Genomic DNA, 55,361 nt, shown 5'->3' on the forward strand with positions numbered 1-55,361 from the left:
TGTGGCGGCTGCGCGCCCGCCTGCGGCTTGGCCGCGCCCGGCGCCGGGCCGGCCTGGTTCGAGCGCGCGTTCTGGGTCGCCGTCTGCGGCGTGGCCACGGGCGCCGGCGCAGCAGGCTTTCGCGTCGTCCCGCCCGTCACCGACGACAGGGGCAAGGGAAAATTGCTGCGCTTCTCGCTCATCCCAACCCCCGCCGCAGCAAGTCGAGCTGTTCGCGGTGCGTGAGGTCGACCTGCAAGGGCGTGATCGACACATTGCCGCCGGCGGTCGCGTGGAAATCGGTACCCTCGCCCGCATCGCGACAGGCGCCGGGCGCACCGATCCAGTAGATTTCCCGGCCGCGCGGATCCTGGCCGCGGATCACAGGCTCGGATTGGTGGCGCCGGCCCAGCCGGGTCGGCACCAGCGCGCCCATGTTTTCATATGGCAAATTCGGGATGTTCACGTTCAGCAGGAACGGCGAATCGATCAGGTCGAAGCGGCGCTGCACGATGTCGCGCGCCACCCGCGCCGCCGATTCCACCTCGGACCAGCCGCCATGCACCTGCGAAAAGGCGATCGCCGGGATGCCGAACAGGTAGGCCTCGGTCGCGGCGGCCACCGTGCCCGAATAGAGCGTGTCGTCGCCCATGTTCTGGCCGTTGTTGATGCCGGAGACGACGAGGTCCGGACGATAGTCGAGCAGCCCCGTCAATGCGATGTGCACGCAATCGGTCGGGGTGCCGTTGACAAAATAAAAACCGTTGGCAGCCTTCGACACCGACAGCGGACGGTCCAGCGACAGCGAATTGGACGCGCCCGACCGGTTGCTGTCGGGGGCGACCACCACGATGTCGGCGACCGGCGCGAGCGCGGCGGCCAGGGCCTGGATGCCGGGGGCAAGATAGCCGTCGTCGTTACTGATAAGGATACGCATGCCGCGATTTTACCTGAAGCAACGGCCAGTTCACCCCATCGCGCTGCACATTTATTACACAACTGCGTGCACAACCGCGCCCGCCGCACGGGCCGGCGCAACGCGCGAAACAGGCCGTCAGCCGGCCACCAGCGGCCGTCCGCCGGCCGCCTGGATCAGGGCGCCTTCGAGGGACGAGACCTCGTCCTCGGTGAAGGCCAGCAGCGCATCCTTGTCGCCTTCCTGCAGGTAGACCTGCTTGATCATCGCCGCCGCCCGTCGCCGTAGCGGATGCGCCACACTCGGGCGCAGGACGCGGCTGCGCAGGCTGTCGGCCAGCGCGCGCGCCTCCCGCGGACTGCGGCTGTCGATCAGTTCCTGCAGGCGCGACAGGGCTTCGTCGAGCACCTCGGCCCCGGCCGCCGCGCCGCTGCCGGCCGCGCCGCCCACCGGCGCCTCGGTGCCCGCGCCGTCGCCGCTCCCGGCCGGCACGTCGCCGGCGCGGCGCGCGCCCGGATGGCCGCGCGTGCCCTCTTCCATCGCGTGCAAGCCGGCTTCCAGCGCGATCACGTGCTGCTCGATGCGGCGCGCCGCCTCCAGTTCGCCGTGCTGGCCCAGGTACAGGTGGCCCAGGCGCGCCAGTTCGCGCACCATGCTCGAGGCCTGCGGATCGGCGGCGCGGCGGCGCAAGGCCTCGGCCGCCTGCAGCAGGCGCACTTCGGCCAGGGGGCGCCACGGGAAATGGCCGGGTTCCAGCCATTCGAGCAAGGCCTCGATGCCGCGCAGCGGGCCCAGGCGGTCGCCCTGGCCCGGATGCGCGCGCCCGCTCGGCAGCGGCGCGCCGAGGATGGCGGCCTGCGGCAACTGCACCTCGTCGAGGTAGCTGTCGAGCGTCACGCTGGCCAGGCCGTAGCTTTCCCCCAGCATCTTTTCCAGCGTCGCCTGGTAGCCCCGCACGCCGCGGCTCGCATCGCCCAGGCGCCAGCGGCGCCGTCCCTCGCCCGCCGCCTCCACCGGGGCGGGCAGCGGATAGACCAGCAGCGGACGCTGTTCGTCCTCGTGGCTGCAGCGGTAGTCGAGGGCGCGCGCGACCACGCCGCGCAGGCCGTCCAGGCTGCGCGGGTCGGGCGTGAACAGGCCGACCATCTTGTCGGGCAGGAGCGCCGTGCAGACACTGGCAGCCGCCGAGCGTCCGCTGCGGCAGTCGATCAGCACGTGGGCAAAGCGCCCGGCCAGGCGCGCGGCGAAGGCGCGGAACAGCCCCGGACAGGCGCCGAACAGGCCGTCCCAGTCGAGCCGGTCGACGCGTTCGCCGTAGCTGTCGTCGAGGCGGCCGGCGCGCATCAGGTACAGGGGGCGGCTGTCGTCGACGCGTTCGATGTAGTCGTCCCAATCGAGGGCATCGAGCACGCGCGCGGCCTGCGCGGCGGCCGCGCCGTCGGTGGAGCGCAGCGGCCGCGCGTGGGACGCCGCCTTGTCCAGGCCCTCGCGGCAGGCCTCGAACAGTTCGAGCACGCCGCCGCGCAGGTTGCCGGACGCTTGGCCGGTCGCGCCGAAGTAGTGGTGCAGGCCGGGCGCTTCGAGGTCCCAGTCGATCATCAGCACCGGTGTCCTTGCCCCTTCGCGCCCGGCCAGCAGCCAGGCCGCGTGCACGAGGGCGAGGCTGCGCGCGGGCGCGCTGTCGTAGGAATAGAACGTCGTCACTTGGCCAACGGATGCGTCCGGTCTTGCGGTGATGCGGTTGGTTTCCATAGGGCTCCTCATTTTTTTGGGAAGGTAGGATCCGGTATCTCGCGCCATGGGGGTGGGACATCGGGGAGCACGAATTGGTTGCAGTCATGCCCCGGCGGCGTGCACTTTTTCAGGTACTGGTAGTGGGTGACGATCCGCCGGACCATCTTGGCGATGTCGGGCAGGAATTCCGGGTTCGACTTCAAGTCGGCCGTCGCCATCGTGAAGCGGGAGAAATCGACGTAGAACGCGGCTTCGCTGACCTGGGGCGGCAGGCGCTCCGGGTGCCGGGTCATGATCACCGGGATGATCAGCCGGCTGGGCAGCGGATACCAGGTGGCTCGCTCGGCTTCGAGCAGGCGCATGGCGGCGTACTCGCGCCGCGTGTACGCGTGGGCCTCGTACTTCGGGGTATAGATCAGCACCATGCAGACGCTCTCGCACATCGCGCGCGCGATCTTGCGGTCGAGGTCGTCGCCGCCGCCGAGCTGCTCGGAATCGACGAACAATTCGTCCTCGTCGTCGAAATACGGCTCGAGATAGCAGCGCAGCGCATCGGCCAGCGTGGTCTTGAAGCGCTGCATGAGCTCGTGCCGGCCATGGGCATAGCTGAAAAAACAGCCGTAGCGGATCGTCATCGCCTCTCCCTCCATTCATCTACCGCTGGGACTGGAAGACTCTAGCAACTCACCCGTACTGCATGTTGCGGGAACGCAGAAGGCCGAATGGGCCCATAATCCGATATTTACGTATCCGATAACAGGGAGAGAGAGACATGAAAGCCGTCGTCTGCAGGAACTGGGGGCCGCCGGACAGCCTGGCGCTGGAAGAGGTGCCGGACCCGCAGCCGGGGCCGGACCAGGTGGTCGTCGAGGTCAGGGCCGCCGGCGTCAATTTCCCCGACGTGCTGACCGTCCAGGGCAAGTACCAGGTCAAGCCGCCGCTCCCTTTTATCCCCGGCAACGAGTTCGCCGGCATCGTGCGCACCGTCGGGCCGGGCGTCACGGCGTTCGGCCCGGGCGACCGCGTGATCGGCTTCACCCGTACCGGCGCCTTCGCCGAACTGGCGCTGGCGCCCGTGTCCACGCTCGTGCCCATGCCCGCCGGCATGGACTTCGACGTGGCCGCCTCCGTCACCCTCACCTACGGGACGGCGCACCATGCGCTGGCCGACCGCGGGGCCCTGCAGCCCGGCGAGACGCTGCTGGTGCTGGGCGCGGCCGGCGGCGTCGGCCTGGCCGCGGTCGAGATCGGCAAGGCGCTGGGCGCGCGCGTGATCGCGGCGGCATCGAGCGCCGACAAGCTGGCCGTGTGCCGCGAATGCGGCGCCGACGTGTTGATCGACTATGAACGCGACGACTTGCGCGAGGCGATCCGCGCCGCCACCGACGGCCGCGGGCCGGACGTCATCGTCGATCCGGTCGGCGGCATCTACAGCGAGCCCGCGCTGCGCTCGATCGCCTGGCGCGGACGCCACCTCGTGGTCGGCTTCGCCAACGGCGCGATCCCGCAGGTGCCGTGGAACGTGATGCTGCTCAAGGGCGCTTCGGTGATGGGCGTGTTCTGGGGCGATTTCCAGCGCAAGGAGCCGGCCGCCAACGCGCAGGCGATGCGCACGATGCTGGACTGGATGATGGAAGGGAAGCTGCGGCCGCTGGTGTCGAAGCGCTATGCGCTGGCGGACACCGCGCACGCGCTGGAAGACATGGCGGCGCGGCGGGTGCTGGGCAAGGTCATTGTGGCACCGTAGGGTGGACGGCTCCGCCGTCCACGCGGTGATCGTTGACGGCTCCTTGCCCGTGCTCGATATCGGTTCGCAGGGGTCAGAGCCCGGTTCTTCTTTCAAAGGGCTCTGCCCCCGGTGTTCAGCCGCAAAGCCGAACCCGGCTGATCGACGGCAGGCAACTCCGGGGTCAGAGCCCTTTTAACAGCAACACCGGGCTCTGACCCCTACGGCAGGTTCTTGAAGAAGGCGATCACCTCTTCCTGCACCCGCGTACGCTTGAACGGCGGCAGGCTCTGCCAGATGCGCCGGCCGTAGGGCTTGCTGATCACGCGCGGGTCGCACAGCATCAGCACGCCGCGGTCGTCGACGTCGCGTATCAGGCGGCCGGCGCCCTGCTTCAGGTTGATGATGGCTTCCGGCAGCGTGTGGTGGACAAAGCCGTTCATGCCCTTCTTTTCCATCACTTCGATGCGCGCGGCCAGCACCGGGTCGTCGGGCGGGGCGAACGGCAGCTTGTCGATGATCACCAGCGACAGCGCCTCGCCGCGCACGTCCACGCCTTCCCAGAAGCTCTGGCTGCCCACCAGCACGGCATTGCCGGCGTTGCGGAAGGAATCGAGCAGCTCGGTACGGCCGCGCTCGCCCTGCACGAACAGGGGGAAGTCCAGGCCGCGGTCGGCGAATTCCTGGCGCAGGCGCTCGGCCACGCGGTTGACGGCGCGGATCGTCGTGCACAGGAAGAAGGTGCGCCCGCCGGCCGCCTCGATCACGGGCAGCGCCATGTCGACGACGGCGTCGGTATAGCCCATCGTGTTCGGCTCGGGCAGGCCGGTCGGCACGTACAGGATGCCCTGCTCCGGATAATTGAAGGGGCTGGGCCAGGTGTGGGCGGGCTCGCCCGTCATGCCGAGCTGGGCGGTGAAGTGCTTGAAGTCGTTCTTCACGGCCAGCGTCGCGGACGTGAAGATCCAGCTGCGCGGCGCGCCGGCGCGCTGGCCGGCGAAGATCGGCGCGATCGACAGCGGCGTCTTGTGCAGCTGCAGCGCGGAGGCGAAGGCCTCGACCCACAACACGGCGTCGTCGCCCTCGATCTCCTTGCCTTTCTTGGGCTCGGACTTCCAGGCCTTGTACTGTTCCAGCAGCTCGACGGCGCGCACGCGGCACTGTTCCAGCGTCTCCGCGCGCTCGGCGTTTTCTTCCAGCACGTCGATCAGGCCTTCGAGTTCCTCCTTCAGCTTTTCCAGCGCCGGGAAGAAGCCGGAATCCGGCGCGATCTGGGGCAGCGACAGGCGCGTGCCGCTGTCCGGGAACGTGAGGCGCAGGTCGCGCGCCGCCTTTTCGACCGTCGTCACGGCCTTGGCCCAGTCGACGCCGGCGCGCGCGTGCGCCAGGCCTTCGGCCAGCACGTCGCGGCACAGCTCCAGCACCTGCGAAGTCGAGACCGAGGTGCCGAAGAACAGCGTGGCCACTTCCGGCAGCTGGTGCGCCTCGTCGAAGATGATGGTATTGGCGGACGGCAGCAGCTCGGCCATGCCGCCTTCCTTGAGCGCCACGTCGGCGAAGAACAGGTGGTGGTTGACGACGACGACGTCGGCCTGCTGCGCCTCGCGGCGCGCCTTCATCACGAAGCAATCCTGGTAGTACTGGCATTCCTGCCCGAGGCAGTTCTCGCGCGTCGAGGTCACCAGGTTCCACACCGACGCCGTTTCCGGCACCTTGGTCAGCTCGGACTTGTCGCCCGACTGGCTCATCTTGACGAAGCGCGAGATCTCGCGCAGGTGGCCGACGTCGTCGCGCGAGGTCAGGCGCCCGTTCGACAGCGTACGCTCCAGGTGGTAGTGGCAGACGTAGTTCGAGCGGCCCTTGAGCAGCGCCACCGAGACGGGCGCGCGCAAGGCGGCGCGCACGTTCGGGATGTCGCGCGAGAACAATTGGTCCTGCAGGTTCTTGGTCCCCGTCGAGACGATGGTCTTGCCGCCCCACAGCAGGGCCGGCACCAGGTAGGCGAAGGTCTTGCCCGTGCCGGTGCCGGCTTCGGCGATCAGGGTGCCCTGGGTGCCGATCGCGTGCGCGATGGCCTTGGCCATTTCGGTCTGCGACTGGCGCGGCTTGAAGCTGCCGACGGCGGGCGCGAGCGGGCCGCCGGCGCCGAAGATGCGGTCGACCTCGGCATCGTACTTGCCGGGCGCCTGCTCGGGCGCCGTGCCGGCGGTGTCGGGAGAAAGCGGTGCGCCGGCATCGAGGCCGGCTGGAGGGAGATGGTCGGTCAAGGGAAAGCGGAATTCGATCAGGCCGGAACGTCCGGCACCAGCTGCATTTTCAGCAGCGTGATGTGGTCCTTCAGCTGCAGCTTGCGCTTTTTCAGGCGGCGCAGCTGCAATTGATCGGTGTGACCGTCACGGGTCAGCATGTCTATGACAGCGTCGAGGTCGCGGTGTTCCACGTCGAGTTCAATAATGCGGCGCTGGATCTCCTGGACGTCGATCATGTCAATTCCGAACAATATCTAAAGGCTGGGGTGGGAAGGATGCGCGGTCTGCCGAGCCGTTGCGGATCGGCTCCAAGGCTTTAGCGTCTTGCAATTACCGGCTTGCAACTATAGTGCAACTCGGTGCATAGTTTAATCTACCCCGCCGTTGCCGCCAACAAAGATCGCAAGGCGGCGTCGGAAAGCGACGCTTTGGCTGCCCATTGCCGTGTCTCATTGTCTTATCCCGTGTATTTATGATGCCGTATAGAATCGAAGCAGGCACCGCGCAGCACATCAGCAACCGGCCCCGGCAGAACGACAGGGCGGCACTGATGAAGGGGGCCAGGGCGCCCGGCTACGTGCTGGCGGTCCTGTCCGACGGCATCGCCGGCGCGGCCGCGTCGGAACAGGTGCTGCACACCGCCAAGCAGGTCTTCGACGCGTTCAAGCCCGGCGACCGCCCTTCCATCGCGCGCCTGCACCAGCTGCTGCGCGACATCGTCCAGGAAACCCACCTGGTCATCAAGATGAACGCCGTCACGACGCAGGCCGAGGTCCATGCCAGCTTCGTCGGCCTCGTATTGACGCCGTACGGCGAGGCGGCCTGGGCGCACGTGGGGGATTCCCGCCTGTACCACTTCCAGGAAGGCTCCTGCGTGGCGCGCACGGGCGACGCGGACTACGTCGAGCACCTGGTGTCGAGCGACCGCCTGCCGCCGGACGCGGCCAGGAGCCACCGCAAGTCCAGGCTGCTGCTGAATGTCCTGGGCAATAGCCGCAAGGAACCGTTCGTCACGGTCGGCCAGCACGCCGTCCTGGCGCCGGGCGACGTCTTCCTGCTGTGCTCGGACGGGCTGTGGCATTTCTTCACCGACGCCGAGCTGGGCGCCGTCACGGCCCGGAACAGCCCGCGCCAGGCGTCCGAGCTACTCATCGCCAAGGCCAACGAACGCTCGCAGGGCAAGGGCGGCAACTGCACGATGGCGATCGTGAAACTCGTCGATACGGCGTAGGGTGGACGGCACAGCCGTCCACGCGGCGATACGTAACGGCGCCGATATCGAGCACGGGCACGGAGCCGCCAACAATCACCGCGTGGACGGCACAGCCGTCCACCCTACCCATCATTTGCCTGCAGCGGCGTCCTTGGCCTTCTGCTCGGCTTCCTTGGCTTCCTTGGCCGCGCGCTCGGCCTTGCGCTGGGCCACCTTGGCCTGGCGCTTCTCGGATTCGGCCTTGCGCTCTTCGTAGTTGCGCACGTTCTGGGCGCGCTTGCCCGCCTGCTGCGCGTCCTTGCGTTCTTCCTCCTGCACGCGCTTGGCATGGTCGGCCTCGCGCTTGGCCAGCGTCGGCTTCGGCGGGGCGGCCGGCGGCTTCGGTTCCGCCTTGGGTTTCGGCGGCTGGGCGGCGAGCTCGGCTTCCTTTTCCTGGAAGCGGCGCTCGGCCTCGGCCACTTGGCGGTCGCGGTTCTCGACGACGGCCTCGCGCTTGAAGCGCTGGGCCTGCACCTCGATCGCGCGCTGGGCCGCCAGCGCCGTGCGGCGCTGCTCCTTGGCCTCGTCCAGGCAATTATTCACAAAGAATTTGGCATAGCAGACCGTGACCCTGGCATTGAAGCGGGCCTCGATGGCGGCGCGCTCGCGCGCCACGGCGGCCAGTTGCTGGTCGGCCTCGGCGACCGAGGTCACGGGCGGGGGCGGCGCCTCGTGCGGAACGGCCTCGGGGGTCGTGCCGCAGGCGGCCAGCAGCATCGACAGGCTCAGGGCCAGGATGCTGCCGATGGAAAAACGGTTGGTCATCGGTTCCTCTTGGTGGGCATCAATCAAACATCGCCATGCAGGCATCAAGCCAACGCATCGGCGGCGCCGCGGCGATCGGCCAGCATGTATTCGCGCGACTGCATCTCGATGATACGCGACACGGTACGGTGGAACTCGTTCGACATCGCGCCTTCCGTGTACAGCTGCTCGGGTTCGACCTCGGCCGACATGATCAGCTTGACCTTGTGGTCGTAGAACACGTCGATCAGCCAGGTGAAGCGGCGCGCCTCGGACGACATCGACGCGGACATGCGCGGCACGGCCGACAGGATCACGGTGTGGAACTGGGCGGCCAGTTCCAGGTAGTCATTCTGGGAACGCGGGCCGCCGCACAGCGTGGCGAAGTCGAACCAGATGACGCCGCCGGCGCGCCGCAGCGCCTTGAGTTCGCGCTGTTCGATGCGCACGCGCGGATCCTCGTCGGCGGTATCGGCCACCTTTGCATAGGTGTCGCGCAGCGCCTTGTCGGCGGCGGCGCCCAGCGGCGTGTAGTAGGCCTGCACCTGCTCCAGCGCGCGGTGGCGGTAGTCGATGCCGGCATCGACGTTCATCACGTCCAGCTTGTCCTTGAGCAGGGCGATGGTCGGCAGCATGCGGTCGCGGTGCAGGCCGTCCGGGTACAGCTTGTCGGGGTCGTAGTTCGAGGTCATCACGAAGGAGACGCCGTACTCGAACAGTTTCGACAGCAGGTTGTACATGATCATCGCGTCGGCCACGTCGCTCACGTGGAATTCGTCGAAGCAGATCAGGCGGTATTTCTTGGCGATGCGCTTGGCGACCTCGACCAGCGGATCCTCGACGCCCTTCAGTTCGTCGAGCTGGCGGTGCACGGCGCGCATGAACTCGTGGAAGTGCAGGCGCGTCTTGCGCACCACGGGCACGACCGAATAGAAGCTGTCCATGAGGAAGGACTTGCCGCGTCCCACCCCGCCCCACATGTAGACGCCGCGCGGCACCTCGGGACGGTTGAGCAGGCGCTTGAGCGTGGACGAGCGCTGCGACTTGTACTGCACCCACTCGTCGTAGGCCTGCTGCAGGCGGTCGACGGCGCGCTGCTGCGCCGCATCGGACTTGAATCCGCGCTCGGTCAGCGCGTGCTGGTAATACTCTTGGACGTTCATGGGATGGACAACATAAAAATGTGGGGTGGACGGCGACGCCGTCCACCCCACGCCCGGTCATGCGGCCGGGATTAGAAGTTCAGCGAACGCTTGTCGACGGCGAGCGCGGCTTCCTTGGTCGCTTCCGACAGCGTCGGGTGCGCGTGGCAGATGCGGGCGATGTCTTCGGCCGAGGCCTTGAACTCCATCGCGACCACGGCTTCCGAGATCAGCTCGGACGCGACCGGGCCCACGATGTGCACGCCCAGGATCTCGTCGGTGGCGGCATCGGCGATGACCTTGACCATGCCGGTGGTGTCGCCCAGCGCGCGCGCACGGCCGTTGGCCATGAACGGGAAGGTGCCGGCCTTGTAGGCCACGCCGTCTTTCTTGAGCTGCTCTTCGGTGCGGCCGACCCAGGCGATTTCCGGCGAGGTGTAGATCACCCACGGGATGGTGTTGAAGTTGACGTGGCCATGCTGGCCGGCGATGCGCTCGGCCACCGCGACGCCCTCTTCTTCCGCCTTGTGCGCCAGCATCGGGCCGCGCACGACGTCGCCCACCGCCCAGATGCCCGGCACGCCGGTGCGGCACTCGTCGTCCACGGCGATGAAGCCGCGCTCGTCGAGCTGCAGGCCGACCTTGTCGAAGCCCAGGCCGTTGGTGTTCGGCACGCGGCCGATCGAGACGATCAGGCGGTCGAACGTGGCGGTCTGCGCCGCGCCGGTCGCGTCGGCGTATTCGACGGTGACGTTGTCGGCGCCCTTGGTGATGTTACCGATCTTCACGCCCAGGTGGATGGCCAGGCCCTGCTTGGTGAAGGCCTTGTGCGCTTCCTTGGCGATCTGCTGGTCGACAGCGCCCAGGAAGGTCGGCAGGCCTTCCAGCACGGTGACCTGCGCACCGACGCGGCGCCATACGGAACCCATTTCCAGGCCGATCACGCCGGCGCCGATCACGCCCAGCTTGGCCGGGACGGCGTCGATGGCCAGCGCGCCGGTGTTCGACAGGATGATCTTCTCGTCGAACGGCGCGTTCGGCAGTTCGCGCGGGTTCGAGCCGGTGGCGACGATGACGTTCTTGGCGCTGATGGTGTCCGTGGTCGGACCCGTCACGTCGATGGTGAAGCCCTCGCCTTCCTTGCCGGCGAAGGTGCCGCGGCCGTGGAAGAAGGTGACCTTGTTTTTCTTGAACAGGTAGACGATGCCGTCGTTGTTGGCCTTGACGACGCCATCCTTGCGCTTGAGCATCTGCGCCAGGTCCAGCTCCAGGCCCGACACGTTGATGCCGTGTTCCTTGAAGGCGTGGCCGGCGTGCTCGAAGTGCTCCGACGATTGCAGCAGCGCCTTCGACGGAATGCAGCCGACGTTGGTGCAGGTGCCGCCCAGGGCCGGGCCGCCCTTGGCGTTGACCGCATCGTCGATGCAGGCGGTCTTGAAGCCCAGCTGGGCTGCGCGGATGGCGGCGACGTAGCCGCCAGGACCGCCGCCGATCACGACGACGTCGAATTGTTTTTCAGTGCTCATTGATCGTTTCCTTTTGTGCCCGGCCGCGGGTGCGCGGCGGCCGGGTTTCCGAATTCATTCTTCTGGTACGAAGATCCACAACAACAGGTAAATCACCGCGCCGAATCCGAAGGTCAGGGTGAACAGGGTGAAGACAAGGCGCCAGATCCAGGCCTCGACGCCCGAGGCCACGGCCAGGCCGCCGCACACGCCGCTCAGCCAGCGGTCGGTGCGCGAGCGGCGCAGCGCGTTCAGCTCCGAGGCGAAGCTGCCGTCGCCGGCCGCCGTCTTGTTCAGGCTCACCCGTTCCGAGGCCAGGACTTTCGCCTTGGCCTGTTCGAATTCGGCGTCGGTCAGGGCGCCGGCCTGGTGCAGTTCGTGCAAACGCTTGATTTCATCGGAGATCATGGTCTTCCTCCATCAGACAACACAACACGGCACCGGGCACGTGCCCTTCCCGGCAGCAAATTACAGGTCGAGCAGCAGGCGGGCCGGATCTTCCAGCGCTTCCTTCATGGCGACCAGGCCCAGGACGGCTTCGCGGCCGTCGATGATGCGGTGGTCGTACGACATCGCCAGGTAGTTCATCGGGCGGATCACGATCTGGCCGTTTTCCACCACGGCGCGGTCCTTGGTCGCGTGCACGCCCAGGATCGCCGACTGCGGCGGGTTGATGATCGGGGTCGACAGCATCGAGCCGAACACGCCGCCGTTCGAGATCGAGAACGTACCGCCGGTCAGGTCTTCCAGCGTCAGCTTGCCGTCCTTGGCCTTGGCGCCGAATTCGCCGATCTTCTTCTCGATGTCGGCGATCGACATCTGGTCGGCATTGCGCAGGATCGGGACGACCAGGCCGCGCGGCGAACCGACGGCGATGCCGATGTCGAAGTAGCCGTGGTAGATGATGTCGTTACCGTCGACCGAGGCGTTCAGGATCGGGTACTTCTTCAGGGCGTGCACGGCGGCCTTGACGAAGAAGGACATGAAGCCCAGCTTGACGCCGTGTTCCTTCTCGAACTTGTCCTTGTACTTGTTACGCAGGTCCATGACCGGCGCCATGTTCACTTCGTTGAACGTGGTCAGGATCGCGTTGGTCTGTTGCGATTGCAGCAGGCGCTCGGCGATACGGGCACGCAGGCGGCTCATCGGCACGCGCTCTTCCGGACGGTCGCCCAGGTTCGGGGCCGGTGCGGCGACTTGCTGCAGTGCCGGCCGGGCCGCCGCTGCGGTGGCAGCCTGCTGTGCCAGCGGGGCCGGTGCGGCCGGCGCGACGGCCGGCTTGCCGGCGACGGCGGCCAGGGCATCGCCCTTGGTCACGCGGCCGTCACGGCCGGTGCCGGTGGCATCCGCGGTCGTCAGGTTGTTGTCGGCCAGGATCTTGGCGGCGGCCGGCATGGCGACGTCCGACTTCGCACCGCCGGCGGCGGCGGCCGGTGCCGAGTGCGGCGCCGGGGCGACGGCCGGGGCATTGTCGACCGGCGCGGCGGTGATCGAGATCGGGCTGGTCTGGGCCGAACCTTCGGTATCGATGATGGCGATGGTTTCGCCGGCAACGACAGTGGCGCCGTCGTTCTTGATGATTTGCACGATCACGCCGGCGTTCGGGGCCGGCAGTTCCAGGACCACCTTGTCGGTCTCGATGTCGATCATGTTCTCGTCGCGCGAGACGGCCTCGCCGACTTTCTTGTGCCACGACAGCAGGGTTGCTTCCGCAACGGATTCCGACAGCTGGGGTACCTTGACTTCGATTTGTGCCATTTAAAACTCCAAATATTTATTCTGTGCGAAACCCCGCGCCGGGTGGCGCGGGGCCGGTCATGACGCTGTGCTTACTTGGTCAGCACGAAGCCCTTCAGCTTCGCGAACGCGGTATCCAGCAACTCCTTTTGCTGCGCCACGTGCTTGTCGGCATAGCCGACGGCCGGGGCGGCGGAAGCGGGGCGGCCTGCGTACGACAGGCGCTGGCCGGCTTCCATGCTCTCGAAGATGTTGTGCTGGATCTGGAACCACGGGCCCTGGTTCTGCGGCTCGTCCTGCGCCCACACGACTTCGGTCGCGTTCGGGAAGCGCTTGAGCTCCGCCTGGAACGCCTTGTGCGGGAACGGGTACAGCTGCTCCATGCGGATGATCGCGGTGTCCGTCACGTTGCGCGTCTTGCGGGTATTCACCAGGTCGTAGTAGACCTTGCCCGAGCAGACGATCACGCGCTTGACCTTGTTGGCGTCGATCTTGTCGTCCAGTTCGCCGATGACGGTCTGGAAGCCGCCCTTGGCCAGGTCGGTCAGCGGCGAGCCGGCGTCCTTGTTACGCAGCAGCGACTTCGGCGTGAAGATCACCAGCGGCTTGCGGAACTGGCGCACCATCTGGCGGCGCAGCAGGTGGAAGATCTGGGCCGCGGTGGTCGGCTGGACCACTTGCATATTGTGGTCGGCGCACAGCTGCAGGAAGCGCTCGATACGGGCCGACGAGTGTTCCGGACCCTGGCCTTCGTAGCCGTGCGGCAGCATCAGCACGAGACCCGAGGCACGGCCCCACTTCACTTCGCCGGAGGCGATGAACTGGTCGATGACGACCTGCGCACCGTTGACGAAGTCGCCGAACTGGCCTTCCCAGATGGTCAGGGTGTTCGGTTCGGCGGTCGAGTAGCCGTATTCGAAGCCCAGGACCGCTTCTTCCGACAGCACGGAGTCGATCACGGTGAACTGCGCCTGGTTGTCCTGGACGTTGGCCAGCGGCAGGTAGATGCCCTGGTCCCAGCGCTCGCGGTTCTGGTCGTGCAGCACGGCGTGGCGGTGCACGAAGGTGCCGCGGCCGGCATCCTGGCCCGACAGGCGCACGGCGTAGCCGGAGGCCAGCAGCGATGCGTAGGCCAGGTGTTCGCCCATGCCCCAGTCGAGGTTCATCTCGCCGCGGCCCATCGTGGCGCGGTCGGCCAGCACCTTCTCGACCAGCGAGTGCAGCTTGAAGTTTTCCGGTACGGTCGTGATGCGCTGCGACAGGCGTTTCAGCTCGGTCAGCGGCACGGCGGTGTCGGCGGCGTCGGTCCACTTCTTGTTCAGGAACGGCGCCCAGTCGACGGCGTACTTGTTCTTGAAGTCGGTCAGGACCGGATCGACGGTGGTCTTGCCGGCGTCCATCGCGTTGCGGTAGGCCGCGACCATCTGGTCGCCGCCGTCGGCGGCGATGGTGCCTTGCGCAGCCAGCTTGTCCGCGTACATCTTGCGGGTGCCCGGGTGCTTGGCGATCTTCTTGTACATCAGCGGCTGGGTCAGGGCCGGGGTGTCCTGCTCGTTGTGGCCCAGCTTGCGGTAGCAGACGATGTCGACGACGACGTCCTTGTGGAACTCGGTGCGGTAGTCCATGGCGATCTGGGTCGCCAGCACGACGGCTTCCGGATCGTCGCCGTTCACGTGCAGCACCGGCGCCTCGATCATCTTGACCACGTCGGTGCAGTACAGCGTCGAACGGGCGTCGCGCGGGTCCGAGGTGGTGAAGCCGATCTGGTTGTTGATGACGATGTGGACGGTACCGCCGGTGCCGTAGCCGCGGGTCTGGGCCAGGTTCAGGGTTTCCATGACCACGCCCTGGCCGGCGAAGGCGGCGTCGCCGTGCACCAGGATCGGCAGCACTTCCTTGCCCTTGCGGTCGCCGCGGCGTTCCATGCGCGCCTTGACCGAACCCTCGACGACCGGGTTCACGATTTCCAGGTGCGACGGGTTGAACGCCAGCGACAGGTGGACCGGGCCGCCCGGGGTCGAGATGTCGCTCGAGAAGCCCTGGTGGTATTTCACGTCGCCCGACGGCAGGTCGTCGGCGTGCTTGCCTTCGAATTCCTCGAACAGGTCGGCCGGGCTCTTGCCCAGGGTGTTGACCAGGACGTTCAGGCGGCCGCGGTGGGCCATGCCGATGACGATTTCCTGGACGCCCTGCTCGCCGGCGCGCTGGATCACTTCATCCATCGACGCGATGAACGATTCGCCGCCTTCCAGCGAGAAGCGCTTGGCGCCGACGTACTTCGTGTGGAGGTAGCGCTCCAGGCCTTCGGCCGCGGTCAGGCGCTCGAGGATGTGCTTTTTCTTTTCTGCCGTGAACGCCGGGGTCGAGCGGATCGACTCCAGGCGCTCCTGCAGCCAGCGCTTCTCGGTCGGATCGCTGACGTACATGAATTCGGCGCCGACGTCGCGGCAATAGGTTTCGCGCAGCATGTTCAGCAGGTCGCGCAGCGAGGCGCTTTCCTTGCCGAAGTAGGTGTTGCTGATGTTGAACACGGTGTCCAGGTCGGCTTCGGAGAAACCGTAGAAGGACGGGTCGAGTTCGGGAATCGGGGGACGTTCCTGGCGCTGCAGCGGGTCCAGCGTGGCCCAGCGCGAGCCGAGGTAGCGGTAGGCGGCGATCAGCTGGGTGACGGCGACGCGCTTGCGGCCGAGTTCGGCGTCCGGGGAGGCGGTGACGGTGCGGATCGGGCCCTGCTTGGCGCGCTCGGCGAAGGAAGCGATCACGGAGGAGTGGTCGACGTCCGGCTTCTCGCTGCCATCGACGGCAGGCATGTGCTGCATCGCGTCGAAGTAAGCGCGCCAGTTGTCCGGGACCGAACCCGGATTGCTCAGGTACGCTTCGTACAACTCTTCCACATACGGCGCATTACCGCCGAACAGGTATGAGTTGGCGTTATATTGTTGCATCATTCTTGCTCACCTTTCTTCGCGTTTCGCGAGGTTGGGGCGGGTTAATCTAACCTTCCGCGACACGGCCTGACCGGTTAGCGGATCGCACTACTACTCAAGTTGTGGGGGGAAGGACTCGTAAGAACTTCGAGGCATATCAATGCAGCGGACTGCCTAATTTGCGCACGATATTGTAACGCAACGATGTCAAAGCGGTTGACTCCGCAGCCACATTTTATTTGTTACTAAAATGCAGTTACCCGCATTTGTATTTTATTAGCGGAATTACACAAAACCATCTGCCTAAAGTTGGGTCAATTGCCGAGTTGACCCACTAAATGATAATCGTTATCATTTACTGATGGACTCCACCGGCCCCTCCCCTTCCGTATCGACCGCTGCCGCCCCCGCCCTGCCGGGCGCGCGCCGTGCACTGTTCCTGCGCCACCTGCACCAGTGGCACTGGATCAGCTCCGCCATCTGCCTGATGGCCATGCTGCTGTTCGCCTTCACCGGCTTCACGCTGAACCACGCGTCGCAGATCGAGGCCAAGCCGCAGGTCGTGCGCGAGAAGGCGACGCTGCCCGCGCCCTTGCGCACCCAGCTGGAGGCATTCGCCGCGGCCCACCCGGACGCGAAGCTGCCGCTGCCGGCCGAGCTGTCGGACTGGGCCGAAGCGACGTTTCCCGTGCAGGTGCGCGGCGTGCGCGCCGAGTGGAGCGAGGAAGACGCCTACGTCGCCCTGCCCCGCCCGGGCGGCGACGCCTGGCTGCGCATGGGCGCGGACGGCCAGGCCGAATACGAAAAGACCGACCGCGGCTGGATCTCGTGGCTGAACGACATGCACAAGGGCCGCAATGCCGGCACCGTGTGGAGCTGGTTCATCGACATCTTCGCCATCGCCTGCGTCGTGTTCTGCATCACCGGCTTCCTGATCATGAAGTACCACGCGGCCAACCGGCCGTCGACCTGGCCCGTGATCGGTTTGGGCATCGTCCTGCCGGCCGTGATCGCCCTCCTGTTCGTGCACTGAACGGGCCATCGCCTATTTTTTAGTCAACCACCGTCCGAAAGGCCTTATGAAACTGTCCCATTCGCTCGCCCTCACCCTGCCGCTCGCCTCCGGCTGGGCGGTGGCCGCCGACCTGTCCGTCAAGTTCGACCTGCCGCAGCTGAACGTGGCCGAATACCACAAGCCCTATGTGGCGATCTGGATCGAGCGTCCGGACCAGACCGTTGCTTCCACGCTGTCGGTCCTGTACGACGTCAAGAAAAACAATAATGCGGGCGAAAAATGGGTCAAGGACCTGCGCACCTGGTGGCGCAAGGCCGGCCGCGACGCCAGGCTGCCGATCGACGGCGTCAGCGGCGCCACCCGCGCCGCCGGCACCCATACGCTGAATTTCGGCCCCGCCATCACGGGCCTGGACAAGCTGCCGGCCGGCGACTACAAGCTGGTCGTCGAAGCGGCGCGCGAAGGCGGCGGCCGCGAGCTGGTGCGCGTGCCCTTCACCTGGCCCGCCAAGGGCAAGGTGACGGCGGAAGCGGCCGGCAAGGAAGAACTGGGCAAGGTCGCCGTCGCGATCCAATAAGGAGACAGCAATGCGTAACAACAAGATGATCAAGCAGCTCGCCATCGCCGTGGCATTGGCCGGCGTCGCCGTCGCGGCCCAGGCCCACCGTCCGTGGATGATCCCGAACACGTCCATCATCGAAACCGACCGCGAAGCCTGGGTCACGATCGACGGCGCCATTTCCGAAGGCCTGTTCGAGAACGACTTCATGCCGCTCAAGATGGACGGCCTGACCGTGACGGGCCCGGACGGCGCCACCGCCCCGGCCCCGGCCGCCGTGATGGGCAAGCACCGTTCCAGCGTGGACATCCTGCTGCCCAAGGACGGCACCTACCGCATCACGCTCGGCGCCAACAACCTCATGGGCAGCTACAAGCTGAACGGCGAGACGAAGCGCTTCCGCGGCAACGACGCCCCGCCGGCCGGCGCCACCGACGTCAAGACCACCACCATGGTCCAGCGCCAGGACACCTTCGTCACGCTCAACAAGTCCAGCGACGGCGCCCTGAAGCCGACGGGCAGCGGCCTGGAGATGGTTGCACTCAGCAACCCGACCGAGCTGCGCGCCGGAGAAACGGCGAAGTTCCGCTTCCAGCTGGACGGCAAGCCGCTGGCCAACTTCCCGTTCAGCCTGATCCCGGGCGGCGTCAAGTACCGCGGCACGCTGAACGAGACCCGCTTGACGACCGACGCCAACGGCGAAGCGAGCTTCAAGCTGCCGGCGCCGAACATGTACTGGCTGAGCGCCGCCTACCCCGCCAATGCCCCGCGCGGTCCGGGCGTGGAACAGCCTGCCAAGCGCTACAGCTACTCGGCGACCTTCGAGATCCTGCCGGAGTAAGCATTGATTCCGCAGCTGGCCCCCGAGCGCGCCGTCCTGATCCCCGCCGCCATCGATCCCGCGCTGCCGCCCGCCGGCAGCCGCCTGCACACGCTCGCGGGCACGTCGATGGGGACGGGCTGGTCGGCACGCTTCATGGTGCCTGCGTCGGCACCGGCGGGACTGGAAGGCGGTCTGCGGCGCCTGCTGCAGGCGGAACTCGACCTCGTGGTGGCCCAGATGAGCCACTGGGAGCCGGATTCGCTGCTGTCGCGCTTCAATGCGGCGCCGGCCGGCAGCTGGACCGACCTGCCCGACGCCTTCTACGAGGTGGTCGACTACGCGCTGCGGGTACGCGACGACACGCACGGCGCCTACGACCCGGCCGCCGGCGCGCTGGTGAACCTGTGGGGCTTCGGTCCCGTCCGCCGGTACGACCAGGCCGGCTTCTATGCGCCGGCCGCGGATGCCGTCGCCGCCGTCATGACGGGGCGAGGGGCGGCACGCGTGGAACTCGACCGGGAACGGCGGCGCCTGCTGCAACCGGGCGGCGCCCTGCTCGACCTGTCCTCGGTGGCGAAGGGCTACGCCGTCGACCGCCTCGCCCTGTGCCTGGAACGCCATGGCCTGCGCCACTACGTCGTCGAAGCGGGCGGGGAATTGCGCGGGGCCGGCGTGAAGGAGGACGGCCAGCCGTGGTGGATCGAGGTCGAAGGCGTGCCGGATGCGGAAACGCCTGAAACCGTCGTCGCGCTGCACGGCCTGGCGATCGCCACCTCGGGCGACTATCGCCGTTATTTCTGGCAAACCCATGGCCAACCGGCCCACGGCCGGCGTGCTTCGCACACGCTCGATCCACGCACGGGCTGGCCCATCGCCCACGACACCGCCTCGGTCACGGTGCTGGCGTCCAGCTGCATGGCGGCCGACGCGCTGTCCACGGCGCTGAACGTGCTGGGCCCGCAGGACGGCCTGGCCTTCGCCGAGGAACGCGCCATCGCCGCCCGCTTCCTCGTGCGGCGCGGCGCCGGCCCGGCCGCACTCGCCGAATACAGCTCGTCCGCCTGGCGCGCCATGCTCGACGCCTCGCCTGAATGAACCCCGCATGACCTTCACGACCGAACCCCTGCGCTGGGGCGGCGCCCTGGCGCTGACCGGCAGCTACCTCGCACTGTGCGCCGGCATCTGGCGCGCCCAATGGCGCAAGCGCGCCGTCGCCAACGCGCCGGCCGACTGGCTGGTGGTGTACGCCAGCCAGACCGGCAATGCGCACTACCTGGCCGAGCGCAGCGCCGAGCTGCTCGCCACCGGCGGGCTGTCGGCGCGCGCCGCCTGCATCTCCACGCTCGACCTGGACCTGCTGCGCGGCGCCACGCAAGTGCTGTTCATCGCCGCCACCTACGGCGAAGGCGATGCGCCCGACACGGCCGCGCCCTTCGCCGGCCGCCTGATGGCCGCCGGCGCCGACCTGGCGCACCTGCACTACGCCGTGCTGGCGCTGGGCGACGCCAGCTATGCGAACTACTGCGGCTTCGGCCGCGCCCTGGACGCCTGGCTGGCGCAGCAGGGGGCGACGCGCCTGTTCGAGCGCATCGACGTCGACCGCGGCGACACCCGCGCGCTGGCCGCCTGGCAGCACCACGTCGGCCGCCTGGCCGGCACCGCCGACGCGCCCGACTGGGAAGCGCCGGCCTACGGCGCATGGCGCATCGGCGAGCGCCTGCTCCTGAACCCCGGCAGCGCCGGCGCGCCGCTGTACCGGCTGGCGCTGCTGCCGGCGAGCGGCAGCCTGCCCGCCTGGGAAGCAGGCGACCTGGCCCAGGTGAGCCCGCCGTCCGACCCGGCGCACCCGCGCGAATACTCGATCGCCTCGATCCCGTCCGAAGGCCGGCTGGAACTGCTGGTGCGCCTGCAGCGGCGCGAGGACGGCACGCCCGGTGCCGCCTCCGGCTGGCTGTGCGAGGGCGCCGCCGGCGACGATGCCATCCAGCTGCGCATCCGCGCGCACCAGCGCTTCCGCCTGGGGGAGAACGCGCGCCGCCCCCTCGTGGCGATCGGCAACGGCAGCGGCCTGGCCGGCCTGCGCGCCCTGCTCAAGGCCCGCATCAATGCCGGCGTCGACGACAACTGGCTGCTGTTCGGCGAACGCAACGCGGCGCACGACTTCCTGCTACGGGACGAGCTGCGGGGCTGGCACGACGCCGGCTGGCTCAAGCGCCTGGACCTCGCCTTCTCGCGCGACGGGGCGCAGCGCCGCTACGTGCAGGACCTGCTGCGCGCGAACGCCCGGCACGTCGCCGACTGGGTCGAGCGCGGCGCCGCCATCTACGTGTGCGGCAGCCTGCAGGGCATGGCCGGCGGCGTGCACGAGGCGCTGGTCGAGATCCTGGGAGAAGAAACGCTGGATGCGCTCACGGCCGATGCGCGCTACCGGCGCGACGTGTACTGACGCGCCGCTCAGGGCCGGATCAGCACCTTGCCCGTCTTGTTCGCTTCCTGCGCGACCGCCGCCTCTTCCTGCGCGTAGATGCGCGAGATGTGCGGCACCAGCTCGCCGCGCACCACCATGGCGACGAGGTTCTCCAGCTTTTCGCGCAAGGTGCCCGGCCCCGTGCCGCCGGCCAGGAACTCGGCGCGCACGCCCGCGGGCGGCGGGGGCGGCTGGTCGAACAGGCTGAACACGCGACCGCCCGGGTTCATGGCCGGGTAGACGCTGGCAATGCTGGCCGCGCTGACGCCGTCCACCACCAGGTCGATGTCGTGCAGGCCGCGCGCGTAGTGCTGGTCGGCATAGTCCAGCACCTCGTCGGCGCCCAGTTCGCGCACGAAGCCGGCCTTGGCGGCCGACGCGACGCCGATCACGTGGGCGCCGATGCGGCGCGCCATCTGGACGGCGAAGTGGCCCACGCCGCCGGCCGCGCCCTGCACCAGCACTCGCTGGCCGGGCTGCAGCTCGCCCAGCGCGATGATCGCCGACCATGCCGTCAGGCCGGCCACGGGCAGCGACGCCGCCTGCTCGAAGCCGACGCCGTCCGGGATGCGCGCGACGTCGCCCGCGCTCACCTTCACGTATTCGCCATAGCCGCCCGTGTTGGGCATCAGGCCGCCGAACACGCGCGTGCCCGGCGCCAGGTCGGCGCCCACGCCGGCCTCCACCACCGTGCCGGCGAAGTCCGAACCGGCCGTGTACGGGCGCGGCGCGTACTCGCGCAGGTAACCTTCGCGCACGCGCTTGTCGACCGCGTTCACGGAACCGAATTCCACCTTCACCAGCACCTCGCCGGGCCCCGGCACGGGGCGGGCGACCTGGCGCACCTGCAGCAATTCCGGGCCGCCTTCGCCTTCCACCAGCACCGTCTTCATCGTTTGGTCCATCATGGCTCTCCACATAAAAGGAAGCCGCATGATAAATTTCCGGCATCCGGCGTCAATTAGGCACCGCCCCGTCACCAGGTCACCCCGAGGTAACCAGTCAACCATGAAGATGTCGAACGAAGAGGCGCTGCTGTCGCCCTGCCGCGGGCGCGCACTGCTCGCGGACCTGCAACTTGCGGACAAGTGGACCACGCTGATCCTGTACGGACTGCTGGAGGGGCCGCTGCGCTTCAACGAGATCCGCCGCCGCATCGACGGCGTCTCGCAGAAGATGCTGTCGCAAAGCCTGCGCGGGCTGGAGCGCAACGGCCTGGTGGCGCGCGCCGTGATGGACACGGCGCCCGTCACCGTCGAATACAGCCTGACGCCGCTGGGCCGCACGCTCGACGTGCTGGTACGCACGATGTTCGACTGGATCGGCGCGCACGAGGAGGAACTGCTGCGCGCCCAGGCCGACTACGATGCCCGCCATGGCGACGGGCCGCGGCCGTCCGTGCATGCGCACGGACTCGTGATCCGCCGCTAGCGCGCGGCCTGCGCGGCCGGCGCCGCGCGCGCCGCATCGATCTCGGCGCCCCATGGATCCTGCTGCGCCACCGCCTTGCCGTTGGCCGAGAAATCCATGATCGCGTCCTTGCCCGCGTCGTAGCGCGGCCAGGACGGCAGGCGCTTGCCGTTCGGGTCGCCCTTCTTCGCGAAGTTCACCAGGTAGGCGCTCATTGTCTTGCCCATGCCGATGTCGCGGCGCGTGGCCTGGTCGCCGTACTTGACGTCCGTGGTGGCGAAGAAGTAGGGGATGTCGGTCGCATGGCGGGCGCCCCCTGCCACCGCTGCCTTGCCGAGCGAATCGGCCACGTAGGAGAAGCGGTAGGCGTACACGGGCACGCCCTGGCGCGCCAGCGTGGCGGCCAGGCTGCGCGCGCCGGCCACCATGAAGCCGGCCTTGCCGCCGATGTCGGCGCTGGTGGCGCCGATCATCACGGGCACGCGCGCGAAGCGGCCGGCATTGAAGGCGGCAAGCGAATCGACGGCCAGGCGGCCGTCGACGAAGGGACCGGTGAAGGCGTCCGGCCCCGCCGCGCCGCGGCCGGCCAGGTTCATGCCGTCGACGATGGCGTCGGGCGGCAGTGCGCGCAGCTTCTCCTGCGCCTGCGGGTCGTCGGCCGCGATGCCCTTGGTCGCGCCGAACGCCACGCCGGCCTGCTCGGCCTTCGCCAGGCCCGGGTCCTGGGTGCGGCCCTCGCCGCCCGACAGCACGGCCGCCTTGGCGAACAGGCCCTGCGCCAGCGGCGACGTGAGCAGCGTGTTGACGGCCATGCCGCCGGCCGACTCGCCGATGATGGTGACGTTGGCAGGGTCGCCGCCAAAGGCGCCGGCATTGCGCTGCACCCACTTCAATGCCGCCAGCTGGTCCATGAACGCGTAGTTGCCGAGCAGGCTGTCGCCCCCCTGCGCCTCGCGCGTGAGCTGCGGATGGGCGAAGAAGCCGAAGCGGCCCAGGCGGTAGTTGAAGCTGACCACGACGGCGCCCTGCTTCGCCAGCGGCGCGCCCGAATAGGTCGGCGGCGAGGACCCGCCGTTGACGAAGCCGCCGCCGTAGATCCAGACGATCACGGGCAGCTTGCCCGCTGCCTTGGCATGGGTCGGCTTCCAGACATTGACGAACAGGCAGTCCTCGGACGGCGCCGTGCCCAGCGGCGCGGCATCGCTGGGGAACGGCAGCTGCATGCAATCGCTGCCGTAGTTGCGCGCGTCGCGCACCCCGTCCCAGGCCGCCACCGGTTGCGGCGCGCGCCAGCGCAGGGGGCCGACCGGCGCCTGCGCGAACGGGATCCCCTTCCAGCTGGCGACGCCGTCCGCGCTGGCGCCGGCCACCTTGCCGCTGTCGAGCGTGGCGAGCGGCGCGTCGGCCGTGGAGTTGGCGGCAGTGGCGGCAGCGGAAGCGGCGCCGGTGGCGGCCAGGCATGCCAGCGCGAGCGCCAGCGAAGAAACGGAATGGGAACGGGACATCGTGCGGGTCTCCTTGATAAAAGGTCATGTGCCGGGCGAACGCTGCGTCCGGCTGGCGTCCCGATGCTAACCACGTGTTGCCATCGCGTCAATCATGCAGCGACCGACCGTCGTGGCCATCCGAACAACGAAATCGGCATTTTTTCGCGCACGATTGAAAAAATGTTGGAATTTCCGCCTGGAAAATGATTAAATCACCAGCTTAGTTTCCCGGCAGCTACTATTTCGGTGTGTATCGTTGCTTCGGGACCCCGTGCAAGACAACCAGACGACGACGATGCAAACGACCGTGGAACACCATCCCTCCCAATCCGACAAGCGCCTGCACATGGCGCTCGCTGCCCTCGACGCCATCAACCGCACCCAGGCGGTGGCCGAATTCGACCTGAACGGCCAGCTGCTGCACGCGAACCAGAACTTCCTCGACACGATGGGCTATACCCGCGCCGAGGTGACGGGCCGCCACCACCGCACGTTCTGCCTGCCGGCCTTCGTGGCCTCGGAAGACTATGCCGTGTTCTGGCAGGCGCTGGCCCAGGGCCATCCCTGCAGCGGCGACTACATGCGGGTGGCGAAGAACGGCGCCACGCTGTGGCTGCGCGCCTCGTACAACCCCGTGTTCGACGCCGACGGCAAGCCCGTCAAGGTGATCAAGTTCGCCACCGACATCACGGCCGACAAGCTGCGCCAGGCCGACTTCGAAGGGCGCATGCGCGCGCTCGACCGCGTGCAGGCCGTGATCGAATTCGACCTCGAGGGCCGCATCCTGCACGCCAACCAGAATTTCCTCGATGCGATGGGCTACGGCCTCGACGAGATCGTCGGCCAGGAGCACGCGATGTTCTGCGAACCGGCGTTCGGCCGCTCGCACGACTACCGCCTGTTCTGGAAGCACCTGGCCGACGGCCAGTTCCATGCCGGCGAATTCAAGCGCGTCGCCAAGGACGGCCGCGTCGTCTGGCTGCAGGCGACCTACAACCCGATCTTCGACGCCGGGGGCAAGCCGGTCAAGGTCGTGAAGTTCGCCACCGACATTACCGCGCAGAAGATGCGCGATGCCGAGACGCGCGGCAAGATCGATGCGATCGGCCGCTCGCAGGCCATGATCGAGTTCGACCTGCGCGGCAACGTGCTGGCCGCGAACGAGAACTTCCTGCGCACCATGGGCTACGTCGAGGACGAAGTGATCGGCCGCCACCACAGCATGTTCTGCGATCCGGCGCACGTGAAGAGCGCCGCCTACCGCCACTTCTGGGCCAACCTGGCCCAGGGCCAGTTCCAGTCGGGCCGCTTCTGCCGCCGCGGCAAGCACGATGCCGACATCTGGATCCTGGCGACCTACAATCCCATCCTGGACGCCAACGGCAAGCCCTACAAGGTCGTCAAGTTCGCGATGGACGTCACCGAGCAGGTGCACCGCGAGGAGCTGGTGCGCAGCAAGATCAAGGCCATTTCCGGCGTGCTGACGGGACTGACCCAGTCGATCGCCTCGATCGCCCAGGCATCGCAGCAGTCGGCCGGCCTGGCCACGCAGACCCAGGGCGAGGCGGCGCAGGGCAGCAAGCTGCTGGCCCGCTCGCGCGATGCGATGACGGCGATCCAGACCTCGTCCGGCGAAGTGCGCGAGATCATCGACACCATCGGCGACATCGCCGGCCAGACCCACCTGCTCGCGTTCAACGCCGCGATCGAGGCGGCGCGCGCGGGCGCCCACGGCGCCGGCTTCTCGGTCGTCGCCAACGAAGTGCGCAAGCTGGCCGAGAAGTCGGCGCAGGCGGCGCGCGAGATCGCCAAGCTGATCAACGAAACCGTCGGCCGCGTGGGCGAAGGCACGCGCCTGGCCGCCGAGGTCGAGGAAGCGTTCGCCAGCATCGTCCAGTCGGTCGCCGAGACCAGCGCATCGATCGGCCAGATCCACGCCTCGACCAGCGCCCAGGCCGGCGCCACGCAGGATGCCTCGGCCCTGCTGCAGGAGCTGGAAAGCATCGCGACGGAGCGCTGAGCCATGCACGCGCATCATGTGGACGGCGCTGACGGCCCGCTCGGCCTGCGCCTCGCCGAAGCGACCGTCGGCGCAGTCCGGCTCGGCATTCCCGCCGACGCCGTGCTCCAGGCGATTCCCGCGCCCCGCCAGACCACGCTGCTGCCGCGCCGCCACGGCGCCCTGAGCGGCATCGTCGACCACGATGGCGTGCTGGTGCCCGTGGTCGACCTGGGCCGCTGGGTCGACGTCGGCAGCGCGCCGGCCGCCACGGGCAAGCCGCACATCCTCGTGCTGCGTGCCAGCGGCGGCCTGCTGGGCCTGCGCGTCGATACGGTCGGCGCCGTGCTCGACGCGGCGCCCGGCGCGGCCACGCGCCTGTACCACGACGACGATCCGGAAGAAGTGTTCCACAGCGCCGTGCGCTCGCCCGCCGACGGCGGCATCCTGAGCCTGCTCGACGTCGACCGGCTGGCCGTGCTGGCCGCGGCCTGGAGCGACGCCGCCGGCCTCGCGGCAGGCGCGCCGGACCCGGCGTCCGCGGCGCCGGCCGGCGCCGGCCTGCCGCAATTGCTTCCTTACGCCTTGCTGCGCGCGGGCGGCGCGCGGCTGGGCGTGCCTGCCGCCGACCTCGTCGAAGTCATCCCGATGCCGCCCTTGGAGCAGATCGGCGGCATCGGCGGCATCGGCGGCGCCTACTGCATGTGGCGCGGCCGCCACGTGGCGGTGCTGGCCGGCGCCGACGTGCTGCCCACCTCCGCGGCATCGGACGCGTCCGCCCCCCTGCTGGCCGTGATCGAGCACGGCGGCCTCGCGCTGGGCGTCCCGGTCCATGCCGTCCTGCAGCTCGCCGGCTTCGATCCGTCCCTGGCCGTGTCCGTGGCAGGCTGCGTCGCCGAGGCGTTCGATGCCGACGGCCCCGTGCACCTGCTCGACACGGCGCGCCTGTTCGCCCGCTCTCCCGAAGCGGCGCTCAGCCGCCCCGCCGACGCCGCGCCCGCGGCACGCCAGGGCGGCGGTGGCGGCCAGGAGGCGCACAACGCGGTCGCCTACATCGTGTTCGAGGCCGACGGCATGCAGGCGGTCCCGATCGACGCCGTCGAACAGGTGACGGCGCTCGCCGCGCCGGCCCCCGCCACGCTGGAATGGCAGGACCGGGCGATTCCCGTGGCCGACCTGCGCGGCGCGGACGGTTACGACACGGATGCCGGCGCACACCTGATGGTGGTGCGCGCCGGCGAGCGGCACCTGGCCTGCGTGGTGACGCGCGTGCACGTGCTGATCCCGCCGGGCGACGGCCGCCTGTACCGCATGGGCGGCCAGGGCGGCCTGCCGCTCGAATTCATCACCACGGGCAGCGGCGCGGAACAGGCCAGCTACCGGACCGTCGACCTGGCGGCGCAGGCCGTGGCGCGGCTGGCGGCGTGAGCGCTACAAATTCGATACAAAACTCCGTCGAAGTCGTAATAGAACGGTCGTTCAAAAAATGCTATGCTTGCGCCCGCCAGCCTCAGCCACCGAAGCCGGGGGGCAACATCCTCATATAACAGGAGTGAGACAATGAATCCCAAGCAACTTTCCCTCATCATCGCCCTGGCCCTGGGCGCCGCCTCGATGAACGCGGGCGCGTCCGGCTACCGCTTCGGCTCGCAGAGCGTCTCCGCGCAAGGCACGGCCGAATCGAACGGCGCCGAAGCGGCCGACGCTTCGACCATCTTCGCCAACCCGGCCGGCCTGTCGCGCCTCGAAGGCCGCCAGTTCATGGGCGGCGTGACGGCGCTGGTGCCGCACTCGACCTTCCAGGACAGCGGCTCGACCCGCTTCACCCGCACCCCGGTCGGCGGCAAGACCTCGCAGGACGACTATGCGCCGGAAGTCGTGGCCGCGCCGTCGCTGTACTACAGCCAGAAGATCGACGACCGCTGGACCGCAGGCGTGGGCGTGTTCGTCCCCTACGGCACCAAGCTGGACTACGACTGGAACTGGTCGGGCCGCTACGCGCTGACCAACATCAAGCTGGAAGCCGTGACGATCAACCCGTCCGTGTCGTTCAAGGTCAACGAGCAGCACGCATTCGGCTTCGGCATCGACGCCGAATACATGAAGGCGCGCCTGGGCCAGGGCGTGGACGTGCCGGGCAGCGTCATCGCCGCGCAGGCGAGCGGCAGCGGCGCCGTGCTGGCGCGCCAGATCGCGGCGCTGGGCGGCAACCCGGCCCTGCTGGCCACGGCAGGCGACGCCCACGGCAGCGTCGAGGGCAAGGACTGGGGCTACGGCTTCAACCTGGGCTACATGTACTCGCCGACCGAAAGCACCCGCTTCGGCATCGCCTACCGCTCGTCGATCAAGCACGAGCTGAAGGGCGGCGCGATCTGGGACTTCTCGGGCGTGACCAGCAGCCCGGTCGTCAACGGCGTGCTGCAGAGCGCTTCGCACCGCGCCAACTCGGCCGCGCGCGTCGACCTGCGCACCCCGGAAACCCTGTCGATCAACGCCTTCCACCAGTTCGACGAGAAATGGGCCGGCATGGCCGACGTGACCTGGTCGCGCACCTCGCGCATGGAAAACATCGACATCCAGTTCGTCGGCACCACCGAAGGCGACGAGACCATCCGCCAGCAGTGGAAGAACACCGTGCGCGTTTCGCTCGGCGGCAACTACAAGCTGAACGAGGCCGTCACCCTGCGCGCCGGCATCGCCCACGACGACGCCCCGATCCGCAGCGACGCGCTGCGCCACGCCGCCCTGCCGGATGCGGACCGCATGCAGCTGTCCTTCGGCGCCAACTGGAAGCTGACCCCGAACTCCTCGCTCGACATGGCCTACAGCTATCTCGACTTCAAGGATGCCAACGGCAACTACAGCAACAACTGCAACCCGCTGGCGACGACCTGCACGGGCAACGGCGAAACGACGCGCGGCACCTGGAAGACCCATATGCAGTTGCTCGGCCTGGCGTACAACGTTAAGTTCTGATCGAACGCAAACGCTGCATGAAGCCGGCACGGGTTCTCCCCGTGCCGGCTTTTTTCATGGCGCTGTTCGCGTTAGTTATGTGAACCGGACGCCGCCGCTGCGGTCTTACCCACTGTCGAGGTAACTCATGGGGAGACCGCAATGCGCAGCCTGGTATTCGCTGACCTGTTCGCCGCCTTGACGAACTTGCCGCTGCGCACCGACGATCTTGCCCGGCTGCGCACCTGGATTGCCTCCATCGCCCATCCGGGAGAATGCATGTCCCTCATCGAACAAGCTGCCGGCATCCCCCCATGCCCGCACTGCGCTTGTACCCGTGTGCATCGTTGCGGCCGCGCCAGCGGACTGCAGCGTTTTCGGTGCTGCCGTTGCCGCCGCAGCTACAATGCCTTGACGGGAACGCCGCTCGCGCGCTTGCGCAAGAAGGAAAAATGGCTGCCGTATCTGCAGTGCCTGCTCGAGTCGCGCACCGTGCGCGATACTGCCACCGTCACCGCTGTGCACCGCACGACCAGCTTTCGCTGGCGCCACCGTTTCGTCCCAGGCGCCATGCACGAGCGCCCACGGCAGTTGTCGGCCATCGTCGAGGCGGACGAAACCTATCTGCTCGAATCGCAGAAGGGCTCGCGTCAGCTCGACCGGCCGCCGAGGAAACGGGGCGGCGTTGCCAGGCGCCGCGGGATCAACCGCGACCACGACTGCCTGCTGGTGGCGCGCGACCGCAGCGGCCGCACGCTGGATTTCCATACGGGCCGCGGCCCCGTCACGGCAAGCCAGCTGACGCGGTGCCTGCGACCGGTGCTGGCCAGCGATGCGTTACTGGTCAGCGATGCGGCGCTCGCCTACAGAACCTTCGCGGCAACAGCCGGGGTCAGCCATGAGGCAGTGAACGCGAAGGCAGGCGTACGCGCGCGCGGCGCGCTCCATCTCCAGAATGTGAACGGCTGGCACAGCCGCTTCAAGACGTGGCTGCTGCGTTTTCGCGGCGTGGCCAGCCGCTACCTCGTCCATTACTCCGGCTGGCAGCGCGTCCTGGACGACCGGCACCTGACCACACCCGCCTTGCTGTTGCGCGCAGCACTACGCTGCCGCCGGACGCCCGGTGCTTTATCTAATTAACGCGAACAGCGCCTTTTTCATGGCCCGGCCCGAACCTTGACCCGCTGTTGACCCGCTGATTCCTCACGGCATCCCTTTCCGGCGCGGCCGCCGCCCCCCTCGTTTCGCTCGCCATGCCGGCCGGGTGAATTCATCAAATCTGTATAGACAATCCGTCGCAAGCCAGTGTCCATGCGGCTTTGCGAGGCATCGGCAGGGTCCGCCCCACCCCGGCCTTTCCATCGAAAAATAGCCTGACGAGCGGGTCCGCACGTTTGAATGTGATTAATCATTCCTCAACTTTGTTTCCGGTATCATGGGCTTCGAATTCATCAATTTTTCGTTGCCGGCATCGGCGGAGGAAACGCATGATCAAGCAGACATGGCGGTTCGACGGTCTCGACGGAGTGGAAGACCTGGACGCGCTGCGCCGGGACATCGAGGACCGCATGGCGGCTTTGCTCGCCGACAGCGACAAGGCCGACCTGCTGACGCATGCGATGCGCGCCGGCACCCTCGGCGCGGGCAAGCGCATGCGTCCCCTGCTCCTGATGCTCGTCGCGCGCGACCTCGGCTGCGATTCGCCCGCCCTCGTCGACGTCGGCTGCGCCGTCGAGATGGTGCACGCGGCCTCGCTGATCCTGGACGACATGCCGTGCATGGACGATGCGCGCCTGCGCCGCGGCAAGCCGGCGATCCACGTGGCCTACGGCGAGGACATCGCCATCCTGGCATCGGTGGCCCTGCTCAGCCGCGCCTTCTGCATCCTGAGCGCGGCCGAGGACATCCCGCCCGCCGTGCGCACCCGCCTCGTGTGCGCGCTGGGCGAGACGGTCGGCACGCAAGGCCTCGTGCGCGGCCAGTTCCTCGACCTGCACGGCGGCGCGCGCTCGGCCGCCGAGATCGCCGAGACCAACGAACTCAAGACCGGCGTGCTGCTGGGCGCCGCCGTCGACATGGCGGCCATCGTGGCCGAGGCCGACGAGCGCACGGCCCGCTCGCTGCGCGCGTTCGCGCTCGCGGCCGGCCAGGCCTTCCAGATCCGCGACGACTTCCAGGACGGTCCCGGCAACGACAGCGCCGTCACCGGCAAGGACACGGGCAAGGATGCCGGCAAGGCCACCTTCGTGAATACCCTCGGCGTCGAGGAAGCGCGCCGGCGCCTGCTGGCCCACCTGGTCGAGGCCGAGCGCCACCTGGACGCCGCCGTCGGCGCGCGCCAGGGTACCCGCCAGTTCGTGCGGAGCCTGTTCGGCCAGGCACTGCCGGCGGCACGCGCCGGCGATGCGGCGCGGCCATCCCGCGCCCAGGCGGACGGCATCGCCGCCGCGCGCGCCTGACCCGCCCTGTCCAGGCACCGGCCATGGCCCACTTCGGCGTCGTCGCCCCCGCCTTCTACAGCCACTACAAGGCCCTGCAGGCGCTCGCCGGGGCGCTGGTCGCGCACGGCCACCGCGTCACCTTCCTGCACCGCCCCGACGCCGCCGCCTACCTCGACGATGCGCGCATCGGCTTTCACGCCGTCGGCAGCGGCACGCATCCGCCCGGCTCGCTGGACGCCGTCGCGCGCCGCGCCGCCAATCCCGGCGGTCCCCTGCGCCTGCGCCGCGTAATCGCCGACATGGCCGGCAGCACCGACATGCTGTGCCGCGAGCTGCCCGCTGCCATCGAATCGCTCGGCATCGACGCCATCATCGCCGACCAGATGGAAGCGGCCGGCGGCCTCGTGGCCGACGGCATGAAGCTGCCCTTCGTCTCCATCGCCAACGCCCTGCCCGTCAACCGCGAGCCGGGCATTCCCCTGCCCGTGATGCCATTCGCCTACGAGGACAGCGAAAAGGGGCGGCGCATGGTCGAGGGCAGCACCAGGGTCTACGACTGGATGATGGGCGCGCACGGCCGCGTGATCGCCGAGCACGCGCGGCGCTTCGGCCTGGGCGAGCGCAGCGCCCTGCACCACTGCCTGTCGCCGCTGGCGCAGATCAGCCAGACCGTGCGCGAATTCGATTTCCCGCGCCGCGAGGCGCCCGCGCACTTCCACCACGTGGGCCCGCTGCGTCCGCTCGCGCAAGGTCCCGCCGCCGATCCGTACGCCCATGCGATGCCCGACGTGGCCGACGGCAAGCCCTTCGTGTTCGCATCGCTGGGCACCATGCAGGGCGGCCGCTTCGGCCTGTTCGAGCGCATCGCAAGGGCCTGCCGCCGCGAGGGCGTGCAGCTGCTCATCGCCCATTGCGGCGGCCTGGACGCGCGCCAGGAACGCGCGCTGCGCCAGGCCGGCGCCACCTGGGTGTGCGCGTTCGCGCCCCAGCGGGCGGTGCTCGAACGGGCCGACGCCGTCATCTCGCATGCGGGCGTGAACACGGTGCTCGACGCCATCGCCGCGCGCACGCCGATCCTGGCGCTGCCGATCGCCTTCGACCATCCGGGCATGGCGGCGCGCATGCTGCATGCGGGCGTGGGCCTGCATGCGTCGTACCGCTTCGCCACGAGCGGCGCCATCGCGCGCAAGCTGCGGCGCCTGCTCGACGATCCGGGCTTCGCGCCCAAGCTGGAGGCACTGTCCGGCGCCGTCGCGCGCGCCGGCGGCACGGCACGCGCCGTCGACATCATCGAAGCGGCGCTGGCGCCGCGTCCGCCGCAGCCGCTGCGGGAGCGGCAGCGAGAGACGGCGGCATGACCATGAGCCCCCTCGCCTGCAACCACGACCTGGTGCTGGTCGGCGGCGGCCTCGCCAACGGCCTGATCGCCTGGCGCCTGCGCCGGCAGCGCCCCGGCCTGCGCATCCTGCTGCTGGAACAGGGCGAGCGCATCGGCGGCAACCACACCTGGTCCTTCCACGACAGCGACCTGAGCGCCGCCCAGCGCGACTGGATGGCGCCGCTCGTGTCCTGCCGCTGGCCGCGCTACGACGTCGTCTTCCCGGAACTCGCGCGCACGCTCGACGGCGGCTACGCGAGCATCGCGTCCGACGATTTCGCGCGCGTGGTCGCGCCGGCGCTGGGCGACGCGCTGCGCACGAATGCGCGCGTGCGCGACGTCGGCCCCACGTCCGTCACGCTGGAAGACGGCGAGACCATCGCGGCGCGCGCCGTGATCGACGGCCGCGGCATGCGCGCCAGCAGCCGGCTGGCACTGGGCTGGCAGACCTTTCTCGGACGCGAAGTGGAACTGGAAGCGCCGCACGGCCTGACGGCGCCCGTCATCATGGATGCGGCCGTCGAGCAGCAAGGCGGCTACCGCTTCGTCTACCTGCTGCCGTTCGACACGCACCGCATCCTGATCGAGGACACGCACTACGTCGACGGCGCCGGCTTCGACGCGGCGCGCATGCAAGCGAACATCGACGCGTACGCGCAGGCGCGCGGCTGGCGCATCGCGCGCGTGCTGCGCGAGGAACGGGGCTCCTTGCCCATCGTGCTGGCCGGCGACATCGAACGCTACTGGGACGACATCGCGGGCCAGCCCTGCGCGGGCCTGCGCGCCGGCCTGTTCCACGCGACGACGGGCTATTCGCTGCCCCATGCGGTGCGCCTGGCCGACCGCCTGTGCGGCCTGCGCGGCTTCGACGCGCCCGCCGTGTTCGACGCCATCCGCGAAGAGGCGCAGGATGCGTGGCGGCTCCAGCGCTTCTTCCGCCTGCTGAACCGCATGCTGTTCCTGGCCGGCAGCCCGCAGCAGCGCTGGCGCGTCATGCAGCGCTTCTACCGCCTGCCGGCGCCCTTGATCGAGAATTTCTATGCCGGACGCCTGAGCCTTGCGAACAAGGCGCGCATCCTGTCCGGCAAACCTCCCGTGCCCGTCGGCCAGGCCCTGGCCGCCGCATGCAAGATATACCCTCACCAAATCAGGAAATCGGAATGAATGCAAGAATGAGCGGAGCAATGAGCGGATCAAAAACGGCCGTGGTCGTGGGCGCCGGCTTCGGCGGCCTGGCGCTGGCGATCCGCCTGCAGGCCAGCGGCATGCAGACCACCCTCCTGGAAAAGCGCGACAAGCCGGGCGGCCGCGCCTACGTCTACGAGGACCAGGGCTTCGTGTTCGACGCCGGCCCCACCGTCATCACCGATCCGTCCGCGATCGAGGAACTGTTCGCGCTGGCGGGCAAGCGCATGGCCGACTACGTCGAGATGCTGCCCGTGACGCCGTTCTACCGCCTGTGCTGGGAAGACGGCAGCCACTTCGACTACGCCAACGACCAGGATGCGCTGGACCGCCAGATCCATGCGAGGAATCCCGCCGACGTGGCCGGCTACCAGCGCTTCCTGGCCTACTCCAAGGCCGTGTTCGAGGAAGGCTACATCAAGCTGGGCGCCGTGCCCTTCCTGTCCTTCCGCGACATGATCTCGGCCGGCCCGCAGCTGGCGCGCCTGCAGGCCTGGCGCAGCGTCTACAGCCTGGTGTCGCGCTTCATCGAGGACGAGCACCTGCGCCAGGCCTTCTCCTTCCATTCGCTGCTGGTGGGCGGCAACCCGTTCGCCACCTCCTCGATCTACACGCTGATCCACGCGCTGGAGCGCAAGTGGGGCGTGTGGTTCCCGCGCGGCGGCACGGGCGCCCTCGTGCGCGCCATGGTCAAGCTGTTCGAGGACATCGGCGGCCGCATCGAACTGAACGCGCCGGTCGCGAAGATCGAGACGGAAGGCGCGCGCGCGACGGGCGTGCGCACGCAGGACGGCAGCCTGTTCCCGGCCGACGCCGTTGCCTCCAACGCCGACGTCGTGCACACGTATTCCGCCCTGCTGGGCCAGCACCCGCGCGGCGCGGCCGAGGGCAAGGCGCTGGCCGGCAAGCGTTTCTCGAATTCCCTGTTCGTGCTGTACTTCGGCCTGGACCACCATCACGAGCAGCTGCAGCACCACACCGTGTGCTTCGGCCCGCGCTACCGCGAACTGATCGCCGACATCTTCCAGGGCGACCAGCTGGCCGAGGACTTCTCGCTGTACCTGCACGCGCCCTGCGTCACCGACCCGTCGCTGGCGCCGCCGGGCTGCGGCAGCCACTACGTGCTGGCGCCCGTGCCGCACCTGGGCAACGCGCCGATCGACTGGGAAGTCGAGGGGCCGCTGTACCGCGACCGCATCTTCGACTACCTCGAACGGCGCTACATGCCGGGGCTGCGCAGCCAGCTCGTCACGAGCCGCATCTTCACGCCGCACGATTTCCGCGACACCCTGAATGCCCACCTGGGCTCGGCGTTCTCGCTGGAGCCGATCCTCACGCAGAGCGCCTGGTTCCGCCCGCACAACCGCGACGCGGAAATCGCGAATCTGTACCTGGTGGGCGCCGGCACGCATCCGGGTGCGGGCGTGCCGGGCGTGATCGGCTCGGCCAAGGCGACGGCGGGCCTGATGCTGGAAGGAGTGGCGGCATGAGCGACGCCGCGCTGATGCAGCATGCCACCGAGACGATCGAGGTCGGCTCGAAGAGCTTCGCCGCCGCCGCGCGCCTGTTCGACCCGGCCACGCGGCGCAGCGTGCTGATGCTGTATGCCTGGTGCCGCCATTGCGACGACGTCGTCGACGGCCAGGAACTGGGCTTCAATGCGGCGCCCTCCTTGACCCACGATCCGGCGCGCGAGCTCGCGCGGCTCGAGGACATGACGCGGCGCGCCTATGCGGGCGAACGCATGAGCGACCCCGCCTTCGCCGCCTTCCAGGAAGTGGCGCTGCAGCACGCCATCGCCCAGCGCTTCGCCTTCGACCACCTGGCCGGCTTCGGCATGGACGTCGGCCAGGCCCGCTACGAGACCATCGAGGACACGCTGCGCTACTGCTACCACGTGGCCGGCGTCGTGGGGCTGATGATGGCGTCGATCATGGGCGCGCGCGACGCCGCCGTGCTGGACCGCGCCTGCGACCTGGGTATCGCGTTCCAGTTGACGAATATCGCGCGCGACATCGTCGAGGATGCGGCCGTGGGCCGCTGCTACGTGCCGGCGCAGTGGCTGCGCGAAGCGGGGATCCCGCCGCAGGAACTCGCCGAGCCCCGGCACCGCGCCGCGCTGGCGCGCGTGGCCGCGCGCCTCGTCGACCATGCCGAACCGTATTACGCGTCGGCCACGCACGGCATCGCCGCGCTGCCGCTGCGCTCGGCCTGGGCGATCGCCAGCGCGCGCAACGTCTACCGCCAGATCGGGATCGAAGTGAAGCGGCGCGGAGAACGCGCCTGGGACGAACGGGCCGGCACCTCGCGCGCGACCAAGTTGCGCTTGCTGGGCAAGGGCGGCATCGACGCGCTCATTTCGCGCGTTCGGCGTGCGCCGCCGCGCGCTCCCGGCCTGTGGCGCCGTCCGGACGGCGCTGCGGCGCCCCGCCATGCAGCGCATGCAACTGCCGCTTGAGCTTGTCGACGGGCGGCGCGTACAGGAAGCCGAACGACACCGTGCCCTCCTTGCCCTGCACCGCGTGGTGCATGCGGTGGGCCTGGTACAGGCGCTTCAGGTAGCCGCGCCTGGGCACGTAGCGAAACGGCCAGCGCTGGTGCACGAGGCCGTCGTGGGCGACGAAGTACAGGAGGCCGTAGGCCGTCATGCCGGCGCCGATCCATTCGAGCGGATGGCGCCCTTCGGTGCCGAGCCAGATCAGCAGGATGGCGACGCCCGCGAACACGAAGGCGTACAGGTCGTTCTTCTCGAACCAGCCGGTGCGCGGTTCGTGGTGCGACTTGTGCCAGCCCCACCCGAAACCGTGCATGACGTACTTGTGCGCGACGATGGAAAACACTTCCATCAGCACGACCGTGACCACGACGACGAAGGCATTGAACAGCATGGCGTGTTGAACGAGCGACCAGAAAAAGAATGCCACCAGACTACCACAAGCGCCCCGCCGCACGGCTGGGCGCACACTCTCAGAAAGGAATCCGCATGCGCGCCTTATTGCCGACCTCATTGCCGACCTCATCCCTGATCTTTTCCCTGCTGGCGCTGGCCGGCGCCGCCCATGCCGCCACCGTCGAAATCCACGTCACGGGCGTCGCGGCCGGCAAGGGCAAGGTCAACGTCGCCGTCTGCGACAAGGAACGCTTCCTGAAGCAATGCGCGTACAGCGGCTCGATGCCGGCGCGCGACGGCGACAATGTGATCCGCGTGGCCGGCGTGCCGGCCGGCACCTGGGCCGTGCTGGCCTACCAGGACGAGAACGAGAACGGGGAGCTGGACCGCAACTTCGTCGGCATCCCCAAGGAAAACTACGGCTTCAGCCGCGAGGCGCGCGGCAAGTTCGGCCCGCCGGATTTCGGCGACGCGGCCATCGAGGTCGGCAGCGAGACGACGGTCGCCGCCGTCAGGCTGCGCTGACCGACCGCGCGATGCCCGGCGGCTGCGGATGGCGGCGCTCGTCGGGCCGAGTCAGCACCCGCATGGCGGTCTCGAAAGGGATGCCCAGCAAGGCCAGGTCGCGGGCGGCGGAGCGGCCCGTGGCCGCGGCTTCGTGGATGGCGGCGTCGATGAGCAGCGCCGTCTTGTAGTCGGATCGTCGTTCCATCCGGCGATCCTAGCATGCCGGATGGATTCGCAGGGCTAATGGACGGGCAGCCGGCGCGGGAACGGGCTCGATGGACCGTTCGATACGCAACGTCGTACCGCAAGGTGCCGCGGCGTCCAACGCGGCGCGCGACCCTGCCTTTCTTGCATAGAATGCATCATGCTTATCCAGATCGCCCCCAATCTCTGGCACATGACGTGCGCGCTCACGACGGCCGGCGTTCCCCTCACCTCGCGCATGACGGTGGTGCGCTTCGCCAGCGGCAAGCTGTGGATCCATTCGCCGGTGCGCTTCGACGATACCGTGCGCGAGCAACTGGGGCGGCTGGGCGACGTCGCCTGGATCGTAGCGCCCAACAAGGCCCACCACATGTTCGCCGGCCACTGCCTGCAGGCCTTCCCCCATGCCGCGCTGTACGGCGCGCCGGGCCTGGCCGCCAAGCGCCCCGACCTGGCCGGCATGCGCACGCTGGGCGACACCGTCGAACCCGAGTGGGCGGACGAGCTGGACCAGGTCTGGTTCCACGGCCAGCCCTTCGTCAACGAGGTCGTGTGGTTCCACAAGGCGTCCGGCACGCTGATCGCGACCGACCTGCTGCAGTGCTGGGGCGGCAAGCTGGACTGGCGTACGGCGCTGTACGCGCGCGTGACGGGCGTGCGCCACCGCTTCGACGTGCCGCGCACGGTGCGCCTGGCGACGCGCGACCGCGGCCAGGCCGCCGCCAGCGCCCGCGCCGTGCTGCGCTGGCCGTTCACCCGCGTGATCACGGCGCACAACGCCATCCTCGACCAGGGCGCCCACGCGGCCGTGGCGCGGGCGCTGGCGCGCTTCGGTCGCTAGCGCACCACCGACAATGATGCGTCGCCCCTGCGAAGGCAGGGCCCCAAGTTTGCGTGCCAGGCTGCTCGTGCAGACATTCGGCCGCTGCCTTCGCAGGACGACGTTGGTTGCGACGTTAGTTCCCGCGGTCGTCCCGACGGTGACCGCCGGCCACGCTTGGCCTAGAATGGGCCGTCGCAATCACTTCTCCACAGCGTCTTGAAATTCTCGATCGGCCACCGTCTGTTCGCATCCGTCCTGCTGGCGATCCTGCTCGTCGCCGCGGGCGCGGTGCTGCTGCTGCGCCAGAACGTGCTGGCTGGCTTCGGCGACTATGCCGTCGCCATCGAACTCGATCGCCTGGACGAACTGTCGGCCGCGCTGGCGGCGCGCTACCGGGCCGGCGGCGGCTGGGGCTTCATCCCTGACGAGGAAAGGCGCGGCTGGATCGCCGGCGAACTGCGGCGGCTGCAGCGCCTGCGCGAGGCGACGCGCGTGCTCCCCGCGCCGCCGGCCCCGCCGGCGCCTCCCGCCCCACCGGCGCCGCCCGCATCCGGTCTCGATCCGGTCATGCCGCCCCTGCCCCCACCGCCCATGGCGCGCAGCACGACGGCGCCGGCCCCGCCGCCCCCGCCGCCGGACTCCGCCGAGTCCGACCTGCCGCTGTCCGGCCGCATCACGCTGCTCGATGCCCACGGCGCCTGGCTGGCGGGCCGCAGGCCGCCTGCCGGCACGGCGGGCACCCTGGCGCGCCGCCCCCTGCAAGTCGCGGGGCGCACGGTGGGTTACCTGGCCGTGGCGCGCGGCGCGCTTCCCAGCGACGCGATGGCCATCGCCTTCCTGGAACAACTGCGCAAGAGCCTGTGGCCCATCGCTGCGGCGGCCGTGCTGGCGAGCGCGCTTGCGGCGACGCTGCTGGCGCGCCACTTCCGCCGTCCGATCCGCGCGCTCGAGGACGGCGCGCGGCGCCTGGCCGACGGCCGCTTCGACACGCGCCTGCCCGCCGGCCGCAGCGACGAGCTGGGCGAGCTGGCGCGCCACTTCAATGCGCTGGCCGAACGCCTGGGCGGCATGGAAAGCGCGCGGCGCCAGTGGGTGGCCGACACCTCGCACGAATTGCGTACCCCGCTCGCGGTGCTGCGCGCCCAGCTGGAGGCGCTGCAGGACGGCGTGCGCAGCGCCAGCCCCGCCAATATCGACGCCATGCTGCGCCAGGTGCTGGCCCTGACCAAGCTGATCGACGAACTGTATGCGCTGGCGCGCGCCGACGTCGGCGCCCTCGATTGCCAGCTGGCGCCGCTCGACTTGTGGGAGCTGGCGAGCAGCCACGCCGGCGCCTTCGGCGAACGCCTGCGCGCGGCCGGCCTGGCGCTGGACCTGGGCCCGGCGCCGCCGGACGCCACCGTGCTGGCCGACCCCGACCGCATGCGCCAGGTGTTCGACAACCTGTTCGAGAACAGCCTGCGCTACACGGCCGCCGGCGGCCGCGTGCGCCTGCATGCGCACAGCGACGGCCAGCGCCTGCAGCTGCACCTGGACGACAGCGCGCCGGGGGTGCCGGACGGGGCGCTGGAACACCTGGCCGACCGCTTCTACCGCGTCGACGCCTCGCGCAGCCGCGCCCACGGCGGCGCCGGCCTGGGCCTGGCGCTGTGCCGCCGCCTGCTCGATGCGCAGGGCGCGAGCCTGCATTTCTCGCACTCGCCGCTGCACGGCCTGCGCGCCACCATCGTCGTGCCGCTGGCGCGCCATGTCACGGAGTCCGCATGAACCCATCGCCGCCCCTGCGCATCGCCATCGTGGAAGACGAGCCGGAACTGGCGGACCTGGTCGCCGACTATGCGCGCGCGGCCGGCTACGCGGCCCAGGTCTTCCACGACGGCGCGCAGGCGCTCGACGCGCTGCGCCGCGACCCGCCGGCCCTGGCGGTGCTGGACGTCATGCTCCCCGGCCTGGACGGCCTGGCGCTGTGCCGCGCCCTGCGCGCCGACGGCGACCTCCCCGTCATCATGGTGACGGCGCGCGTGGAAGAGATCGACCGCCTGCTCGGCCTGGAAGCGGGCGCCGACGACTACCTGTGCAAGCCGTTCAGCCCACGCGAGCTGATGGCGCGCATCAGGGCCGTCCTGCGCCGCGCCGGCCCGCCTTCATCCGCCGCGCCGGCGGTGCCCGTGCTGGCCATCGATGCGGCGGCGCATGCCATCCTCGCCAACGGCAAGCCGCTCGACCTGACGCCGACCGAATACGGCATCCTCGCGGCCCTGCTGCGCCGTCCGCGACAGGTGTTTTCGCGCGCCCGGCTGCTCGACCTGGCGCGCGAAGGCGGCGCCCACCTCGACGCTTCCGACCGCACCATCGACAGCCACGTGAAGAACCTGCGCCGCAAGCTCGATGGCGCCCTGCCCGGCCTGGAGCCGATCCGCTCGATCTACGGCGTGGGCTACCGCTTCGATCCCTGAATCCATTTTTTCTCCACATTCGACGCGCATCCTGCGTCCATGGCCTGCCGCAACGCGCGGGCCGCACACGAGGAGAATCGATGAAAGCCATTGTGATCGTACCGCTGCTGGCCGCGCTGGCCGGCCATGCACTGCCGGCCGCCGCGGCGCCCGAGCACGTTCCGCCCAAGGTCCACTGCAAGGACGGCGAGGACAAGTGTCCACCGCCGCCCCCGCCGCCGGCACCGCCTGCGCCACCCGCTGCGCCGGCACCTCCCGCGCTACACGCCTTGCCTGCACCGCCCGCGGCGCCGGCGCAACCGGCACCGCCCCCGCCGCCCCCGCCGCCGCGCGACGGGGAACGGGCACGCTGAACGCGGCATGGCGCTCGACGCGGCGGCGCACGGGCGCTATGCTGGCGTTCATGTCAGCCCCGTCCCCGCCCGCGCATCCATCCACCGATCCGCGCCCGCAGCCCCCGCGCGAGCCGCAGCTGGAAGACTGCTGCGCCAGCGGCTGCGTGCACTGCGTGTTCGACATGTACCAGATCGCGCTGGAGAACTACGAACTGGCGCTCGCGGCGTGGCTCGCGCGCCATCCCGGCGCCGCCGGCGCGTGAGCCGGCCGGCTCAGCGCAGCCCGGGGAAAACCCAGGTCAGCCCGACCGTGAGATAGCGCTCGAGGCCCCAGCGGCCCAGGCGCTGGCCCACGCCGGCGTCGAGCACCAGCCGGTCCGGAATCGCCGCGAAGGCCAGTCCGGCCTGGACGTAGCCATGCCCGCGCTGGGTACCATAGGTCTCCAGCGTCAGCGTCAGCCGGGGCTGCGCCGCCCATTCCGCGCCCACCGCCCACAGGGCACCGCTGCCGTTTCCATGCTGGCGCAGCCAGCCCGCATTGGCATGCACGAGCACGCGATCGTCGAGCAGCGACACCGTCAGCGGCACCAGCACGGACACGTCGCCGACGACGCCGTTGCCCTGGCGGTACTGGTCCGCGATGGTGAGGCCGATGCCCCAGCCATTCGTCTGCAGCGGATGGAAGATCGTCTTGGCCTGCAGCACGCGGGAACGGTAGTGCGATCCCCCATCCGGCAGGATCGCTCCCAGGCCCGCGCCCAATTCCCAGGCGCCGACGCGGCACGTCGGCACGGCCCAGTACTCGCTGCGGCCTGACGGCCGCTGGGTCCAGCTTTCCACCTGGCAGGTGCCGGGTTCCAGGATGGTGGCGTCGTCGACGACCATCGGGCGGCCCGCATGCGCGGGGCGGCAAGCCAGCAGGATGGCCGCCGCGATGGAGGCGGCAAGGCGGAGTGTCATTGAGGAAAAACAAAAGCGACGGTGCCCGAGGATAGACGGCGGCCGCGGCGGCGTCAATACGACCAGTGGCGGATCCGGGCATGCCTGCGGACACCAGCAGTCCTGTGTTCCCTGGCGAACAATCGGGCCGTCCGGACGTCCTTACAATGGTGCCATCGTATCCGACATCATGGAGTGGCTATGTTCGACATGGATCTTCCCTGGTGGGAATTTATCGTGCGCGGGGCGATGGTCTACCTGGCCCTGCTCATCATGGTGCGCCTGTCGGGACGCCGCACCGTCAGCCAGCTGACGCCGTTCGACCTGCTGGTGGTCATGCTGTTGTCGGAAGCCGTGTCGAACGGCTTGTCCGGCGGCGACGATTCCGTGGCGGGCGGCCTGATCATCGCCGCCACGCTGATCGCGCTCAACGCCAGCATCGGCCTGCTGTCGGCCAACAGCCGCAAGATGGAAGCGATGTTCGAGGGCGAGGCGGTCCTCATCGGACGCGACGGCGTCTTCTTCGACAAGGTCTGCAAGCGCAACCGCGTCGGCCAGCTGGACATCGAACAGGCGCTGCGCCAGGCCGACTGCGCCCGCCACGAAATGCAATGCTCCTTCCTGGAACCCGACGGCAGCATCACCGTGCTGAAGCGGCCGCCGGCGACGGATCCGCCGCGTACCTGAGGATGCACAGCTGACGAGGCACAGCTGACGAGGCACAGCTGACGAGGCATAGTTGAATTTCCTGCTCAGTTTCTCGTTGATACTCTCCAGCGGGCATTATCTCAGCCGTATGGTGTGAGCCCGGCCGGACACCCGGTGCTAAGTTTGGACGGCACTCCAGGACGGGGTGCGCAGCTACATGTTCAACAGGAGGCATCCATGAAACGTGTTCTACCCATCCTTGCACTGGCGGCGGCGTCCAGCCTGGCCGTCCCTGCACTGGCCCAGAGCGGGGGCACCACCTACCAGGCGACCGCGGTCGGGGCGCTGGAGGTCCCGCCCAATGCATCGCCAGGCACTGCCACCGTCGCGGTCGAGATCCCCGGCCGCCAGTTGCTGGTCGACCTCTCGTTCCGGGGCCTGCTCGGCAGCACCACCGGCGCCCACATCCATTGCTGCACCGACGAGGCGTTTACCGGCACGTCGCCGATCGCGCTGCCGTTCACCGGCTTCCCGACCGGCGTATCGGGCGGGGAATACTCGGCCGCCTTCAACCTGGGCGACGAGGCGACCTACGACCCGGCCTTCCTGGCGGCGTACGGAGGTACCGCGTCGGGCGCCGCCGCGGCGCTGCTGGCAGGCATCAACGCCAACGAGGCCTACGTCAACATCCACACCGACGCCTACCCGAACGGCGAGATCCGCGGCTTCCTGGTGGCCGCACCGATCCCCGAACCGGCCGAGTGGGCCATGCTGGGCATCGGCCTGGGAGGCTTGTTGTGGATGAACCGGCGCCGGCGCCAGCCGGAGCCCGGGCTGGCGGCTTAGAGCCTATCCCGGTAGGCGGGGGAAAGTTGATGGCAGTGCATGGGAAGTGCGGGCAAGGCGTGAGGAGGCCGCGTGGCGAGCCACGCAACGACGAGCAACGCCGCCCGCGCTTGCCAGGCGCGCCAGCAACGACTCCCGCCTACTGGGGTAGGCTCCTGAGCCTTAGTCCCTGACCGGCGGCAGCGTGGCGCCGCGCTCTGCAAGCAGCCTGGCCCAGGCCGGGACGGCTGCTTGCCAGAACGCGGCCAGCGACCCGGCCTCGATGTTCCCGAGGCCGAGGAAGCCGGCCGCCGTGGCCAGCGCGGCCACGGCGTCGGCCTCGCTGCCGCCGCTTTGCACGGCCGGGGCACCGGTCTGCTTGGAGAGTTTTTCGCCGTCGGCGTTGCGCACGACGGGCACGTGCAGGTAACGCGGCGTCGGCACGCCCAGCAGGCGCTGCAGGTAGATCTGGCGCGGGGTCGAATCGAGCAGATCGGCGCCGCGCACCACGTCCGTCACGCCCTGCTCGGCATCGTCGACGACCACGGCCAGCTGGTAGGCCCAGAAGCCGTCGGCGCGCTTGAGCACGAAGTCGCCCGACTCGCTCGCCAGCCGCTGGCGCACGGTGCCGGCGAAGCGGTCCGTGAAGACGATCTCGTCCTGTCCGGCGTCCGGCACGCGCAAGCGCAGGCTGCGCGCGCTGCGCCCCGGCGCCAGCCCGTGGCGGCAAGTGCCCGGATAGATCGCGGCGCCGTCGGGCGCGACACCCAGGTGCGAATCGGCGATCTCGCGCCGGTTGCAGCCGCAATCGTAGGCGAGAGAGGCAAGCTGTTCGCGGGCGGCCTGGTACAGCTGCTTGCGCCGGCTCTGCCACACCACCTCGCGGTCCGAATGCATGCCGAGCCAGTGCAGCTGGGCCAGGATCTCCTCGGCGGCGCCAGGCACGCTGCGGCCTTCGTCGATGTCCTCGATGCGGATCAGCCAGGTACCATCGTGCACGCGCGCGTCGAGGTAACTGGCCAGCGCGGCCACGAGCGAGCCGGCGTGCAGCACGCCGCTGGGCGACGGCGCGAAGCGGCCGACGTAGGGACTGGAGGAAACGGTATTGCTCACTGCAGCGGCACGGTCATTGGAAGAAGGCGCCACCTTAGCATATCGACCGGGACGGCTGCTATCATTCCCCCATGTGCGTCAATTACCGTCCCCCGCTGCCCGAGCAGCTCGACATGGTGCTCGGGATCCTCGTCGATTTGTATCGTGACCTCGACTGGCCCGGCGAAACCTGGAAGGATTACCAGGCGCCGATCCTGCGCCTGGGCCAGGACGGCGAACGCATGCTGGACCTGGCCAGCTACGGCATGGTCCCGCGCCGCCATATTCCGCCCGGCGTCAAACCCTTCGACACGATGAATGCGCGCGCCGAATCGCTCGGCGAGAAGCGCTCCTATGCGCCGGCCTGGCGCCGGGCGCAATTGTGCGCCGTGCCGATGCAGTGCTTCTTCGAACCGAACTACGAAAGCGGCCGCGCCGAGCGCTTCGGCATCGGCATGCGGGACGACGCGCTGTTCTATGTCGCCGGCCTGTGGCGCCAGTGGGCCGAGGCCGACGGCCAGGTGAGCAGCTCCTTTACCCAGATCACCATCAATGCGGACGAGCACCCGCTGATGCGGCGCTTCCACAAGCCCGGCGACGAAAAGCGTTCGCTGGTGATCCTGCCGCCCGATGAAGTCGGCGATTGGCTGGCATGTCGCAGCCCGGAAGCGGCGCGCAGTTTCCTGCGGCCGTTTCCGGCGGAGGCGATGAAGGCGTGGGCGGCGCCGAAGGAGCCGAAGAAGAAGGTGGAAGAACAGGGGCCGGTGACCGGGTCCTTGTTCTGAGCTTTCCTCGGCTCATGGTGGGCACATGGTGCCCACCCTACAGCAATGGTCGTAGGGTGGGCACCATGTGCCCACCATCATCGCCCGATCAATCGATTACTTTGCCCCTGCCGCGCCCGCCTCGGCCGCCTTGACCAGGCCCGTGACCTGGTTCGCGATCTGGTTCGGCACGGCAATCGACAGCTGGTAATGCACGATCTCGAAGCCCTTGGCCGTCTTGCGGATCACGCCGCTGGCCATGCAATGACCCATGTTTTCCGTGTCCAGCAATTCGTCGAACCAGATGATCGATCCATCCGGCGACGCATACACGTTGCGGCGCGTGGCACGGAAGGTCCAGGCCGGCTTGTTGTCCTGGAAGTAGCCCTTCGCCCATTCCTTGAACGCATCGCGTTTCCACAATTCGCTGCGGTCCGTGCCGATATAGACCCCATCGGCCGCGATCTTGTCGAAATAGGCCTGGCGTCCGTGCGCGGCGTCGTCATGCCAGCTGTCGACGAAGTCGTTGACCTGCTTGACCAGGCGCGGATCGGCCTGGGACACGGCGGCGGCATCGGCCACGGGGAGGATGGCAGCCACCAGCAGGCAGCAGGCGAGGAAGAACGACTTCATGGGCGATCCTTTCCGGAATATCGGGACATGCATACAACATAACAAAAGTGTAACGACCTCGTGCGATTCGTGCCGCACGTATCTTCCTAGTGTACATTTTTGTCAACGACGTCACGACATGCGCACGACATGAACGCTTTCGCACTTGCAAGCTACTTGGTGATGGTGGCAGTGTCCGGCACTGCGTCGGCCGGCGAGCCGACACCGCCGCCCGCCGAACCCTCGCTGCGCGCGCGGCTGTCCGGGGATGTCATCAAGGATGCGGTCAGGGAAACGCTGGCGGAAGCGCCGGCCCGCCGGAAGGAATCGGGCCCGGTGCTGCGCGGCGAGCGCTACGAGGCGTTCGGGCGCGAGATGGAGGAAGCCCGCGTGCCCTCGTGCTGGCACGCGGACGCGATGAAGCACCAGCCGCCGAAGATCGGCCCGATCAATATCGGCGGCATCTTCGTACTCCCCTTCCTGGCCGCGGCCATCGTGCGCGGGAAGTGCAATCCTTGAAGAGAGAGGATGTGGCCCAGGCGTCAGGCCTGCTTGGCGGCAGCCACGATTTCCTCGGTGGTGCGCACGCGGCCCAGCAGCGGGAACACGTTGCGCACGGCGAATTCGTGGTTGCCGTCGCCGATCGACGTCATCGCATCTTCCACGAACACCAGGTCGTAGCCCAGGTCGTGCGCCACGCGCGCGGTCGACTCGACGCCGATATTGGTGGCGATGCCCGTCATGATGATGTCCTTGACGCCGCGGCGGCGCAGGATCTGGTCCAGCTCGGTCGCGTGGAAGGCGCCGAACTGGCGCTTGGTGACGACGAAGTCGCCCGGCTGCACCTGCGCTTCCGGCACGATATCGCTCGGATTCGGCGGCACGACCTTCAGGCCCGGCAGCGCGCGGTCCGTCACGTGGGGTGCCAGCTCGCCGACGCTGACGCGCACATAGACGATGGTGGCGCCGGCGGCGCGCCAGGCATCGGCCACGCGCACGGAATTGGCCACGACCTGGTCGGCCGGATACGGCGCCAGTTCGCGCACGACGTTGCCGTGCTGGAGGTCGATCATCACCAGGGCGGTGGTCTTGGGATTCAGTTGGGTCATGGGAGCTCCGAAAGGGGGTGGTCAGGTATCCCGGCGGTTTTGCGAGGATATCCTCGCAAAAGATAGTAGAGGATGGCCTCGCATAAGTCAACGCGCCGGGCCTATAATGCCGGCATGACAGCATCGCCAACAGATATCGGCCAGGGCGCAGCCCAGGGTGCAATCCCCAAGCGCGAGCGCGGCCATGCGCGCGTCGCCGCCATCCTGGGGGCGGCGACGGCGCTGTTCCTCGACAAGGGCTACGAGGCCGTCACCATGACGGAGATCGCCGCCCGTTCCGGTACCGCCATCGGCTCCCTGTACCGCTTCTTTCCGTCCAAGGAAAGCGTGGCCGACGCGCTGCTGCGCACCTACGCCGAGCGCCTCGCCGAGGGCCTGGCCGCGCTGCAGGCGCACACTCCGCCCCTGGCGCCGGCGCAGTTGGCCGATGCCCTGGTCGACTTCATGCTGGACCTGCGCACGCAACGTAGCGTAGCACTGGCGCTGATCGACGGGCGCGGGCTGGAAACGAGCCGGCAGCAATTGCGCGAGGCCATGCTGGCCGACCTGGGCAAGCTGCTCGCCGCCGCCCTTCCCGCCCTGGAGGCGGCGCGGCGCCTGCCCATGGCGTCGGCCTTGCTGCACCTGCTCAAGGGCGTGGGACAGCTGCCCCAGGGCGGGCCGCTGGAACAGGCGCTGCTGGAAGAGTATCGCCGCCTCGTGCGGGCCTACCTGACGGCCTAGGAGCCCGCCTCCGGCAACCTGGCGATCACCTTGATCTCGAACTCGAAGCCGTACAGCCAGGTAACGCCGATGCCCGTCAGCGTCGGATGCGGCGCCTCTCCCCAGTATTCGCCCACGACCTTCCAGATCGTCTCGAACTTCGATGCGGGGTCGACGATGAAGACCGTGACGTCGACGACGTCGTCGAAGCTGCAGCCGGCGCTGTGCAAGATACCGTTCAGGTTCTCGAACGCGCGGCGGACCTGGGACGCGAGGTCCGCCTCGGGCGAGCCGTCTTCGCGGCTGCCCACCTGGCCGGACACGAACAGGAAGCCGTTCGACCGGATCGCCGGGGAATAGCGGTTCTTCTCATACAGTGCCTGGCGCCCAGGCGGAAAGACGACATCGCGCTTGTTCATCGCTTGCTCCTCGTGGTTGGATGCGAACACTGTAGCCATTTGCCCCGCGCGAATAAATCGACTGATCGCGGCCTCACTATTCGTATAATCCAAATAATCACGAGGAGAAAAGTCGATGGACCGGTTCGATGCGATGACGGTATTCGCGCGGGTAGTGGAGACGGGCAGCTTTACCAGGGCGGCGCTCACGCTCCACATGAGCAAGACCAGCGTCACCCAGCTCGTGCAGCAGCTGGAAGCGCAGCTGCGCGTGAAGCTGCTGAACCGGACGACGCGCAAGGTCAACGTGACGGCCGACGGCGCCGTCTATTACGAGCGCGTGCTGGCGATCCTGGCGGACGTGCTCGATGCCGAGACCAGCTTGCCGAGCGCCGACACGCGGCCGCGCGGCCGGCTGCGGATCGACGTGCCCAGTCCGCTGGCCAGCATGGTGCTGGTGCCGGCCCTGCCCCGCTTCCATGCGCAATACCCCGACATCCAGCTCGACCTGGGCGCGAGCGACCGCCCCGTCGACGTCATCGGCGAGAACGTCGACTGCGTGCTGCGCGGAGGACTGCTCACGGACCAGTCGCTGGCGGCGCGCCATATCGCCGACCTGACGCTGGGTGTGTACGCGTCGCCGGCCTACCTGGCCCAGGCCGGGACGCCCGCACACCCGCGCGAACTGGACGAGGACCGCCACCGCATCGTCGGCTTCCGCTGGGCCAGCACGGGCAGGAACGTTCCGCTGGCGCTGGCGCGCGGCGAGGAGGAAGTGACGGTCCAGGGCCGTTACACGCTGTCGCTCGACGAGGGCAATGCCTACCTGGCGGCCGGCGTCGCCGGGATGGGCGTGCTCTGGCTGCCCGACTACATGGCGCAGCAGCACGCGGCGCGGGGCGAACTGGTGCGCCTGTTCGACGACTGGCGCATCGCGCCGATGCCGCTGTACGCCGCTTATGCGCCGCGCCGCCACGTCAGCCCGCGGCTGCGCGTGTTCATCGACTGGGTCGCGGCCCTGATGGACGAGATCGCGCCGGTCCAGCGCCCGCCGCTCAGGCGCGGCGCGCCGTCCTGAGCTGGCGCACGTCCGGCTGGCGCTCGCTACTGCGCGGCATGCCGGCGGCAGCGGCGAACGGCAGCAGGAAGGGATACAGCTCCCAGGCCAGCCTTCCGTCGATGCGCCCGAACATGGCGCCCAGCAGTGCCGGCACCAGCATCAGCAGCAACAAGCCCTTCAGCTCGGTGATGCGCGGCGGCGCGCGGCGCAGGCCGGCCATCGCCAGCGGCACGACGAGGCCGGCACAGCCGAGCAGCGACAGCCATCCCTTCCAGTCGCCGAAGCGGGCGGCGATGGCGGCGAAGTCGGGCAGCCAGTTCGTGCCGGGCACGCCGGCCTCGATCCACCAGCGCACCATGCCCAGCCACGCCAGCGCCGCGACGACGGCGACGGTGCCGGGCCGGCGACCGACCCGCTGCGTCGCCATGAGCCAGCCCAGCAACAGGATGTTGTCCTCGCTGATGGCCGTCGCCGCCAGCGCCGCGGCCAGGGCCAGGCGCGGCTTGACGGTCAGCACGGCGAACACGAACAGCATGCGCATGCAGATGGAACCGGGTTCGACCAGCGCCGTCGGCGCATACCACACGACCGGCAGCGACAGCATGGCGAGCATGCCCGCCGCCAGCGCGCGCTGGGTGCCGAAGCCCATGCGCCGCACGGCGGCCGTCGCCAGGCAGGCGGTGGCGGCGACGAACAGCCAGTTCAGCACGCCGAACACATGGCTGACCTGGCCCGGCAGCAAGGCGGCCAGCGCGGGAACGGCGAGACGGTAGGAAAACGGAGCCTGGAGCGCCGACTGCGGCAGCTCGCCGCGCAGCCAGCGCGCCGTGTCGAGGTAGGCGTGGGAATCGAAGGCGGCGCTGCCCAGGCGCCAGGCCATCAGGACGAAGGTGACGAGCGCGAAGCCGCCGATCACGAACGTCCAGTTGAAACGCCGGGGAATCCGGTAGATGTTGGACGGTGGGTTGCCAGTAGACTGTGGCATGGGACCAAGTTTAAGTTAACACTTGGAATCAGGATAAGCAAAAGTCGCGAACGCGTCCACACGGTACGCATGAGCGACTTCATCACGCTCGCGCACAAACTCGGAATGATGGATAATTCGGCCATGAACGATACTACCCAACTCCCACCCCTGCCCGACCGCCTGTCCATCGACCCGAAGAGCCCGCACCACAATGCGGAAGTCTTCAAGCACCCGGTCGGCATCCGTTTCAACGGCAAGGAACGCGCCGACGTCGAGGAATATTGCATCAGCGAAGGCTGGATCAAGGTCGCGGCCGGCAAGGTCCTGGACCGCAAGGGCAAGCCGATGCTGATCAAGCTGAAAGGTACGGTCGAGCCGTACTACCAACAATAATCCAACGCCAACGATAACGACAAAGGCCGCCGGATCGCTCCGGCGGCCTTTTCATTTTCGCGGTCATGCATGGTGGGCACATGGTGCCCACCCTACGAACTCGACCGTAGGGTGGACATTACAAGCCCACCATGCAGCCGGCCATCAACGCTTGTCGATACCCGGCACGTCGCGCACCGGCGAGCCGACGAACAGCTGGCGCGGACGGCCGATCTTCTGTTCCGGATCGGCGATCATCTCGTTCCACTGGGCGATCCAGCCCACGGTACGTGCCATCGCGAAGATGCCGGTGAACAGCGAGACCGGGATGCCCAGGGCCGACTGCACGATGCCCGAGTAGAAGTCGACGTTCGGGTACAGCTTGCGCGACACGAAGTATTCGTCGTTCAGGGCGATCTTTTCCAGTTCCATGGCCAGCTTGAACAGCGGGTCGTCCTGCAGGCCCAGCTCTGCCAGCACTTCGTGGCAGGTTTCGCGCATCAGCTTGGCGCGCGGGTCGAAGTTCTTGTACACGCGGTGACCGAAGCCCATCAGCTTCACGCCCGAGTTCTTGTCCTTGACCTTCTCGATGAAGGCCGGGATGTTCTCGACGCTGCCGATTTCCTTCAGCATGTTCAGTGCGGCTTCGTTCGCGCCGCCGTGTGCCGGGCCCCACAGGCAGGCGATGCCGGCGGCGATACAGGCGAACGGGTTGGCGCCCGACGAACCGGCCAGGCGGACGGTCGAGGTCGATGCGTTCTGCTCGTGGTCGGCGTGCAGGGTCAGGATGCGGTCCAGGGCGCGCACCAGCACCGGGTTGACCTTGTACTCTTCGCACGGGTTGGCGAACATCATGTACATGAAGTTGGCGCTGTACGACAGGTCGTTGCGCGGGTACATGAACGGCTGGCCGACGTTGTACTTGTACGCCATGGCGACCAGGGTCGGCAGCTTGGCGATCAGGCGGATCGCCGAGATCTCGCGCTGCTTCGGATCGGTGATGTCCAGCGAGTCGTGGTAGAACGAGGACAGCGCGCCGACGGTACCGACCAGCACGGCCATCGGGTGCGCGTCGCGGCGGAAGCCACGGAAGAAGAACTGCATCTGCTCGTGGACCATCGTGTGCTTGGTCACGTTGTCGGTGAACGCGGCCTTCTGCTCGGCGGTCGGCAGTTCGCCGTTCAGCAGCAGGTAGCAGGTTTCCAGGAAGTCGCAGTTGACGGCCAGTTGCTCGATCGGATAGCCGCGATACAGCAGCTCGCCCTTGTCGCCGTCGATGTAGGTGATGGCCGACTGGCAGGCCGCCGTCGACATGAAGCCCGGATCGTAGGTGAACTTGCCGGTTTGGCCGTACAGCTTGCGGATGTCGATCACGTCCGGGCCGATGGTGCCCTTGTAGATCGGCATGTCGACCGACGGGCTGCCGTCCGAGAACGACAGGGTGGCTTTGGTATCAGAGATGTTCATGGCACTTCCTTATCTGGGAGGTGGGTCTACATAACAAAATTAAAACGAACCTGATTCGTTTTACGCTTGCCTCAAGCGCGCAAGCAGCGCCCGCACGTTCGGCCGGTCGACCTCGCCTTCGGGCTCGGTGCGTGCCAGCAGCAGGTCCATCAGCGGATTGTCCGCCAGGTCCAGCAGCCTGGTCAGCGCATCGACTTCGTCGTCCGTCAATTCTTCTTCATGCGCATCCAGGAAGCGCGTGAGGATCAGGTCGTTTTCGAGCAGGCCACGGCGTGCGCGCCAGCGCAGGCGGGCACGGTTGGCGGGGTCGGATTGATGCGTTTTCACACTAGAGTCCGTTGTTCGGTCAACACTATACTCCGGCTGCCGTTTGACGACAGTACGGTAGTTTTACTGTATTTATTGCAACATTTAGGTGGAATACCGCCAAAATATACGCAATTCGTGGCGGGTATGCCGTCTGCTTGGTGGGCATGCGATGCCCACCCTACTTCTCGACGACGCACATGGTGCGTATCGCCGCGTGGACGGCAAAGCCGTCCACCCTACCCGGCGAGCCGGGCATTTTTTTAGATCGCCCGGCGAACCAGCAATTCCTTGATCTTGCCGATCGCCTTGTTCGGATTCAAACCCTTCGGGCAGACGTCCGTGCAGTTCATGATCGAGTGGCAGCGGAACAGGCGGTACGGGTCTTCGAGGTTGTCCAGGCGCGCGTTGGTCGCTTCGTCGCGCGAGTCGGCGATGAAACGGTACGCTTGCAGCAGGCCGGCCGGGCCCACGAACTTGTCCGGGTTCCACCAGAACGACGGGCACGAGGTCGAGCAGCAGGCGCACAGGATGCACTCGTACAGGCCATCGAGCTCTTCGCGCTCTTCCGGCGACTGCAGGCGCTCCTTCTCCGGCGGGATCGACTCGTTGATCAGGAACGGCTTGACCGAGTGGTACTGCTTGAAGAAGTTGGTCATGTCGACGATCAGGTCGCGCACGACCGGCAGGCCCGGCAGCGGACGCAGCACGATCGGCTGGGTCAGCTCGTTCAGGTTCGTCGTGCAGGCCAGGCCGTTCTTGCCGTTGATGTTCATCGCGTCCGAACCGCACACGCCTTCGCGGCAGGAACGGCGCAGGGCGATCGAGTCGTCGACGTCGGCCTTGATGCGCTGCAGGGCGTCGAGCAGCATCTTGTCGGTGTCTTTCAGCTCGACCGTGTAGTCTTGCATATAGGGCTTCGAATCCTTGTCCGGATCGTAGCGGTAGATCTTCAGTTGGACTGTGCGTGCCATGTTTTACCTTTCGGTTGGGACCTCGCAAAACCTGCTGCGCGTTGCACTGTTGTCCTGCGATGCTCGCCGTACCTTAAGTACGGCTGCGCTTCTCGGACAACATTGCTGCCGCTCGCGACGGTTTTTCGAGGTCCTGTAGCTGTAGCTATATTTGTTAGAACGTACGGGGCTTCGGTTTGAACGTGTCGACCGTCAGCGGCTTGGTCACGACCGGCTTGTAGTCGAGGCGGTTGCCTTCCGAGAAGAACAGGGTGTGCTTCATCCAGTTCTCGTCGTCGCGGTGTTCGTAGTCGCTGTGGGCGTGGGCGCCGCGCGATTCCTTGCGGGCCGCTGCCGAGACGACGGTCGCCTTGGCCACTTCGATCAGGTTGTCCAGCTCGATCGCTTCGATGCGGGCGGTGTTGAACACCTTCGACTTGTCCTTGAACGAGACGTGCTTGCGGCGCTCGTCCAGGGCCATGATTTCGCGCACGCCTTCGTCCATCAGCGCCTGGGTACGGAACACGCCGCAGTGCTTCTGCATCGTGGCGCGGATCGCGTTGGCGACGTCCTGCACCTTCTCGCCGCCGGTCGAGTTCTCCAGCTTGTTCAGGCGGTCCAGCGCGTAGTCGGCGAAGTCGCCCGGCAGCGCGCGGTTGCCCTGGGCCTTCAGGTTCTGGGCGACGATGTGGTTGCCGGCCGCGCGGCCGAACACCACCAGGTCGAGCAGCGAGTTGGTGCCCAGGCGGTTCGCGCCGTGCACCGAGACGCACGAGCACTCGCCGATCGCGTACAGGCCGTTGACGATCTTCTGGCCGCCCTGGCCGTCCGGTGCCACCACCTGGCCGTGGATGTTGGTCGGGATGCCGCCCATCTGGTAGTGGATGGTCGGGACGACGGGGATCGGTTCCTTGGTCGCGTCGACGTTGGCGAACTTGTGGCCGATTTCGAGAATCGACGGCAGGCGCTTGCGGATGGTGTCCGCGCCGATGTGGCGCAGGTCCAGCAGCACGTGGTCCTTGTTCGGGCCGACGCCGCGGCCTTCCTTGATCTCCTGGTCCATCGAGCGCGAGACGAAGTCGCGCGGGGCCAGGTCCTTCAGGGTCGGCGCATAGCGCTCCATGAAGCGTTCGCCGTTCGAGTTGATCAGGATGCCGCCCTCGCCGCGCACGCCTTCGGTGATCAGGACGCCCGCGCCGGCCACGCCGGTCGGGTGGAACTGCCAGAACTCCATGTCCTGCAGCGGCAGGCCGGCGCGTGCCGCCATGCCCAGGCCGTCGCCGGTGTTGATGAAGGCATTGGTCGACGCGGCGAAGATGCGGCCCGCGCCGCCGGTGGCGAACACGGTGGTCTTCGCCTGCAGCATCATGACGTCGCCGGTTTCCATTTCCAGCGCGACCACGCCCAGCACGTCGCCGTCCTGGTTGCGCACCAGGTCCAGCGCCTGCCATTCGACGTAGAAGTGGGTACGCGAGCGGACGTTGCGCTGGTACAGCGTGTGCAGCAGCGCGTGGCCGGTACGGTCGGCGGCGGCGCAGGCGCGCTGCACGGGCTTCTCGCCGAAGTTGGCGGTGTGGCCGCCGAACGGACGCTGGTAGATCGTGCCGTCCGGGTTGCGGTCGAACGGCATGCCGAAGTGTTCGAGTTCGTACACGACCTTCGGTGCTTCGCGGCACATGAATTCGATGGCGTCCTGGTCGCCCAGGTAGTCCGAGCCCTTGACGGTGTCGAACATGTGCCAGTACCAGTCGTCCTCGCTCATATTGCCCAGCGAGGCGCCGATGCCGCCCTGCGCGGCGACGGTGTGCGAACGGGTCGGGAAGACTTTCGACAGCACGGCCACGTTCAGGCCGGCTTCCGACAACTGCAGTGCGGCGCGCAGGCCGGAACCGCCGGCGCCAACGATTACCACGTCAAAGTGGCGGGTGGGAATTGCGTTCTTGATTGCTGCCACGATTACACGCTCCAGAGAATTTGCACAGTCCAGGCGGCGCAGGCGAGCAGCCAGAGCACCGTGGCGATCTGCAGGGTCAGGCGCAGGCCGACCGATTTGATGTAGTCCATCCAGATGTCACGGATGCCGACCCACACGTGGTAGTACAGGCCGAAGAACGTGACCAGGGTGAAGAGTTTGAACCACTGGCGGGCGAACAGGCCGGCCCAGCCTTCGTAGGTGAAGTTCTGGCCGGTCAGGAAGGAGACCAGCAGGATGACGGTGAAGATCACCATCACGATCGCGGTGACGCGCTGGGCCAGCCAGTCGCGCATGCCGTAATGGGCGCCGACGACGAGGCGGCGCTGT

At 68.3% G+C, this 55,361-nt stretch carries 57 protein-coding genes (2 of these 57 only partly in view); 30 read left to right on the forward strand and 27 right to left on the reverse strand.

Features of this window, described 5'->3' with window-relative positions; genetic code table 11:
• The 4 genes from QPK32_RS20800 to QPK32_RS20815 form a co-directional block, all read right to left on the reverse strand.
• Window positions 1–182: the 5' end (the start) of a protein-L-isoaspartate(D-aspartate) O-methyltransferase gene (locus QPK32_RS20800; protein ID WP_290414706.1), read on the reverse strand. It extends 667 nt beyond the left edge of the window; 182 of the gene's 849 nt are visible here — the first part of the coding sequence; its start codon is at window positions 180–182; its stop codon lies beyond the left edge, outside the window.
• The gene (gene surE / locus QPK32_RS20805) at window positions 179–916 is read right to left on the reverse strand and encodes a 5'/3'-nucleotidase SurE (protein ID WP_290414707.1); all 738 of its coding nucleotides are present in this window, start codon (window positions 914–916) and stop codon (window positions 179–181) included. Before surE ends, QPK32_RS20800 begins: the two co-directional genes overlap by 4 nt.
• 117 nt (window positions 917–1,033) lie before the next feature.
• Window positions 1,034–2,647, reverse strand: coding sequence for a hypothetical protein (locus QPK32_RS20810; RefSeq protein ID WP_290414708.1), 1,614 nt, complete (start codon window positions 2,645–2,647; stop codon window positions 1,034–1,036).
• Window positions 2,648–2,655: 8 nt separating this feature from the next.
• A complete protein-coding gene (locus QPK32_RS20815) occupies window positions 2,656–3,264 on the reverse strand; it encodes a toll/interleukin-1 receptor domain-containing protein (protein ID WP_290414709.1) in 609 nt (202 codons plus the stop codon).
• A 137-nt stretch (window positions 3,265–3,401) separates the two neighbouring features.
• On the opposite strand from QPK32_RS20815, the gene QPK32_RS20820 reads away from it, so the two are divergent.
• Window positions 3,402–4,376 carry an NADPH:quinone oxidoreductase family protein gene (locus QPK32_RS20820; RefSeq protein ID WP_290414710.1) on the forward strand — a complete coding sequence of 325 codons (975 nt, stop codon included), beginning with the start codon at window positions 3,402–3,404 and terminating at the stop codon, window positions 4,374–4,376.
• Window positions 4,377–4,576: 200 nt separating this feature from the next.
• Here the strand turns inward: QPK32_RS20820 and QPK32_RS20825 are convergent, their stop codons facing one another.
• A complete protein-coding gene (locus QPK32_RS20825; RefSeq protein ID WP_308632623.1) occupies window positions 4,577–6,622 on the reverse strand; it encodes an ATP-dependent DNA helicase in 2,046 nt (681 codons plus the stop codon).
• A 17-nt stretch (window positions 6,623–6,639) separates the two neighbouring features.
• A complete protein-coding gene (locus QPK32_RS20830) occupies window positions 6,640–6,840 on the reverse strand; it encodes a YdcH family protein (RefSeq protein WP_036168848.1) in 201 nt (66 codons plus the stop codon).
• 236 nt (window positions 6,841–7,076) lie between these two features.
• Here QPK32_RS20830 and QPK32_RS20835 point away from each other — a divergent pair, with 236 nt between their 5' ends.
• Window positions 7,077–7,835 carry a PP2C family serine/threonine-protein phosphatase gene (locus QPK32_RS20835; protein WP_290414711.1) on the forward strand — a complete coding sequence of 253 codons (759 nt, stop codon included), beginning with the start codon at window positions 7,077–7,079 and terminating at the stop codon, window positions 7,833–7,835.
• A gap of 111 nt (window positions 7,836–7,946) precedes the next feature.
• Here the strand turns inward: QPK32_RS20835 and QPK32_RS20840 are convergent, their stop codons facing one another.
• The 6 genes from QPK32_RS20840 to QPK32_RS20865 all read right to left on the reverse strand — a co-directional run bounded on the left by QPK32_RS20840 (window position 7,947) and on the right by QPK32_RS20865 (window position 15,932).
• Entirely contained in the window at window positions 7,947–8,621 is a 675-nt protein-coding gene (locus QPK32_RS20840) for a hypothetical protein (protein WP_290414712.1), read from the reverse strand.
• 44 nt (window positions 8,622–8,665) lie between these two features.
• Window positions 8,666–9,763, reverse strand: a complete 1,098-nt coding sequence (zapE, locus tag QPK32_RS20845; protein WP_290414713.1) for a cell division protein ZapE — start codon at window positions 9,761–9,763, stop codon at window positions 8,666–8,668.
• 71 nt (window positions 9,764–9,834) lie between these two features.
• The gene (gene lpdA / locus QPK32_RS20850) at window positions 9,835–11,268 is read right to left on the reverse strand and encodes a dihydrolipoyl dehydrogenase (RefSeq protein WP_290414714.1); all 1,434 of its coding nucleotides are present in this window, start codon (window positions 11,266–11,268) and stop codon (window positions 9,835–9,837) included.
• A gap of 54 nt (window positions 11,269–11,322) precedes the next feature.
• Window positions 11,323–11,655, reverse strand: coding sequence for a PspC domain-containing protein (locus QPK32_RS20855; RefSeq protein ID WP_290414715.1), 333 nt, complete (start codon window positions 11,653–11,655; stop codon window positions 11,323–11,325).
• A 60-nt stretch (window positions 11,656–11,715) separates the two neighbouring features.
• On the reverse strand, window positions 11,716–13,005 hold the full coding sequence (odhB, locus tag QPK32_RS20860; RefSeq protein WP_290414716.1) for a 2-oxoglutarate dehydrogenase complex dihydrolipoyllysine-residue succinyltransferase: 1,290 nt from the start codon (window positions 13,003–13,005) through the stop codon (window positions 11,716–11,718).
• A gap of 71 nt (window positions 13,006–13,076) precedes the next feature.
• Entirely contained in the window at window positions 13,077–15,932 is a 2,856-nt protein-coding gene (locus QPK32_RS20865) for a 2-oxoglutarate dehydrogenase E1 component (RefSeq protein ID WP_290414717.1), read from the reverse strand.
• 340 nt (window positions 15,933–16,272) lie between these two features.
• Between QPK32_RS20865 and QPK32_RS20870 the strand changes: the two genes are divergently transcribed.
• From QPK32_RS20870 to QPK32_RS20890, 5 genes are read left to right on the forward strand one after another with little or no spacing between them, the layout of a single operon-like run.
• A complete protein-coding gene (locus tag QPK32_RS20870; protein ID WP_290414718.1) occupies window positions 16,273–16,944 on the forward strand; it encodes a PepSY-associated TM helix domain-containing protein in 672 nt (223 codons plus the stop codon).
• Between the two features lie 46 nt (window positions 16,945–16,990).
• On the forward strand, window positions 16,991–17,503 hold the full coding sequence (locus tag QPK32_RS20875) for a DUF2271 domain-containing protein (RefSeq protein ID WP_290414719.1): 513 nt from the start codon (window positions 16,991–16,993) through the stop codon (window positions 17,501–17,503).
• Between the two features lie 10 nt (window positions 17,504–17,513).
• Entirely contained in the window at window positions 17,514–18,326 is an 813-nt protein-coding gene (locus QPK32_RS20880; protein WP_290414720.1) for a DUF4198 domain-containing protein, read from the forward strand.
• A gap of 3 nt (window positions 18,327–18,329) precedes the next feature.
• Window positions 18,330–19,403, forward strand: a complete 1,074-nt coding sequence (locus tag QPK32_RS20885; protein WP_290414721.1) for an FAD:protein FMN transferase — start codon at window positions 18,330–18,332, stop codon at window positions 19,401–19,403.
• Window positions 19,404–19,410: 7 nt separating this feature from the next.
• Window positions 19,411–20,754, forward strand: coding sequence for a sulfite reductase subunit alpha (locus tag QPK32_RS20890; RefSeq protein WP_290414722.1), 1,344 nt, complete (start codon window positions 19,411–19,413; stop codon window positions 20,752–20,754).
• Window positions 20,755–20,762: 8 nt separating this feature from the next.
• On the opposite strand, the gene QPK32_RS20895 is transcribed toward QPK32_RS20890, so the two are convergent.
• Entirely contained in the window at window positions 20,763–21,683 is a 921-nt protein-coding gene (locus QPK32_RS20895; RefSeq protein ID WP_290414723.1) for an NADP-dependent oxidoreductase, read from the reverse strand.
• 100 nt (window positions 21,684–21,783) lie between these two features.
• Between QPK32_RS20895 and QPK32_RS20900 the strand changes: the two genes are divergently transcribed.
• Window positions 21,784–22,206, forward strand: coding sequence for a helix-turn-helix domain-containing protein (locus QPK32_RS20900; protein WP_290414724.1), 423 nt, complete (start codon window positions 21,784–21,786; stop codon window positions 22,204–22,206).
• Here QPK32_RS20900 and QPK32_RS20905 read toward each other — a convergent pair.
• Window positions 22,203–23,690, reverse strand: coding sequence for a carboxylesterase/lipase family protein (locus tag QPK32_RS20905; RefSeq protein ID WP_290414725.1), 1,488 nt, complete (start codon window positions 23,688–23,690; stop codon window positions 22,203–22,205). The two genes, QPK32_RS20900 and QPK32_RS20905, sit on opposite strands and share 4 nt — an antisense overlap.
• A 277-nt stretch (window positions 23,691–23,967) precedes the next feature.
• On the opposite strand from QPK32_RS20905, the gene QPK32_RS20910 reads away from it, so the two are divergent.
• The 9 genes from QPK32_RS20910 to crtB all read left to right on the forward strand — a co-directional run bounded on the left by QPK32_RS20910 (window position 23,968) and on the right by crtB (window position 36,088).
• The gene (locus QPK32_RS20910) at window positions 23,968–25,692 is read left to right on the forward strand and encodes a PAS domain-containing methyl-accepting chemotaxis protein (protein ID WP_290414726.1); all 1,725 of its coding nucleotides are present in this window, start codon (window positions 23,968–23,970) and stop codon (window positions 25,690–25,692) included.
• 3 nt (window positions 25,693–25,695) lie between these two features.
• On the forward strand, window positions 25,696–27,099 hold the full coding sequence (locus QPK32_RS20915; protein WP_290414727.1) for a chemotaxis protein CheW: 1,404 nt from the start codon (window positions 25,696–25,698) through the stop codon (window positions 27,097–27,099).
• A 132-nt stretch (window positions 27,100–27,231) separates the two neighbouring features.
• Window positions 27,232–28,647 (forward strand): OmpP1/FadL family transporter, encoded by a 1,416-nt coding sequence (locus QPK32_RS20920; protein ID WP_290414728.1) that lies wholly within the window; start codon window positions 27,232–27,234, stop codon window positions 28,645–28,647.
• A 141-nt stretch (window positions 28,648–28,788) separates the two neighbouring features.
• A complete protein-coding gene (locus QPK32_RS20925) occupies window positions 28,789–29,766 on the forward strand; it encodes an IS1595 family transposase (RefSeq protein ID WP_290414729.1) in 978 nt (325 codons plus the stop codon).
• Window positions 29,767–30,113: 347 nt separating this feature from the next.
• A complete protein-coding gene (locus QPK32_RS20930; RefSeq protein ID WP_290414730.1) occupies window positions 30,114–31,085 on the forward strand; it encodes a polyprenyl synthetase family protein in 972 nt (323 codons plus the stop codon).
• Between the two features lie 23 nt (window positions 31,086–31,108).
• On the forward strand, window positions 31,109–32,425 hold the full coding sequence (locus QPK32_RS20935) for a glycosyltransferase (protein WP_290414731.1): 1,317 nt from the start codon (window positions 31,109–31,111) through the stop codon (window positions 32,423–32,425).
• Window positions 32,422–33,609 (forward strand): lycopene beta-cyclase CrtY, encoded by a 1,188-nt coding sequence (gene crtY, locus QPK32_RS20940; protein ID WP_290414732.1) that lies wholly within the window; start codon window positions 32,422–32,424, stop codon window positions 33,607–33,609. Before QPK32_RS20935 ends, crtY begins: the two co-directional genes overlap by 4 nt.
• 20 nt (window positions 33,610–33,629) lie before the next feature.
• Window positions 33,630–35,120, forward strand: a complete 1,491-nt coding sequence (locus tag QPK32_RS20945; protein ID WP_290414733.1) for a phytoene desaturase — start codon at window positions 33,630–33,632, stop codon at window positions 35,118–35,120.
• Window positions 35,117–36,088, forward strand: a complete 972-nt coding sequence (crtB, locus tag QPK32_RS20950) for a 15-cis-phytoene synthase CrtB (protein ID WP_290414734.1) — start codon at window positions 35,117–35,119, stop codon at window positions 36,086–36,088. Before QPK32_RS20945 ends, crtB begins: the two co-directional genes overlap by 4 nt.
• Here the strand turns inward: crtB and QPK32_RS20955 are convergent.
• Window positions 35,985–36,554 carry a sterol desaturase family protein gene (locus QPK32_RS20955; RefSeq protein WP_290414735.1) on the reverse strand — a complete coding sequence of 190 codons (570 nt, stop codon included), beginning with the start codon at window positions 36,552–36,554 and terminating at the stop codon, window positions 35,985–35,987. The genes crtB and QPK32_RS20955 overlap by 104 nt on opposite strands.
• Before the next feature lie 59 nt (window positions 36,555–36,613).
• Between QPK32_RS20955 and QPK32_RS20960 the strand changes: the two genes are divergently transcribed.
• Window positions 36,614–37,045, forward strand: a complete 432-nt coding sequence (locus QPK32_RS20960) for a DUF2141 domain-containing protein (RefSeq protein WP_290414736.1) — start codon at window positions 36,614–36,616, stop codon at window positions 37,043–37,045.
• On the opposite strand, the gene QPK32_RS20965 is transcribed toward QPK32_RS20960, so the two are convergent.
• Window positions 37,032–37,232 carry a hypothetical protein gene (locus QPK32_RS20965; RefSeq protein ID WP_290414737.1) on the reverse strand — a complete coding sequence of 67 codons (201 nt, stop codon included), beginning with the start codon at window positions 37,230–37,232 and terminating at the stop codon, window positions 37,032–37,034. The two genes, QPK32_RS20960 and QPK32_RS20965, sit on opposite strands and share 14 nt — an antisense overlap.
• Before the next feature lie 159 nt (window positions 37,233–37,391).
• Here QPK32_RS20965 and QPK32_RS20970 point away from each other — a divergent pair, with 159 nt between their 5' ends.
• The 5 genes from QPK32_RS20970 to QPK32_RS20990 all read left to right on the forward strand — a co-directional run bounded on the left by QPK32_RS20970 (window position 37,392) and on the right by QPK32_RS20990 (window position 41,108).
• Window positions 37,392–38,072 (forward strand): DUF4336 domain-containing protein, encoded by a 681-nt coding sequence (locus tag QPK32_RS20970; protein WP_290414738.1) that lies wholly within the window; start codon window positions 37,392–37,394, stop codon window positions 38,070–38,072.
• Window positions 38,073–38,270: 198 nt separating this feature from the next.
• Window positions 38,271–39,821, forward strand: a complete 1,551-nt coding sequence (locus QPK32_RS20975) for an ATP-binding protein (RefSeq protein ID WP_290414739.1) — start codon at window positions 38,271–38,273, stop codon at window positions 39,819–39,821.
• Window positions 39,818–40,510 (forward strand): response regulator, encoded by a 693-nt coding sequence (locus tag QPK32_RS20980; RefSeq protein WP_290414740.1) that lies wholly within the window; start codon window positions 39,818–39,820, stop codon window positions 40,508–40,510. Before QPK32_RS20975 ends, QPK32_RS20980 begins: the two co-directional genes overlap by 4 nt.
• An 80-nt stretch (window positions 40,511–40,590) precedes the next feature.
• Window positions 40,591–40,863, forward strand: a complete 273-nt coding sequence (locus QPK32_RS20985; RefSeq protein WP_290414741.1) for a hypothetical protein — start codon at window positions 40,591–40,593, stop codon at window positions 40,861–40,863.
• A gap of 50 nt (window positions 40,864–40,913) precedes the next feature.
• Complete coding sequence (locus tag QPK32_RS20990) at window positions 40,914–41,108, forward strand: oxidoreductase-like domain-containing protein (protein WP_290414742.1); 195 nt, start codon at window positions 40,914–40,916, stop codon at window positions 41,106–41,108.
• A gap of 10 nt (window positions 41,109–41,118) precedes the next feature.
• Here QPK32_RS20990 and QPK32_RS20995 read toward each other — a convergent pair whose 3' ends face one another.
• Window positions 41,119–41,805 carry a hypothetical protein gene (locus tag QPK32_RS20995; protein WP_290414743.1) on the reverse strand — a complete coding sequence of 229 codons (687 nt, stop codon included), beginning with the start codon at window positions 41,803–41,805 and terminating at the stop codon, window positions 41,119–41,121.
• 180 nt (window positions 41,806–41,985) lie between these two features.
• Here QPK32_RS20995 and QPK32_RS21000 point away from each other — a divergent pair, with 180 nt between their 5' ends.
• Window positions 41,986–42,471, forward strand: a complete 486-nt coding sequence (locus tag QPK32_RS21000; protein ID WP_290414744.1) for a DUF421 domain-containing protein — start codon at window positions 41,986–41,988, stop codon at window positions 42,469–42,471.
• A 198-nt stretch (window positions 42,472–42,669) separates the two neighbouring features.
• Window positions 42,670–43,278, forward strand: coding sequence for a CHRD domain-containing protein (locus QPK32_RS21005; protein ID WP_290414745.1), 609 nt, complete (start codon window positions 42,670–42,672; stop codon window positions 43,276–43,278).
• A gap of 162 nt (window positions 43,279–43,440) precedes the next feature.
• Here the strand turns inward: QPK32_RS21005 and gluQRS are convergent, their stop codons facing one another.
• Entirely contained in the window at window positions 43,441–44,370 is a 930-nt protein-coding gene (gluQRS, locus tag QPK32_RS21010) for a tRNA glutamyl-Q(34) synthetase GluQRS (RefSeq protein ID WP_290414746.1), read from the reverse strand.
• 71 nt (window positions 44,371–44,441) lie between these two features.
• Here gluQRS and QPK32_RS21015 point away from each other — a divergent pair, with 71 nt between their 5' ends.
• Entirely contained in the window at window positions 44,442–45,134 is a 693-nt protein-coding gene (locus QPK32_RS21015) for an SOS response-associated peptidase (RefSeq protein ID WP_290414747.1), read from the forward strand.
• Window positions 45,135–45,230: 96 nt separating this feature from the next.
• On the opposite strand, the gene QPK32_RS21020 is transcribed toward QPK32_RS21015, so the two are convergent.
• Window positions 45,231–45,746 (reverse strand): nuclear transport factor 2 family protein, encoded by a 516-nt coding sequence (locus tag QPK32_RS21020; protein WP_290414748.1) that lies wholly within the window; start codon window positions 45,744–45,746, stop codon window positions 45,231–45,233.
• A 129-nt stretch (window positions 45,747–45,875) separates the two neighbouring features.
• On the opposite strand from QPK32_RS21020, the gene QPK32_RS21025 reads away from it, so the two are divergent.
• Complete coding sequence (locus QPK32_RS21025; RefSeq protein WP_290414749.1) at window positions 45,876–46,244, forward strand: hypothetical protein; 369 nt, start codon at window positions 45,876–45,878, stop codon at window positions 46,242–46,244.
• Between the two features lie 23 nt (window positions 46,245–46,267).
• Here the strand turns inward: QPK32_RS21025 and QPK32_RS21030 are convergent, their stop codons facing one another.
• The gene (locus tag QPK32_RS21030; protein ID WP_290414750.1) at window positions 46,268–46,834 is read right to left on the reverse strand and encodes an isochorismatase family protein; all 567 of its coding nucleotides are present in this window, start codon (window positions 46,832–46,834) and stop codon (window positions 46,268–46,270) included.
• 114 nt (window positions 46,835–46,948) lie between these two features.
• Here QPK32_RS21030 and QPK32_RS21035 point away from each other — a divergent pair, with 114 nt between their 5' ends.
• Entirely contained in the window at window positions 46,949–47,557 is a 609-nt protein-coding gene (locus QPK32_RS21035; protein ID WP_290414751.1) for a TetR/AcrR family transcriptional regulator, read from the forward strand.
• Here QPK32_RS21035 and QPK32_RS21040 read toward each other — a convergent pair.
• Window positions 47,554–47,955, reverse strand: a complete 402-nt coding sequence (locus tag QPK32_RS21040; RefSeq protein WP_290414752.1) for a RidA family protein — start codon at window positions 47,953–47,955, stop codon at window positions 47,554–47,556. The two genes, QPK32_RS21035 and QPK32_RS21040, sit on opposite strands and share 4 nt — an antisense overlap.
• A gap of 115 nt (window positions 47,956–48,070) precedes the next feature.
• Here QPK32_RS21040 and QPK32_RS21045 point away from each other — a divergent pair, with 115 nt between their 5' ends.
• Window positions 48,071–49,012 (forward strand): LysR family transcriptional regulator, encoded by a 942-nt coding sequence (locus tag QPK32_RS21045; protein WP_290414753.1) that lies wholly within the window; start codon window positions 48,071–48,073, stop codon window positions 49,010–49,012.
• Here the strand turns inward: QPK32_RS21045 and QPK32_RS21050 are convergent.
• Window positions 48,990–49,979: a hypothetical protein gene (locus tag QPK32_RS21050; protein ID WP_290414754.1), complete on the reverse strand. Its 990-nt coding sequence runs from the start codon at window positions 49,977–49,979 to the stop codon at window positions 48,990–48,992. The genes QPK32_RS21045 and QPK32_RS21050 overlap by 23 nt on opposite strands.
• 123 nt (window positions 49,980–50,102) lie before the next feature.
• Between QPK32_RS21050 and QPK32_RS21055 the strand changes: the two genes are divergently transcribed.
• Window positions 50,103–50,354 carry a DUF3297 family protein gene (locus QPK32_RS21055; protein ID WP_290414755.1) on the forward strand — a complete coding sequence of 84 codons (252 nt, stop codon included), beginning with the start codon at window positions 50,103–50,105 and terminating at the stop codon, window positions 50,352–50,354.
• Window positions 50,355–50,498: 144 nt separating this feature from the next.
• Here QPK32_RS21055 and gltA read toward each other — a convergent pair whose 3' ends face one another.
• The 5 genes from gltA to sdhD all read right to left on the reverse strand — a co-directional run.
• The gene (gene gltA, locus QPK32_RS21060) at window positions 50,499–51,800 is read right to left on the reverse strand and encodes a citrate synthase (RefSeq protein WP_290414756.1); all 1,302 of its coding nucleotides are present in this window, start codon (window positions 51,798–51,800) and stop codon (window positions 50,499–50,501) included.
• Window positions 51,801–51,860: 60 nt separating this feature from the next.
• The gene (locus QPK32_RS21065; RefSeq protein ID WP_290414757.1) at window positions 51,861–52,127 is read right to left on the reverse strand and encodes a succinate dehydrogenase assembly factor 2; all 267 of its coding nucleotides are present in this window, start codon (window positions 52,125–52,127) and stop codon (window positions 51,861–51,863) included.
• A gap of 242 nt (window positions 52,128–52,369) precedes the next feature.
• Complete coding sequence (locus tag QPK32_RS21070; protein WP_290414758.1) at window positions 52,370–53,080, reverse strand: succinate dehydrogenase iron-sulfur subunit; 711 nt, start codon at window positions 53,078–53,080, stop codon at window positions 52,370–52,372.
• Between the two features lie 154 nt (window positions 53,081–53,234).
• Window positions 53,235–55,013 carry a succinate dehydrogenase flavoprotein subunit gene (sdhA, locus tag QPK32_RS21075; protein ID WP_290414759.1) on the reverse strand — a complete coding sequence of 593 codons (1,779 nt, stop codon included), beginning with the start codon at window positions 55,011–55,013 and terminating at the stop codon, window positions 53,235–53,237.
• 2 nt (window positions 55,014–55,015) lie between these two features.
• Window positions 55,016–55,361, reverse strand: partial view of a succinate dehydrogenase, hydrophobic membrane anchor protein gene (gene sdhD / locus QPK32_RS21080; protein ID WP_290414760.1) — the 3' portion only. The gene runs 23 nt beyond the window's last position; the window shows 346 of its 369 coding nt (coding positions 24–369); its start codon lies beyond the right edge, outside the window; its stop codon occupies window positions 55,016–55,018.

The sequence above is a fragment of the Massilia sp. YIM B02763 genome (genome assembly GCF_030412015.1).
GTDB lineage: Bacteria > Pseudomonadota > Gammaproteobacteria > Burkholderiales > Burkholderiaceae_D > Telluria.

Coding starts and splice junctions, on each gene's coding strand:
- surE (WP_290414707.1), bottom strand. CDS start 916: ATGCGTATCCTTATCAGTAACGACGACGGCTATCTTGCCCCCGGCATC.
- QPK32_RS20810 (WP_290414708.1), bottom strand. CDS start 2,647: ATGGAAACCAACCGCATCACCGCAAGACCGGACGCATCCGTTGGCCAA.
- QPK32_RS20815 (WP_290414709.1), bottom strand. CDS start 3,264: ATGACGATCCGCTACGGCTGTTTTTTCAGCTATGCCCATGGCCGGCAC.
- QPK32_RS20820 (WP_290414710.1), top strand. CDS start 3,402: ATGAAAGCCGTCGTCTGCAGGAACTGGGGGCCGCCGGACAGCCTGGCG.
- QPK32_RS20830 (WP_036168848.1), bottom strand. CDS start 6,840: ATGATCGACGTCCAGGAGATCCAGCGCCGCATTATTGAACTCGACGTG.
- QPK32_RS20835 (WP_290414711.1), top strand. CDS start 7,077: ATGATGCCGTATAGAATCGAAGCAGGCACCGCGCAGCACATCAGCAAC.
- QPK32_RS20840 (WP_290414712.1), bottom strand. CDS start 8,621: ATGACCAACCGTTTTTCCATCGGCAGCATCCTGGCCCTGAGCCTGTCG.
- zapE (WP_290414713.1), bottom strand. CDS start 9,763: ATGAACGTCCAAGAGTATTACCAGCACGCGCTGACCGAGCGCGGATTC.
- lpdA (WP_290414714.1), bottom strand. CDS start 11,268: ATGAGCACTGAAAAACAATTCGACGTCGTCGTGATCGGCGGCGGTCCT.
- QPK32_RS20855 (WP_290414715.1), bottom strand. CDS start 11,655: ATGATCTCCGATGAAATCAAGCGTTTGCACGAACTGCACCAGGCCGGC.
- odhB (WP_290414716.1), bottom strand. CDS start 13,005: ATGGCACAAATCGAAGTCAAGGTACCCCAGCTGTCGGAATCCGTTGCG.
- QPK32_RS20865 (WP_290414717.1), bottom strand. CDS start 15,932: ATGATGCAACAATATAACGCCAACTCATACCTGTTCGGCGGTAATGCG.
- QPK32_RS20870 (WP_290414718.1), top strand. CDS start 16,273: ATGGACTCCACCGGCCCCTCCCCTTCCGTATCGACCGCTGCCGCCCCC.
- QPK32_RS20875 (WP_290414719.1), top strand. CDS start 16,991: ATGAAACTGTCCCATTCGCTCGCCCTCACCCTGCCGCTCGCCTCCGGC.
- QPK32_RS20880 (WP_290414720.1), top strand. CDS start 17,514: ATGCGTAACAACAAGATGATCAAGCAGCTCGCCATCGCCGTGGCATTG.
- QPK32_RS20890 (WP_290414722.1), top strand. CDS start 19,411: ATGACCTTCACGACCGAACCCCTGCGCTGGGGCGGCGCCCTGGCGCTG.
- QPK32_RS20895 (WP_290414723.1), bottom strand. CDS start 21,683: ATGATGGACCAAACGATGAAGACGGTGCTGGTGGAAGGCGAAGGCGGC.
- QPK32_RS20900 (WP_290414724.1), top strand. CDS start 21,784: ATGAAGATGTCGAACGAAGAGGCGCTGCTGTCGCCCTGCCGCGGGCGC.
- QPK32_RS20905 (WP_290414725.1), bottom strand. CDS start 23,690: ATGTCCCGTTCCCATTCCGTTTCTTCGCTGGCGCTCGCGCTGGCATGC.
- QPK32_RS20910 (WP_290414726.1), top strand. CDS start 23,968: ATGCAAACGACCGTGGAACACCATCCCTCCCAATCCGACAAGCGCCTG.
- QPK32_RS20915 (WP_290414727.1), top strand. CDS start 25,696: ATGCACGCGCATCATGTGGACGGCGCTGACGGCCCGCTCGGCCTGCGC.
- QPK32_RS20920 (WP_290414728.1), top strand. CDS start 27,232: ATGAATCCCAAGCAACTTTCCCTCATCATCGCCCTGGCCCTGGGCGCC.
- QPK32_RS20925 (WP_290414729.1), top strand. CDS start 28,789: ATGCGCAGCCTGGTATTCGCTGACCTGTTCGCCGCCTTGACGAACTTG.
- QPK32_RS20930 (WP_290414730.1), top strand. CDS start 30,114: ATGATCAAGCAGACATGGCGGTTCGACGGTCTCGACGGAGTGGAAGAC.
- QPK32_RS20935 (WP_290414731.1), top strand. CDS start 31,109: ATGGCCCACTTCGGCGTCGTCGCCCCCGCCTTCTACAGCCACTACAAG.
- crtY (WP_290414732.1), top strand. CDS start 32,422: ATGACCATGAGCCCCCTCGCCTGCAACCACGACCTGGTGCTGGTCGGC.
- QPK32_RS20945 (WP_290414733.1), top strand. CDS start 33,630: ATGAGCGGATCAAAAACGGCCGTGGTCGTGGGCGCCGGCTTCGGCGGC.
- crtB (WP_290414734.1), top strand. CDS start 35,117: ATGAGCGACGCCGCGCTGATGCAGCATGCCACCGAGACGATCGAGGTC.
- QPK32_RS20960 (WP_290414736.1), top strand. CDS start 36,614: ATGCGCGCCTTATTGCCGACCTCATTGCCGACCTCATCCCTGATCTTT.
- QPK32_RS20965 (WP_290414737.1), bottom strand. CDS start 37,232: ATGGAACGACGATCCGACTACAAGACGGCGCTGCTCATCGACGCCGCC.
- QPK32_RS20970 (WP_290414738.1), top strand. CDS start 37,392: ATGCTTATCCAGATCGCCCCCAATCTCTGGCACATGACGTGCGCGCTC.
- QPK32_RS20980 (WP_290414740.1), top strand. CDS start 39,818: ATGAACCCATCGCCGCCCCTGCGCATCGCCATCGTGGAAGACGAGCCG.
- QPK32_RS20985 (WP_290414741.1), top strand. CDS start 40,591: ATGAAAGCCATTGTGATCGTACCGCTGCTGGCCGCGCTGGCCGGCCAT.
- QPK32_RS20990 (WP_290414742.1), top strand. CDS start 40,914: ATGTCAGCCCCGTCCCCGCCCGCGCATCCATCCACCGATCCGCGCCCG.
- QPK32_RS20995 (WP_290414743.1), bottom strand. CDS start 41,805: ATGACACTCCGCCTTGCCGCCTCCATCGCGGCGGCCATCCTGCTGGCT.
- QPK32_RS21000 (WP_290414744.1), top strand. CDS start 41,986: ATGTTCGACATGGATCTTCCCTGGTGGGAATTTATCGTGCGCGGGGCG.
- QPK32_RS21005 (WP_290414745.1), top strand. CDS start 42,670: ATGAAACGTGTTCTACCCATCCTTGCACTGGCGGCGGCGTCCAGCCTG.
- QPK32_RS21015 (WP_290414747.1), top strand. CDS start 44,442: ATGTGCGTCAATTACCGTCCCCCGCTGCCCGAGCAGCTCGACATGGTG.
- QPK32_RS21020 (WP_290414748.1), bottom strand. CDS start 45,746: ATGAAGTCGTTCTTCCTCGCCTGCTGCCTGCTGGTGGCTGCCATCCTC.
- QPK32_RS21025 (WP_290414749.1), top strand. CDS start 45,876: ATGAACGCTTTCGCACTTGCAAGCTACTTGGTGATGGTGGCAGTGTCC.
- QPK32_RS21030 (WP_290414750.1), bottom strand. CDS start 46,834: ATGACCCAACTGAATCCCAAGACCACCGCCCTGGTGATGATCGACCTC.
- QPK32_RS21035 (WP_290414751.1), top strand. CDS start 46,949: ATGACAGCATCGCCAACAGATATCGGCCAGGGCGCAGCCCAGGGTGCA.
- QPK32_RS21040 (WP_290414752.1), bottom strand. CDS start 47,955: ATGAACAAGCGCGATGTCGTCTTTCCGCCTGGGCGCCAGGCACTGTAT.
- QPK32_RS21045 (WP_290414753.1), top strand. CDS start 48,071: ATGGACCGGTTCGATGCGATGACGGTATTCGCGCGGGTAGTGGAGACG.
- QPK32_RS21050 (WP_290414754.1), bottom strand. CDS start 49,979: ATGCCACAGTCTACTGGCAACCCACCGTCCAACATCTACCGGATTCCC.
- QPK32_RS21055 (WP_290414755.1), top strand. CDS start 50,103: ATGAACGATACTACCCAACTCCCACCCCTGCCCGACCGCCTGTCCATC.
- gltA (WP_290414756.1), bottom strand. CDS start 51,800: ATGAACATCTCTGATACCAAAGCCACCCTGTCGTTCTCGGACGGCAGC.
- QPK32_RS21070 (WP_290414758.1), bottom strand. CDS start 53,080: ATGGCACGCACAGTCCAACTGAAGATCTACCGCTACGATCCGGACAAG.